Annotated in this window: 47 protein-coding genes and 1 riboswitch (2 of these 48 cut by a window edge); of the genes, 30 read left to right on the top strand and 17 right to left on the bottom strand. The window is 62.9% G+C overall.

Annotated elements, in window-relative coordinates:
* Positions 1-2,071, bottom strand: the 5' portion of a protein-coding gene (locus ABE493_RS07405) for a TonB-dependent receptor domain-containing protein (RefSeq protein WP_346498294.1). Its footprint begins 944 nt before the window's first position; the window shows 2,071 of its 3,015 coding nt (coding positions 1-2,071); the start codon lies at positions 2,069-2,071; the stop codon falls past the left edge of the window.
* Positions 2,072-2,738: 667 nt separating this feature from the next.
* A complete protein-coding gene (locus tag ABE493_RS07400) occupies positions 2,739-3,884 on the bottom strand; it encodes a hypothetical protein (RefSeq protein WP_346498293.1) in 1,146 nt (381 codons plus the stop codon).
* A gap of 142 nt (positions 3,885-4,026) precedes the next feature.
* On the opposite strand from ABE493_RS07400, the gene ABE493_RS07395 reads away from it, so the two are divergent.
* Positions 4,027-4,632 carry a hypothetical protein gene (locus ABE493_RS07395; RefSeq protein WP_346498292.1) on the top strand — a complete coding sequence of 202 codons (606 nt, stop codon included), beginning with the start codon at positions 4,027-4,029 and terminating at the stop codon, positions 4,630-4,632.
* 27 nt (positions 4,633-4,659) lie between these two features.
* Here the strand turns inward: ABE493_RS07395 and ABE493_RS07390 are convergent, their stop codons facing one another.
* Positions 4,660-4,947, bottom strand: coding sequence for a hypothetical protein (locus ABE493_RS07390; protein WP_057630609.1), 288 nt, complete (start codon positions 4,945-4,947; stop codon positions 4,660-4,662).
* A gap of 118 nt (positions 4,948-5,065) precedes the next feature.
* On the opposite strand from ABE493_RS07390, the gene ABE493_RS07385 reads away from it, so the two are divergent.
* From ABE493_RS07385 to ABE493_RS07375, 3 genes are all read left to right on the top strand, one after another.
* A complete protein-coding gene (locus ABE493_RS07385) occupies positions 5,066-5,392 on the top strand; it encodes a hypothetical protein (RefSeq protein WP_346498291.1) in 327 nt (108 codons plus the stop codon).
* 68 nt (positions 5,393-5,460) lie between these two features.
* Entirely contained in the window at positions 5,461-6,393 is a 933-nt protein-coding gene (locus ABE493_RS07380; protein WP_346498290.1) for a CorA family divalent cation transporter, read from the top strand.
* 92 nt (positions 6,394-6,485) lie between these two features.
* Positions 6,486-6,794 carry a DUF3817 domain-containing protein gene (locus tag ABE493_RS07375; RefSeq protein WP_346498301.1) on the top strand — a complete coding sequence of 103 codons (309 nt, stop codon included), beginning with the start codon at positions 6,486-6,488 and terminating at the stop codon, positions 6,792-6,794.
* A 130-nt stretch (positions 6,795-6,924) separates the two neighbouring features.
* On the opposite strand, the gene ABE493_RS07370 is transcribed toward ABE493_RS07375, so the two are convergent.
* Complete coding sequence (locus ABE493_RS07370; protein ID WP_282272641.1) at positions 6,925-7,104, bottom strand: CsbD family protein; 180 nt, start codon at positions 7,102-7,104, stop codon at positions 6,925-6,927.
* Between the two features lie 779 nt (positions 7,105-7,883).
* On the opposite strand from ABE493_RS07370, the gene mdoH reads away from it, so the two are divergent.
* The 4 genes from mdoH (at position 7,884) to hemC (ending at position 12,655) form a co-directional block, all read left to right on the top strand.
* Positions 7,884-9,797, top strand: a complete 1,914-nt coding sequence (gene mdoH, locus ABE493_RS07365) for a glucans biosynthesis glucosyltransferase MdoH (RefSeq protein WP_346498289.1) — start codon at positions 7,884-7,886, stop codon at positions 9,795-9,797.
* A 418-nt stretch (positions 9,798-10,215) separates the two neighbouring features.
* A complete protein-coding gene (locus ABE493_RS07360; protein ID WP_346498288.1) occupies positions 10,216-10,881 on the top strand; it encodes an alpha/beta hydrolase in 666 nt (221 codons plus the stop codon).
* Positions 10,882-10,986: 105 nt separating this feature from the next.
* Positions 10,987-11,715 (top strand): LytR/AlgR family response regulator transcription factor, encoded by a 729-nt coding sequence (locus ABE493_RS07355; protein ID WP_346498287.1) that lies wholly within the window; start codon positions 10,987-10,989, stop codon positions 11,713-11,715.
* A 31-nt stretch (positions 11,716-11,746) separates the two neighbouring features.
* Positions 11,747-12,655, top strand: a complete 909-nt coding sequence (gene hemC / locus ABE493_RS07350) for a hydroxymethylbilane synthase (RefSeq protein ID WP_346498286.1) — start codon at positions 11,747-11,749, stop codon at positions 12,653-12,655.
* A gap of 398 nt (positions 12,656-13,053) precedes the next feature.
* Here the strand turns inward: hemC and ABE493_RS07345 are convergent, their stop codons facing one another.
* On the bottom strand, positions 13,054-13,830 hold the full coding sequence (locus tag ABE493_RS07345) for a DUF481 domain-containing protein (protein ID WP_346498285.1): 777 nt from the start codon (positions 13,828-13,830) through the stop codon (positions 13,054-13,056).
* Between the two features lie 155 nt (positions 13,831-13,985).
* Between ABE493_RS07345 and ABE493_RS07340 the strand changes: the two genes are divergently transcribed.
* A complete protein-coding gene (locus tag ABE493_RS07340) occupies positions 13,986-14,951 on the top strand; it encodes a helix-turn-helix transcriptional regulator (protein ID WP_062169540.1) in 966 nt (321 codons plus the stop codon).
* A 98-nt stretch (positions 14,952-15,049) separates the two neighbouring features.
* Here the strand turns inward: ABE493_RS07340 and ABE493_RS07335 are convergent, their stop codons facing one another.
* From ABE493_RS07335 to fabA, 3 genes are all read right to left on the bottom strand, one after another.
* Positions 15,050-15,877 carry a class I SAM-dependent methyltransferase gene (locus ABE493_RS07335; protein WP_346498284.1) on the bottom strand — a complete coding sequence of 276 codons (828 nt, stop codon included), beginning with the start codon at positions 15,875-15,877 and terminating at the stop codon, positions 15,050-15,052.
* Positions 15,878-16,418: 541 nt separating this feature from the next.
* On the bottom strand, positions 16,419-17,627 hold the full coding sequence (gene fabB, locus ABE493_RS07330) for a beta-ketoacyl-ACP synthase I (protein WP_346498283.1): 1,209 nt from the start codon (positions 17,625-17,627) through the stop codon (positions 16,419-16,421).
* Complete coding sequence (gene fabA, locus ABE493_RS07325) at positions 17,627-18,142, bottom strand: 3-hydroxyacyl-[acyl-carrier-protein] dehydratase FabA (protein WP_346498282.1); 516 nt, start codon at positions 18,140-18,142, stop codon at positions 17,627-17,629. Before fabA ends, fabB begins: the two co-directional genes overlap by 1 nt.
* Before the next feature lie 209 nt (positions 18,143-18,351).
* Here fabA and dinB point away from each other — a divergent pair, with 209 nt between their 5' ends.
* From dinB to ABE493_RS07305, 4 genes are all read left to right on the top strand, one after another.
* Positions 18,352-19,437 carry a DNA polymerase IV gene (dinB, locus tag ABE493_RS07320; RefSeq protein WP_346498281.1) on the top strand — a complete coding sequence of 362 codons (1,086 nt, stop codon included), beginning with the start codon at positions 18,352-18,354 and terminating at the stop codon, positions 19,435-19,437.
* A 64-nt stretch (positions 19,438-19,501) separates the two neighbouring features.
* Positions 19,502-20,152 carry a phosphoglycolate phosphatase gene (gene gph / locus ABE493_RS07315; RefSeq protein WP_346498280.1) on the top strand — a complete coding sequence of 217 codons (651 nt, stop codon included), beginning with the start codon at positions 19,502-19,504 and terminating at the stop codon, positions 20,150-20,152.
* A gap of 282 nt (positions 20,153-20,434) precedes the next feature.
* Positions 20,435-22,675, top strand: a complete 2,241-nt coding sequence (locus ABE493_RS07310) for a FepA family TonB-dependent siderophore receptor (RefSeq protein WP_346498279.1) — start codon at positions 20,435-20,437, stop codon at positions 22,673-22,675.
* Positions 22,675-23,601, top strand: a complete 927-nt coding sequence (locus ABE493_RS07305; protein ID WP_346498278.1) for an alpha/beta hydrolase — start codon at positions 22,675-22,677, stop codon at positions 23,599-23,601. Before ABE493_RS07310 ends, ABE493_RS07305 begins: the two co-directional genes overlap by 1 nt.
* 58 nt (positions 23,602-23,659) lie before the next feature.
* Here the strand turns inward: ABE493_RS07305 and ABE493_RS07300 are convergent, their stop codons facing one another.
* Entirely contained in the window at positions 23,660-24,370 is a 711-nt protein-coding gene (locus ABE493_RS07300; protein ID WP_346498277.1) for an AraC family transcriptional regulator, read from the bottom strand.
* 674 nt (positions 24,371-25,044) lie between these two features.
* On the opposite strand from ABE493_RS07300, the gene ABE493_RS07295 reads away from it, so the two are divergent.
* A complete protein-coding gene (locus ABE493_RS07295; protein ID WP_346498276.1) occupies positions 25,045-28,038 on the top strand; it encodes a TonB-dependent receptor domain-containing protein in 2,994 nt (997 codons plus the stop codon).
* Between the two features lie 102 nt (positions 28,039-28,140).
* Here ABE493_RS07295 and btuB read toward each other — a convergent pair whose 3' ends face one another.
* On the bottom strand, positions 28,141-30,012 hold the full coding sequence (btuB, locus tag ABE493_RS07290) for a TonB-dependent vitamin B12 receptor (protein ID WP_346498275.1): 1,872 nt from the start codon (positions 30,010-30,012) through the stop codon (positions 28,141-28,143).
* A 115-nt stretch (positions 30,013-30,127) separates the two neighbouring features.
* Positions 30,128-30,363, bottom strand: a riboswitch (cobalamin riboswitch).
* 271 nt (positions 30,364-30,634) lie between these two features.
* Between btuB and cobT the strand changes: the two genes are divergently transcribed.
* From cobT to cobS, 3 genes are read left to right on the top strand one after another with little or no spacing between them, the layout of a single operon-like run.
* Positions 30,635-31,705 (top strand): nicotinate-nucleotide--dimethylbenzimidazole phosphoribosyltransferase, encoded by a 1,071-nt coding sequence (gene cobT, locus ABE493_RS07285; RefSeq protein WP_346498274.1) that lies wholly within the window; start codon positions 30,635-30,637, stop codon positions 31,703-31,705.
* Positions 31,702-32,289 (top strand): histidine phosphatase family protein, encoded by a 588-nt coding sequence (locus ABE493_RS07280; protein WP_346498273.1) that lies wholly within the window; start codon positions 31,702-31,704, stop codon positions 32,287-32,289. Before cobT ends, ABE493_RS07280 begins: the two co-directional genes overlap by 4 nt.
* A complete protein-coding gene (cobS, locus tag ABE493_RS07275; protein ID WP_346498272.1) occupies positions 32,286-33,026 on the top strand; it encodes an adenosylcobinamide-GDP ribazoletransferase in 741 nt (246 codons plus the stop codon). The genes ABE493_RS07280 and cobS overlap by 4 nt, the downstream gene beginning before the upstream one ends.
* A gap of 399 nt (positions 33,027-33,425) precedes the next feature.
* On the opposite strand, the gene ABE493_RS07270 is transcribed toward cobS, so the two are convergent.
* From ABE493_RS07270 to queD, 4 genes are all read right to left on the bottom strand, one after another.
* Positions 33,426-33,785, bottom strand: a complete 360-nt coding sequence (locus ABE493_RS07270) for a TfoX/Sxy family protein (protein WP_346498271.1) — start codon at positions 33,783-33,785, stop codon at positions 33,426-33,428.
* Entirely contained in the window at positions 33,782-34,264 is a 483-nt protein-coding gene (locus tag ABE493_RS07265) for a GAF domain-containing protein (protein ID WP_346498270.1), read from the bottom strand. The genes ABE493_RS07270 and ABE493_RS07265 overlap by 4 nt, the downstream gene beginning before the upstream one ends.
* Positions 34,265-34,436: 172 nt before the next feature.
* Positions 34,437-34,799: a phasin family protein gene (locus ABE493_RS07260; RefSeq protein ID WP_346498269.1), complete on the bottom strand. Its 363-nt coding sequence runs from the start codon at positions 34,797-34,799 to the stop codon at positions 34,437-34,439.
* Between the two features lie 421 nt (positions 34,800-35,220).
* Positions 35,221-35,586: a 6-carboxytetrahydropterin synthase QueD gene (queD, locus tag ABE493_RS07255; protein ID WP_057627955.1), complete on the bottom strand. Its 366-nt coding sequence runs from the start codon at positions 35,584-35,586 to the stop codon at positions 35,221-35,223.
* A 183-nt stretch (positions 35,587-35,769) separates the two neighbouring features.
* Between queD and ABE493_RS07250 the strand changes: the two genes are divergently transcribed.
* Together ABE493_RS07250 and ABE493_RS07245 are read left to right on the top strand one after the other, a co-directional pair.
* Positions 35,770-38,400, top strand: a complete 2,631-nt coding sequence (locus ABE493_RS07250) for a TonB-dependent receptor plug domain-containing protein (RefSeq protein WP_346498268.1) — start codon at positions 35,770-35,772, stop codon at positions 38,398-38,400.
* A 167-nt stretch (positions 38,401-38,567) separates the two neighbouring features.
* Entirely contained in the window at positions 38,568-41,144 is a 2,577-nt protein-coding gene (locus ABE493_RS07245; RefSeq protein ID WP_346498267.1) for a M14 family zinc carboxypeptidase, read from the top strand.
* A gap of 274 nt (positions 41,145-41,418) precedes the next feature.
* On the opposite strand, the gene ABE493_RS07240 is transcribed toward ABE493_RS07245, so the two are convergent.
* Together ABE493_RS07240 and ABE493_RS07235 are read right to left on the bottom strand one after the other, a co-directional pair.
* Complete coding sequence (locus ABE493_RS07240) at positions 41,419-41,811, bottom strand: hypothetical protein (RefSeq protein WP_346498266.1); 393 nt, start codon at positions 41,809-41,811, stop codon at positions 41,419-41,421.
* Between the two features lie 91 nt (positions 41,812-41,902).
* Positions 41,903-43,297, bottom strand: coding sequence for a DEAD/DEAH box helicase (locus ABE493_RS07235; protein WP_346498265.1), 1,395 nt, complete (start codon positions 43,295-43,297; stop codon positions 41,903-41,905).
* Positions 43,298-43,312: 15 nt separating this feature from the next.
* Between ABE493_RS07235 and ABE493_RS07230 the strand changes: the two genes are divergently transcribed.
* From ABE493_RS07230 to maiA, 3 genes are all read left to right on the top strand, one after another.
* Positions 43,313-43,441: a hypothetical protein gene (locus tag ABE493_RS07230; RefSeq protein ID WP_346498264.1), complete on the top strand. Its 129-nt coding sequence runs from the start codon at positions 43,313-43,315 to the stop codon at positions 43,439-43,441.
* A 228-nt stretch (positions 43,442-43,669) separates the two neighbouring features.
* A complete protein-coding gene (locus ABE493_RS07225; protein WP_346498263.1) occupies positions 43,670-44,659 on the top strand; it encodes a fumarylacetoacetate hydrolase family protein in 990 nt (329 codons plus the stop codon).
* Between the two features lie 94 nt (positions 44,660-44,753).
* Complete coding sequence (gene maiA, locus ABE493_RS07220; protein WP_346498262.1) at positions 44,754-45,410, top strand: maleylacetoacetate isomerase; 657 nt, start codon at positions 44,754-44,756, stop codon at positions 45,408-45,410.
* Between the two features lie 802 nt (positions 45,411-46,212).
* On the opposite strand, the gene ABE493_RS07215 is transcribed toward maiA, so the two are convergent.
* Positions 46,213-47,343: a PilT/PilU family type 4a pilus ATPase gene (locus tag ABE493_RS07215; RefSeq protein ID WP_346498261.1), complete on the bottom strand. Its 1,131-nt coding sequence runs from the start codon at positions 47,341-47,343 to the stop codon at positions 46,213-46,215.
* Between the two features lie 98 nt (positions 47,344-47,441).
* On the opposite strand from ABE493_RS07215, the gene ABE493_RS07210 reads away from it, so the two are divergent.
* The 8 genes from ABE493_RS07210 to ABE493_RS07175 form a co-directional block, all read left to right on the top strand.
* A complete protein-coding gene (locus ABE493_RS07210) occupies positions 47,442-47,828 on the top strand; it encodes a DUF4398 domain-containing protein (RefSeq protein ID WP_346498260.1) in 387 nt (128 codons plus the stop codon).
* The gene (locus tag ABE493_RS07205) at positions 47,828-48,709 is read left to right on the top strand and encodes an OmpA family protein (protein WP_346498259.1); all 882 of its coding nucleotides are present in this window, start codon (positions 47,828-47,830) and stop codon (positions 48,707-48,709) included. The genes ABE493_RS07210 and ABE493_RS07205 overlap by 1 nt, the downstream gene beginning before the upstream one ends.
* 329 nt (positions 48,710-49,038) lie before the next feature.
* Positions 49,039-49,257 (top strand): YdcH family protein, encoded by a 219-nt coding sequence (locus tag ABE493_RS07200; protein ID WP_057627287.1) that lies wholly within the window; start codon positions 49,039-49,041, stop codon positions 49,255-49,257.
* A gap of 179 nt (positions 49,258-49,436) precedes the next feature.
* Entirely contained in the window at positions 49,437-50,807 is a 1,371-nt protein-coding gene (locus tag ABE493_RS07195; RefSeq protein WP_346498258.1) for a pyridoxal-phosphate dependent enzyme, read from the top strand.
* Positions 50,808-50,892: 85 nt separating this feature from the next.
* A complete protein-coding gene (locus ABE493_RS07190) occupies positions 50,893-52,086 on the top strand; it encodes a cystathionine gamma-synthase (protein WP_346498257.1) in 1,194 nt (397 codons plus the stop codon).
* 2 nt (positions 52,087-52,088) lie between these two features.
* On the top strand, positions 52,089-52,883 hold the full coding sequence (locus ABE493_RS07185; RefSeq protein ID WP_346498256.1) for an ABC transporter permease: 795 nt from the start codon (positions 52,089-52,091) through the stop codon (positions 52,881-52,883).
* On the top strand, positions 52,873-54,228 hold the full coding sequence (locus tag ABE493_RS07180) for an ABC transporter ATP-binding protein (RefSeq protein ID WP_346498255.1): 1,356 nt from the start codon (positions 52,873-52,875) through the stop codon (positions 54,226-54,228). Before ABE493_RS07185 ends, ABE493_RS07180 begins: the two co-directional genes overlap by 11 nt.
* Positions 54,228-57,671 carry the 5' portion of a glycosyltransferase gene (locus ABE493_RS07175; protein ID WP_346498254.1) on the top strand. The gene runs 39 nt beyond the window's last position, so the window shows 3,444 of its 3,483 coding nt (coding positions 1-3,444); its start codon is at positions 54,228-54,230; the stop codon falls past the right edge of the window. The genes ABE493_RS07180 and ABE493_RS07175 overlap by 1 nt, the downstream gene beginning before the upstream one ends.

Below are 57,671 nucleotides of genomic sequence, written 5' to 3'. Positions count from 1 at the left end.
TGCGTGTCCTCTCATAACGCAGGCCGAGATCGAAGCGGGCATCACCCAGGCGGGTTTCGGCTTCGATATAGGCCGCATCCACTTCTTCCTGGATGCGCTTGTTGTTGTCCAGCCGGCGTTTGAGGTTGCCCACCGCGTCTGGCACGAAGTATTCCGGGTGCTGCTGGAAGAGGTCGTACATCGCGTAGTTGCTGTCGGCGCGCCAGCCCTGCTGGTTCATGTTGCCGGCACCGGTACCGATGATCTCGAAGTCGTAATTATTGGTCCACGGCACGCTGGCACCCGGATCGGTCTGGCTGCCGATGGGACCTACGTATTTGTATTGCTGGTACGAGCCCTCATTGGTGCGCCAATCATTGCGACGCGTTCCCAAGCCGCCCATCAGCGTCACCGGCGTGTCGTTGAAGCTGAGGTGGCGCTTCAGGTCGAGGTTGACGCCGTACTGGTCGTTGAGTGCATCGGACTCCGCGCTGCGCACGTTGTAGCCGATGTCGGCATCACGGTTGAAGTTGCTGGGGTCGCCCCATGGGCGCCCGCCGGTCTGGGCGAGGTTCCATTCGTGCGAGCTCTCCGACGGGCGATCCATGGTGAAGCCTATACCGGTCAACCAGCTGTCGGTGCGCTGGAAGAAGCCCTTGCTGGTGTCACGGAAGTTGAACTCGGCGCCGGAATAGCTGCCGCGCAGCACGGCTTCCCAGTCCTCGCCCTTGTACTCCAGCTTGGGCGCGATCAGGTAGGCCGGCGTGCCGGCATAGCGGTGCGAGTACTGCGTGTGCAGGCGGGTATTGGTGCCGTTGGGATTGACCACGATGTGGTTGGGCGTGGAGCCCGGCGCGGCTTCGGACTTGCTGGTGGTGCCGAAGATCAGGTACGTGTACTGATTGAAGTACTCCACGTCGTACATCGAGTATGTGCTGCGCAGGGACGCCACCAGCTCATCGGTGATCTGGTAATCCAGGCTGAGGTTGGCGGCGGTGCGGCTGGTCATCTTCGGGCCTGGGCGCCACATCGCCCGGTAGGGCATGGCGCTGCCATCGGGCTTGTAGGCGTAGTCGGTCTGGATGCGGTCCTGCTGCACATAGTTGGCGTTGTAGCTGGCGTTGAACTCCACGCCGAAGCGCCCGTCCATGAATACATCGCCGAAGCCGAACTGGCCGGACGGGTAGATGGTGTCGTGCTTCCTGTCATCCGGGAAGTACTTGCCCGACCAGTTGGAGTCGGAGGTACCCACCGCACCAAGCTGGAACACGATGTCGCGCTTGGTGCGCTGGAACGCGTACTTGCTGCGCAGGTTGATGTTGCCGCCGGGCGAATCGGCATCCATCGCTGCGGTCAAGGTATTGTTGAGCTCGATGGATTCGATGCCGGTGATCGACATCTGCTCGAACGAGTTCTGCCGGCCCGAATTATTGTTCGAGGTTGCCGTGGCCATACGCGCGCCATCGGTGGTGAAGGTGGAGTACTTCGGATCCAGGCCGCCAATGCGCACTGCGGTGGCATCAACCTCGGTGTAGTCCAGCGACAGGCCCGGCATCGACTTCATGAACTCACCGACATCACCCATGGTCAGTGCGCCGTAATTGTCGGCCGCCACCACGTTCTTGGCATTCATCGCCGCGCGCCGCTCCATGATCGCGCTGGCCTGGCCGTCGCGCGAAGCGGTGACCCTGATTGCGTCCAGGTCGGTTGCATCGCCGCCACCGGCAGCATAGGACGGTGCGTTCAAGGCGACCTCGACGCTGGTGGTCTTGCCGGCATCAATCGAGGCGTTGAGTCGTGCTTCCTGCAGGCCGGTGTACTTCACCAGCACGGTGACATCGCCAGCGGGAATGCCGGTCAGCTGGAAGTGGCCGCCTTCCTGCGAGTAGCTGATATTGCGGCTGCCTTCGATGCGTACCTCGGCGTTGCGCACGTACTCGCCGGTAGCAGTGTTGAGCACGCGGCCACGCAGGCTGCCGCTGCCGATGGTCTGGCTGCTGCCGTCTGTGACTTGCTGCGCCAACAGGTCGGGCGAAACGCAAAGCGCTGCCAGGATGGCGCTGACCAGCGCCGACTTCTTTACTTCGAGCATGGATCTGTTCCGGAGAGTGTGGGAGTACCGCACACAGCTGGGGCTACGCCGTGCAAGCGGCGCCACCTTACGTCCGGACAATTACAGAACCTTTACGTTTGAGTCATGGTTACTGTCGCGAGTGAAACTGTTTTTGCTTTGTTGTGGCTGCGCAGTGGTGTGGAGCGCGATGGGGCAGGCGTTTCCATGCGCGAAGGCTCGGTGCGCAGGCATTTCCGGTTGAGTGTGCGAATGCAGATGTGTGAGCGCGCTCACATGTAGGTTTCGGCACAAACGCCACCAACCCGCCGCCGCGCTGGCCCTTCTTTTTGTAGGAGCGGCGTAAGCCGCGAAGCTAAAGCTGCCAGAAAGTAGCAGCTTCCAGCATTGAGTTGATTGGCTGAAATTGCGTTCGCGCGGAGTTCTGCAGATGTGCCAGCTTCGCGGCTTACGCCGCTCCTACAACAGCCGGTGTCGTCGCGATTCACACGCTTCTTGTAGGAGCGGCGTAAGCCGCGAAGCCACCGCTGCCCGAAACACGCATCGCCGTTGGAACTGCAACAGCAGAATTTCCACTGATTGCGCAGCTTCGAGATTCCCCGCCGATATCAGCTTCGCGGTTTACACCGCTCCCACATGCCGATGATTCCGCGCCCCTCATCACGGCGCATGATTTCCGCGCTACTCATCACGGTGCAATGAACGGCCGCTCTGGATCGCCCGTCCAGCGCAGCAGCTGCAGGTCCGCGCCTTGTTTGCCATCACGCTTGAAGTCGGTGGCCAGGTAGAACAAGCCATCGCCTACGGCCTGCAGGCCAACGTCGGCCTTCTGGTTCCAGCCGCGGATGCCAGTGGCTGGGTCCTTCAAGCCCGCATCGGCCAGCGGCAGCAGCAGGCCTTGTTCCCAGCCGCTTGGCGTATCGCTGGGCACGCCAATCAAATCGCTGCGGTGAGGCGGTGCACCCGCATCAACGGCAAACAGCAGGTAGTTCGGGAATGTCGGCTTCCTCCCTTGGTAGACACCCATCAACCAGCGCTGTTGCCAGGCGTCATAGCTCAGGTTCTGCACGCCATAGTGGGTATTGCCGGTGCGCACGAAGTACTTGCCTTCCAGTTCGCGTGGCCCGCTGTGGTGCGGTGCGGCTTCGACCAAGGGCTGCGCTAGTGCTTGCCAGTTGCCGGTATCGTATTGCAGCAGTACCTGGTGGTCATTGTCGCTGCGCTCGCTATTGCCATAGATGCCATAAGCCACCGTCAGCAGCTGTGGGCCATCGGTGTCGCCAAAGCGCGGGCCAAAGGCGACGCCGTCAATTCCGGAGCAACCATAGCGGTGATCGGGCGAGGCGGTTTCATTGCCGCGGTATTTGCCATCGTCGCCATCGAAGCGACCGTCGCCATTGATGTCGGCGGTGTAGTCGCTGACCACTTCCGGCAGATAGACCGTGCGCAGGATGTCGCCGCCGGCGGCCTGGATGCCAACCCGGTCAATGCGCTGCACATCGATCATCGCGATGTAGAACGCCTGGTCCTGCTTGTACTCCAGCGAGCCGTAAACCTTGCCATCGTCGGGATTGAAATCCAGATCACCAAGATGCCCGGTCCAACCTTCCAGCGTGCCGATCAGACGGCCTTGCAGATCGTAGCGGGCCAGCAGGTTGGTGAACGAGTAATAGATATAGCCGCCCTGCAGATCCACCGCGATGCCCTGCACATGGCCGGAGGTCCAACTGCCGCCATGTTGCTGCAAGGGCAGCTGCGCGGGCGCGGCGGCCTGGGCAGTGGCGCTGGCAGCGATGCAAGCTGCCAGGAGGATCTGAAGCAGGGAACGTTTCATGTTGTTGGTTGATTGCCGGACCAACCACCTAACCTGGCTGCCAACGGTGACGTCGCGATGACAATGGCGCGCCGGCTTCCGCAATTTCGGCGGTGTGTGTTTCAATGCCGCAACGGATGTCGCACTTCAAGGAGAGATGGAAATGCAATTCAAGCAGACAGTTGCCAGTGTCTTGTTGTTGCTGGCGGCAGGCCAGGCCAGCGCACAGTCGCCGAGCGATGAGGCCTCGACATCACGGCTGCGCTTGTTCGGCCAGAACGGCGTCGGCATGGTGCTCTATACCAACACCACGTGCACGGCCGAATATGCGCAGAAGATCCGTGCGTCCGGTTCGCTGGGCAGCGCCTTCGGCTCCATGCTTGGCAAGGTGAAGAATGAAAGCCTGGGCATTGCGGAAACCGATACCAGCCGTGGCTTGAAGCAGCGCGGCATGATCCTGTCCAAGGCCTATTTCAAGGAATACCCGCTTGTGCCAGGGCAGCCTGTGGTGGTGGAGGCCGGTATGGGCTCGCCGACAGGCTGGCGATGTGATCGCCTGATCACTTCGGTATTCACCCCGGAGGCGGGCAAGGACTACGAAGTGGCGCTGGATGTCGATTTTTCCGGCGGGGTATGCACGCTGAAGGTCAATCAGGTTGCCGCTGACGGTGCCCTGCTGCGCCTGCCCGTGCAGCCTGCCAGCAAGCAGTGCGGCGTGCCGGCGGGCCAGTCCGGGCAGGGCCCGGAAGCGGGCCAGCAGCCGACATGATGCCGGCTGCCGGGTAGGGGGAAGGGCTCAGGCCTCTTCTTCCTCCTCCTCTTCTTCGTCTTCTTCTTCCTCGTCTTCGTCTTCTTCCTCATCCTCTTCTTCAAAGGCATCGGCTTCTTCGACACGGACGAAGTTGGGCAGGGTGTCGGCGAAACCGATCTGCTTGCCGTTGGCCAGCATCGGCCGCACAGCGCGCTTGCCGGCTTCTTCCACTACCGCGAAGCACACCAGGCTCTGGGCGCTTTCGTCACCGGCTTCTTCGAACACGGCTACCCAGCCGTCGGCGGGGATGATCTGAATGATGTTGTCTTGCATGGCTGGAGGGGTAGTTGAAGGAAGCCCGAGCTTGCGCGATGGCGGGCGCGCTTTGCAACCGCGCATTGCAACGGGGCCCGGGTGGGATACTGGCCCGGTCTGTCAGCGGGAGCGGCCAATGCCGGAAATGCCACCAAGAACACCCGATGGCCGTTACCTGGTCGTGCGCGGGCGGTTGTGGCGGGCCAGCAATCCGGGTTTGCCGGAGCACGTGCGCAGCGCGCTGGTCCAGGCGTTGATGGCGGCCCGCCGTGAGGTGGGCAGCGCACGCCGCGCCGGTGACCGCGAACGGTTGGCCCAGGCCGGTGCGGCCGTGGATGCCGCCAAGCAGGCCTTGGGCGAGCGCGGGCCGGTGTGGTGGACGGATGGCACGCCGGATTTCAATCGACATCTGGCCAGGAACACGCCTTATGCGGACTGGTATGCGGCGCTGCAGCTGGGCTGAGTGACAGACGCTTTACTCGGCGTGGCATGGCGACGAGGATGGCTGCACTGCCGAAACGGAAGCGCGCCATGTTCCAGTGCCGTACCCTCGCCACCGCTGCCGGCGGCACGGCGCCAGCTTCGCTATGGGTGGACCTGTGCCAACCAACGCCGGAGGAACTGGCGCAAGCCTCGCAACGGGTGGGCTTTGCTATTCCCGACCGCGCCGGTATCAGCGAGATCGAGTTCAGCAGCCGGGTACGGGTGGAAGGTGAGGCTCTGGTGCTGAACCTGCCGCGTTTCCAGTACGAGACCGAGCATGTGGTCGGGCCGCTCGGTTTCGTGGTGGCGCCGCACGCGCTGGTTGTGCAGCGCGAGCATCGCATCGATGCGCTGGAAGGAATGGAGGCCGAATTGGCCAAGCAGCCCTGCCAGGGCTCGGCCGATCTGTTCCTGCGCATGATCGAACACATCGTCGACCGCCTGGCCGATCTGCTGGAGTCGCTGGAAAGCACGATGAGCGAGTTCTCCCGGCAGGCTTTCAACCACCCCAAGGGCAAGCGGGCATCACGCCGGCTGGAACAGATGCTGCACGAAGTGGGCACGATGGGCCGGCGTATCGGCGCGTTTCACAACACCTTGCACGGCATGCTGCGGATGATGAGCTACCTGGATGAAACCACGCCGGAGTGGTTTGGTGCCGACGCGCCGAAGCGGATCAAACTGGTGGTCAAGGACCTGACCTCGTTGAGCGAATTCGAGCAGCAGCTGGGCGAGCGCAACGAGTTCCTGCTGGACAGCGTGCTGGGCCTGATCAACATGGACCAGAACGAAGTGATGAAGGTGATGGCGGTGGCCTCGGTGGTCGGCATCCCACCGACGGTGCTGGTGGGCGTGTGGGGCATGAACTTCGCATCGATGCCGGAGTTGCACTGGCATTATGGCTATGCCATCGCGCTGGCCGCTGTGGGCTTGAGCATCGTGGTGCCGTTGCTGTGGTTCAGACGGCGCGGCTGGATCTGAGTGGCGGGGTGCGGGTGGCGGGATGCGACGCGTTCTCGCCTACAATCCCAGCTCTTTTTGAACGCCCGATGGAATCGATGTCTGCCAAACCAATGAACGCCGCCGGCAAGCTGTTTGCCGCCGCTGCACTGATTGAAGGTGTTACCTGGGCCGGGCTGTTGATCGGCATGCTGCTCAAGTACGGCACCGGCACCACCGAGCTGGGTGTGTGGCTGTTTGGCCGCCTGCATGGGCTGGCTTTTCTGTTCTACGTCGTGGTCAGCCTGTATGCCTGGGTGAAGCTGCGCTGGCCGCTGTGGGCCGTGCTGCTGGCCTTGCTGGCGGCAATGCCGCCGCTGGTGACCGTACCGTTGGAGATGTGGTTCCGCCGCATCGGCTTGTTGTCCGAGCGCAGCGCCTGATTCCGCTCTGACAAGCAATGGCGCGGCCGGCTTCCACACGGTCGCGCCATTGAACCTGCAGTGTGACGCTAGCTAGTACTGGCTCCGACTGATGTATTGGGGAAGCAGTTCTTGCGCGGTGATGCCGTCGTCATGAGTGCCGATGTTTTACCTCGTCAGCTGCCTTGCCCATTGCTTTCTGCGCCTTTCCAGCATTTTTCTCCATGTTGCCGGCCATCTGCTGGGCTTTGTTGCCGGTCATCTTTCCAGCAGCTTCCTTGATGGCACCTTTGATTTCGTGTTTGGTGCCTTCAACACGGTTGCGGTCCACGATTGGTCTCCGGAAACGTCTGCCTCACTGCAGACGCCCTGAGCCTGCGCACCGGCGGGTTTGCTGCAGGTGAGTGCAATGTTGTGATCGTGTTGCCTGCACGCCGATGTTTAGCCTGGGTTGGGGATATGCGTGTTTAGCCAAGGGATGCGGCCGCCGCAACTGCCCGGGTTCAGCACGGTGCGCGTTGTTGCAGCGTGCGGAACTGCGGTTGCCATGCGGGTGGGCGGCGCTGATCCGGGCCCTGTTGGTTGGGGTATCCCTTCCAGTTCAACGGCGAGCTTGCGGGCGCGGCGAGCGATCCATGGTGGCCGGAATCAGCATTGCGGGGGCGCGCGGTGGTCCGGCAGCAGTCAGCCCCGGTGGGACCGCAGGGCAGACAGCAACGTTGCCGTACGCGCCAGCGGTAGGCCACGGCAGGGTCCAGGGCGAACACATAGCGGTCAAACAGCCCGACATCATCGCCAATCTGGCTGGCAAAGGTGTGCCTGCGGTTTTGATGGTGGATAATTCATCGGCCGCCGATGTCCTCTTGGGATTGCTGCGGATGGCCCTGACACGGCCGGGGTGGCGGGATTGCCACCCCCAGCGAGGTGGTTCGAGGGGGCTCCCGCTTCGCGACCGGCAGGGTTCGTTTGCCGCAGGTTTAGGTTGGTTCTACTAGTTTTCCCGGCTGCTCGGCTTCTCCTTCAAGGAATTCAGGTGCAACACGCAAGCAAACAGCGGTACCGCAGGGTGGGCCGCCAGGACTGGCTGCAGATGCCGCAGTGGGGCGATCAATGAGCAACAGTGTCACCACCAACAACGGCCTGGATGCCGGCATTGCGGTGCTGCCAGCCGAGCATCCGTTGCCGATGCCCGAGCAGTCGCTGCGTTCGGGTTCGCTGCACGTGCCGCGGCAGAAGACCGCACCGGCCAATATCGGCCTGCGCCGTCTGTATGTGTTCGGCACGACCGCGCTGGCCACGCTGGCGGCGACCTGGCTGATGGCGCGGGTGCTGTCCAGTGGCGGCATCAACGTGCTGGAAGGCTGCCTGCTGGGCCTGTTCGTGCTGCTGTTTGCGTGGATTGCGATGTCCTTCGTCAGCAGCCTGGCCGGCCTGCAGGCACTGCTGCGTGGCCGCCGCAAGCTCGGCATCTACCCGGATACGCCGCTGCCGCAGCTGCGCAGCCGTACCGCTTTGCTGATGCCGACCTACAACGAAGACCCACGCCGGATGATGGCCGGCCTGCAGGCGATCTACGAGTCGGTCGCGGCCACCGGCCAGCTGGAGCACTTTGATTTCTACGTGCTGAGCGACACCACTCGTGACGCCATCGGCCGCGCCGAGGAGCAGGTGTTCGCGCGTCTGGTGGAAGCCACCGGCGGCGCCGAGCGGCTGTATTACCGCCGCCGTGCCAGCAATGTGGGCCGCAAGGCCGGCAATATCGCCGACTGGGTGCGTCGCTTTGGCGGCGCCTATCCGCACATGCTGATCCTCGACGCCGACAGCCTGATGACCGGCGACGTGATCGTGCGCCTGGTATCGGCGATGGAAAACCATCCCACTGTGGGCCTGATCCAGTCGCTGCCGGCGGTGGTCGGTGGGCGTACCGCGTTTGCCCGCATGCAGCAGTTTGGTGGCCGCGTGTACGGGCCAGTGATGGCCTATGGCGTGGCCTGGTGGCACGGCGCGGAGAGCAATTACTGGGGGCATAACGCGGTGATCCGCACCCAGGCATTCGCCGAGGAAGCGGGTCTGCCGGAACTGCCGGGGCGCAAGCCGTTTGGTGGTCACGTGCTGAGCCACGATTTCGTCGAAGCCGCACTGATACGGCGTGGTGGCTGGGCCGCACACATGGTGCCCTACCTGCACGGCAGCTACGAAGAAGGCCCGCCGACCCTGACCGATCTGCTGATTCGCGATCGTCGCTGGTGCCAGGGCAACCTGCAGCACTCCAAGGTGGTTGCCACGCCGGGCCTGCATTGGGTCAACCGCGTGCATATGTTGATTGGCATCGGCCATTACTTCACCGCGCCGATGTGGGCGATGTTGATGCTGATCGGTATCGCCATTCCTCTGATCCATGGCGGCATCGACCTGGCCCAGGAGCTGCACCTGAAGATCTCGCCGGTGCATTACTGGCGCGAGCTCGACCAGAATGGCGTGTTCTGGGTGTTCCTGGTGACCATGGTGGCGCTGCTGTCGCCCAAGCTGATGGGCTATGTGGCGATGCTCACTTCGCGCAAGGAGCGCATTGGCTGCGGTGGTGCCTTCCGTGCCTTTGTTTCGATGCTGCTGGAGACCTTGCTGGCTGCGTTGATGGCGCCGGTGGTGATGTACGTGCAGTCGCGCGGTGTGGCGGAAGTGCTGGCCGGCAAGGATTCAGGCTGGGACGCACAGCAGCGCGATGACGGCAGCATTTCCGTGCGCGATCTGCTGCGCAGTTACGGTGGCCTGAGTGTGTTCGGCGTGGTGATGGGCGTGGCCGCGTACATGGTGTCACCGTCACTGGCGGCATGGATGGCGCCGGTGGTGATCGGCATGGCGCTGGCGGTGCCGGTGGTGGCCTGGACCTCGTCGCGCAAGGCCGGTGATTGGCTGCGCCGGCACGGCCTGTTGTGCATCCCGGAAGAGAGCGCTCCCCCGGCCGTATTGCTGCGCGCCGCCGAGCTGCGTGCAGCCGCGTTGAAAGAGCCGCTGCAGGACTGAAGCAACGCCGTTCCTACAGGACCCCGGATCTGCGGTGGTTGTGTAGGAGCGGCGTAAGCCGCGAAGCCGGTGACACCGCGGCCGCCATTCAATCAGCAACCTGACCAATGCAGCCGGGCTTGCTTCAACCGGCCACATAGCCAGCTTCGCGGCTTACGCCGCTCCTACAAGAATCCGGATTCAAAATGGTTTTGTGGGAGCGGCGTAAGCAGCGAAGCTGGTAAACACTCCGCCGTCATTCAATCTGCGATCTGACTGATACGGCTCGCCTTGCTTCAATCGGCCGCGCCACCAGCTTCGCGGCTTACACCGCTCCTACAACCAACTTTCCTATTCCACATGGCCCGGCAGCTCCGCATCGCAAGCGATCCAAGCAGCGGGCAGGCATAATCCCGGCTTGTCCTTGGGAGTTGTAGACATGCTGGAAACAGTGGAGCAGCAAACCGGCGCGGTGCCGGAATGGTCGGTGATCTGGTTGCATGGGCTCGGTGCCGACGGCCACGACTTCGCGCCGATCGTGCCGGAGCTGGTGCGCCCGCAGTGGCCTGCCATCCGCTTCGTGTTTCCGCATGCGCCCAAGCGCCCGGTCAGCATCAACAACGGCATGCCGATGCGGGCCTGGTACGACATTGTCAGCATGGATTTCCGCAGCCGCGCCGACGCCACGGGTGTGGCCGAATCGGTGCAGCAGCTTGAAGCGCTGATCGCCCGCGAGCAGGCCCGCGGTATTCCCGCCAACCGCATCGTGCTGGCCGGCTTCTCGCAGGGTGGGGCGATCATCCTGTCGGCCGGGCTCAAGCGCAGCGAACCGGTCGCTGGGCTGGTGGCCTTGTCCACCTATCTGCCGGAAGTGGACGCCGCGCCGGCACAGCTGGTGGAAGGCGCGACCGCGCAGCCGGTATTCATGGCCCACGGCAGCGCCGATCCGGTGATCCCGCTGGCCATCGCCGAGCACAGCGCGCAGGTGCTGACCACGCTGGGCTTTGCCGTCCAGTGGCAGCGTTACCCGATGGCCCACCAGGTCTGTGGCGAGGAAATCCACGCGCTCGGCGACTGGCTGCAGGCCCGCTTCGCACAGGCCTGAGCAGTTTGTGAGCTGCAGCGCAGTTGTCGGTTTGTTGACGGCGGCGTGCAGCGAACCCGGCTACCATGTCGCCACGACTGGGGAGCCGTGAGCGAGGTAGAGGGCGTGAGGGTAGTAATTGCCGATGATGAGCCGTTGGCGCGCGAGCGCCTGCGCGCGCTGTTGGCCGAGCTTGCGCAGGTAAGCGTGGTGGGCGAGGCCGCCAACGGCAATGATGCCTTGCATGTCTGCGCACAGACCCAGCCAGATCTGGTGCTGTTGGATATCGCCATGCCGGGCATAGATGGCCTTGAAGTTGCCCGCCACCTGGCCGGCTTCGAACCGCGCCCGGCCGTGGTGTTCTGCACCGCTTACGACGCCCACGCCCTGTCCGCCTTTGAAGCGGCGGCGATTGACTACCTGATGAAGCCAGTGCGGGCCGAACGCCTGGTCGCAGCAGTGGAACGCGCCCGTACCTTCATCGCCGGCCGCCTTAGCGCCGCGCCGGCTGCGGCCACCTCGGCAAGACGCGTACTGTGCGCGCGCTTGCGTGGCAGCCTGCGGCTGGTGCCGGTGGAGGACATCCTCTACCTGCAGGCCGAGGAGAAGTACGTGGTGGTGCACCATCTGCGTGGCGAGGATCTGATCGAGGAATCGCTGCGTTCGCTGGAAGACGAGTTTTCCGGGCGGTTCATCCGCATCCATCGCAACTGCCTGATTGCCCGCGATCGGCTGCAGGAAGTGCGGCGTACGCCAGCCGGGCAGGTGCAGGCGGTGTTGCGGGATGTCCCGCAGCCGCTGGAAATCAGCCGCCGCTGCGTGGCCGGGCTGAAGACTGAACTGGAACGGCGGTGACCCGGCCGCTGGCAGCGGCGATAATGGCGGCATGAGCATCCTGCGTATCGCCACCCGAAAGAGCCCGCTTGCCCTGTGGCAGAGCGAACACGTTGCCGACCGTCTGCGCCAGGCCCATCCGGGGCTGCAGGTGGAGCTTGTGCCGATGAGCACGCGCGGCGATGAAATCCTTGATCGTTCGCTGGCTGCCATTGGCGGCAAGGGCCTGTTCCTGAAGGAGCTGGAAGTGGCGATGCTGCGCGGCGATGCCGACTGCGCGGTGCATTCGCTCAAGGACGTGCCGATGGAGCTGGAGCCGCCCTTTGCACTGCCGGCGATCCTGACCCGTGCCGACTCCGCCGACGCCTTCGTATCCAATCACTATCCTTCGCTGGAAAGCCTGCCGCAGGGCGCCTGCGTGGGCACCTCGTCGCTGCGTCGTCAGGCCCAGCTGCGCGCGCTGCGCCCGGACCTGCAATCGCGTGACCTGCGCGGCAACGTCAATACGCGGCTGGCCAAACTGGATGCAGGCGAATACGACGCCATCATCCTGGCCTGCGCTGGCCTGGAGCGATTGGAACTGGGCGCGCGTATCCGTGACCGTCTGCGTGCCCCGCAGTGGCTGCCGGCACCGGCACAGGCTGCAGTGGCGATCGAATGCAGGGCGGAAGATACAGCGACCATCAACCTGCTCAAGGCGCTGGATGACGCATCAACGCGCAGCTGCGTGGAAGCCGAGCGGGCCATGAACCGGGCGCTGGATGGCAGCTGCCATGTGCCGGTCGCGGGCCTGGCGCAGTGGCGCGGCGAGGACCTGTGGCTGCAGGGCCTGGTCGGCGGCGTGGCCGATGGCCGCGTGGTACGTGCGCAAGCGCAGGGTCCGGCAAGCAACCCGGAGGCCGTGGGCCGTGAAGTGGCGCGGCAATTGTTGGAAGGCGGCGCTGGCGAGTTGCTGCGCTGAGGGTGGTGGCTGTATTGGCTGTTGTGGCTGTTGTGGGAGCGGCGTAAGCCGCGAAGCCACAAATGCCAGGTAACGCAGAGAGCGCCGGTTGTATAGGCGCGCAAGGCACGTATGGTCAGCTTCGCGGCTTACGCCGCTCCCACAAAACCGATGCCGGGATGCCGGTTGTTCCGGGTTTACCGGTAATGCCCCTGCCGAGCATGGCTCGGCACTACCGATGTCGGTTGTTCCGGGTTTGCCGGTAAGGCCCCTGCCGAGCATGGCTCGGCACTACGGTGCTGGACCTTGCCGGGAGCCGAGCCCTCCCTTTGCCGCAGGCAAGGGGAGGGTTGGGAGGGGTGCTGTGGGTTTTTGGCTGTGCCAGGCGGCTTGCGCAACCCCCACAAACAACGCCGGAATCACTTGAAGCTGTAAACCACGTTCATGGTGGTCAGGGTGTCGGTCTTGCGCTTGTCTTCAGCGACGTCGCTGTTGTGACGGGCCTGCCAGCCTGCCTTCAGGGCGAAGTGCTTGTTCATGCTTACCGATACGCCGAAGTCATTCTGCGCGAAGGTGTTGTATGAGCCCGATTCCACCAGCAGCGAGTTGACCAGTTCGGTGTTCTCGGTGAGGGAGTACTTGAGGTCGAACAGGCCGCGGCCGATCAGGCCGGTGCGGTCTTCGTCGGTGTCGGCGTTGTGCGAGCGACGCACACCGGGGCCGATCTGCGTATCCAGGATCAGGCGTTCCCCATCGATCAGCCGGGTACCGTAGCCCAGACCGAAGCTGGCCTGGCGGTCATAGGTGGCGAAGTCATCGCTTTCGTAGCGCACCGTGGCGGTGAGCTGGCGGTGCTCGCCCAGCTGCAGGGCGCTGCCGGCGCTGCCGGTGTAACGGTTGGCGGTGGTCTGGCGCTTGCGGGTGGTGCTGCCGTCATCGGCGGTTTCGGTGTACTCGGCGCTGGAGCGCAGGCCGAACAGGTCCATGGTGTGGATCCAGTCATCATCGGTGTAGCGAAGCTTTAGACGGCCGTTGAAGCTTTCGGTGGTGCTGTTGCCGTGGGCCGAGGCAAAGCCCAGCTCACCGCCGCTGCCGCTCCAGGGGGAGGTCATGGCGGCAAGCTCGGAAGCGTCGTCGGCCCAGGCCAGCGGGGCGGCCAGCAGCAACGGCAGCAGTAGGGAAACACGCAGGGACATCAGGGGGATCTCCATGGGAGAGACGGGAATGATTGGCGATTGGATGATACCGGATGGTCCCTGACCCTCAGGCTGACGGGGGCTGGGGCTTCATTCGCTGTTATGCGGGGCGCCGGTCTGCTCCATTGCAGCCCCGAGTCGGACATAATCCGGGCATGGACCGCTATGAACGCATCAACGCGCTGCATCGTCTGCTCAAGTCCGCCCGCTACCCGGTCACGGTGATGCGGTTGCAGGAGGAGTTGAGCTGTTCCCGTGCCACGGTCTACCGCGACCTGGCCTTCCTGCGTGACGCGCTGATGGCGCCGGTGGAGGGCGATGGCGAGGCCGGGTTCCGCTACCAGAGCGGTGAAAGCGACCGTTTCGAGCTGCCTGGTTTGTGGCTGAGCTCGGAGGAGCTGCATGCCTTGCTGGCATCGCAGCACCTGTTGTCGCGTACCGGCGGCGGAGTCTTGTCGTCGATGCTGGCACCGCTGCAGCAGCGCATCGAGGGTTTGCTGGCTGCCCAGGCTGGTGCCTCGCATTGGCCGGTGGAGCGGGTACGGGTGATTCCGCACCGTGGCCGCAAGCTGGACGAAGCCAGTTTCCGCACGGTGGCCTCGGGGGTGCTGGAGCGCAAGCAGCTGTCGTTCGAGTACCGCGCGCGCTCCACGGATGAGGCGACCCGGCGCACGGTGTCGCCGCAACGCATTACCCATTACCGCGACAACTGGTATCTGGACGCCTGGGATCACAATCGCGAGGCGGTGCGCAGCTTTGCGGTCGACCGCATCCATCAGGCGCGCTTGCTGGACCAGCCGGCGCGTGATGTTGCCGACAGCGAGCTGGATGAGCAGCTGGCGGCCAGCTACGGCATTTTTTCGGGTGCCCCCAAGGGCTGGGCAACTATTGTGTTCAGTGCCAAAGCCGCGCGTTGGGTGGCTGATGAACATTGGCATTCCAAGCAGCAGGGGCGTTTCCTTGCGGACGGACGCTATGAGTTGAAGCTGCCTTACAGCGTTTCGCGTGAGCTGCTGATGGACGTACTGCATTACGGCTCTGATGCGGAGATTGTGGAACCGCAGTCTTTGCGCGAGCAGGCCAAGGCGCTGTTGTCGTTGGCGTTGAGCAATTACGACTGAGCAGTGCCGCTCTGGCGCCTTAGCTATCGCTTTTCCCCCACTTCCTCTTCCGCCAAGGTGAAGGAAGTGGGGCATTCACGTGTGGCGTCTTTTCGGTGTCAGCGTGCGCTCGCCACCACCAAACAGCTCGCACCGAAGGACATGGTTCTGCCGTGGCTGATGTTCCGGATTTCTCTCTCTAACAAACCGTCCATCAGTGCAGCGCCGATGCCGGCCTTGTGGTCGTTAGCAGCTTCTTGGTTTGGAGTCCGCTTAACGCCAAGGCGGTGTGGCAACGAGCGAAGCAAGAAGATAGGGGCGGGAAGCGGGCGAAAAAAATACGTTGCGTAGTCTATCTTCAGGCCAGCTCCTTCGATCACAGAGCAAATGGAATCGCGTGTATACCTGCGGAAATGACCTGCAAGTTCGTCTTCTTCGGACCACAGCATGGAGTAAGTCGGCACGGTGGCATAGAGGCGTCCGTTGGGCTTGAGGAGATTCCTTATCGAAGTTAGAAAGTTATGATCCTCTTCTATGTGTTCGATGACATCGAAAAGGCCCACTCCATCCAGAGTCGAGTTCTTGAATCCCGCGTCAGTCGTTGTGGCGCAGATCACGGTAGGGATGCCTCGCGATTTTCCGTTTGCTGCACCGGATGGACCTGGTTCAACCAGTACTGTTTCAAATCCAGCTTTGATTAGCCCACAGCTAACGAAGCCATTCCCTCCCCCGATATCAAATATTGGTCCATTGTTGGCCGGTGGAAACACCGTCGCCGCCATCGTGATGCACGCATTGCGGTGCTTGAACCAGAACGATGATTCCTCCAGTTCAAAGCATGCTTGGTTGCCTTCTTCCGGGTATGAGATAGCTTCGGTCGATGCCGCGGACCAGATTCCGGTCTTGTCGAGTCTTAGGTTTGGCGCAATCTCGGAAATGCTTGGCATTGAAATCCCTTGATGCTAGGTGTAGTAAGTCGGATGATCCATACACGGCTTCAGTTGCGGAATTTACAGGCTTGTGGCTTACAAGTAATTGATAGTTGTTGAGAAATTCCATTAATGCATTCGTGGCCAGTTTCGTAAGCCGTCGGTCTGCTTATTTATTATTCTTTGCTTGACTACAGTTTTGCTAATCATGACTTGTGGAATGGGAGGCAATGCTGGCCTAACTGGCCTAAGATGTAGCAGTACGGGAGCTAATGCAACTCGGTACCCAAGGTGTTTTTGAATTGGGTATATAGGGTTGTTGCATAAATGCAGGCGAATTTCAGTGAAGGGCACTATCGAGGCTGCCTTGACCGAAATTATTACGGTTTAAAATGGATGCCTGAATCTGGTAGATATGGTTTGGCCATGCTTTGCCTTTGCGCTTGTTTCGCTCCCCTTCTTTGTGAGCGGAGAGGGGTGTTGGCTGCAAAAATCCACAAAAAAACAGCCGCTTTCGCGGCTGTTTTTTTAAATCACTGCGCTATCAAACTTTCCGCCATCAAACCCGGCCGAAGATCAACGTCGCATTGGTGCCGCCAAAGCCGAAGCTGTTCGACATCACCGTATCCAGCTTCGCTTCCTGCGTCTTGCGCAGGATCGGGAAGCCTTCGACGCGCTCGTCCAGCGTTTCAATATTGGCCGAGCCGGCCATGAAGCCATCGCGCATCATCAGCAGGCAGTAGATCGCCTCGTGCACGCTGGCTGCGCCCAACGAATGGCCCGACAGCGCCTTGGTCGAAGACAGCGGCGGCACCGCATCACCAAACACCTGGCGAACTGCGCCCAGCTCGGTCACGTCGCCCAGCGGGGTCGAGGTGCCGTGAGTGTTCAGATAGTCGATCGGTCGGTCCAGGCCTTCCATCGCCATCTTCATGCAGCGCACGGCGCCTTCGCCGGACGGGGCAACCATGTCGGCACCGTCGGAGGTCACACCATAGCCAACCAGCTCGGCATAGATGCGCGCGCCACGAGCCACGGCGTGGTCGTAGTCTTCCAGCACCAGCATGCCGGCGCCGCCAGCGATGACGAAGCCGTCGCGGTTGGCGTCGTAAGGACGCGATGCGGTGCTCGGGGTTTCGTTGAAGCTGGTGGACAGTGCGCCCATGGCGTCGAACATCACGCTCATCGACCAGTGCAGGTCTTCACCGCCGCCGGCAAACATCACGTCCTGTGCGCCGTGACGGATCAGGTCGGCAGCTGCGCCGATGCAATGTGCCGAGGTGGCGCAGGCCGCCGACAGCGAGTAGCTCAGGCCCTTGATGCTGAAAGCGGTGGCCAGGTTGGCCGACACGGTCGAGCACATCGTGCGCGGCACCATGTACGGGCCTACCTTGCGCACGCCACGGTTGCGCAGCAGATCGGCCGCTTCCACCTGCCATTCGCTGGAACCGCCGCCGGAGCCGGCGATCAGGCCGCTACGCACGTTGCTGACCTGGCTTTCGTTCAGGCCGGCATCGGCGATGGCGTCACGCATGGCGACGTAGCTGAAGGCGGCCGCATCGCTCATGAAACGCTTGAGCTTGCGGTCCACCTGGGCGTCCAGGTCGATATCGACCTTGCCGCCAACCTGGCTGCGCAGGCCGGCTTCGGCATGGTCGGGCAGGGCGACGATGCCAGGGCGGCTGTCACGCAGGGCGCTGGAGACGGTGTCCAGATCGTTGCCAAGGCAGGACGTGATGCCCATGCCGGTAATGACGACACGACGCATCAGAAGCTCTCGGTTGAGGTGAACAGACCTACGCGCAGGTCCTTGGCGGAATAGATCTCGCGGCCGTCGACCAGCATGCGGGCGTCGGTCTGTGCCATCACCAGCTTGCGGTTGATCACACGCGAGACATCGATTTCGTATTGCACCAGCTTGGCGCTGGGCAGCACCTGGCCGGTGAACTTGACCTCGCCACAGCCCAGCGCACGGCCGCGGCCTTCGGCGCCCAGCCAGGTGAGATAGAAGCCGGTCAGCTGCCACATGGCATCCAGGCCCAGGCAGCCCGGCATCACCGGGTCGCCAATGAAGTGGCAGCCGAAGAACCACAGGTCAGGACGGATATCCAGTTCTGCCCGGATCAGGCCCTTGCCGTGGGCGCCACCGTCCTCGCGGATCTCGGTGATGCGGTCGAACATCAGCATCGGGTCGTTGGGCAGGCGGCCCTTGTTGGGGCCGAAAAGTTCGCCACGCGCGCTGGCCAGCAGCTGGTCGCGCGTGAAAGCATGCAGACGGGTCATCCGGGGTAATCCAAAGCCTTTGCGAGCCGCCGAGCATGCTGCAGCATTGCCGTTCAATCAAATGTTTTAACTGGACGGTTGCGTATGTTAGCTGCAGATAAGCGCCGTTCGCGGGCTGTTACGGGAGGTATGAATAAGTACATTTGTGAGGACAAGTGTGCATTTAGCGACAACAGCTATCATGTTGACGACCTTTTCGGACTGTTGCCTTGAGCCCACAACGCAAGATCATCCATGTCGACATGGACGCCTTCTACGCGTCCGTGGAGCAGCGTGATGACCCCGGTTTGCGCGGACGGCCGGTGGTGGTGGCCTGGCGCGGGGCGCGTTCGGTGGTGTGCGCGGCGTCCTATGAGGCGCGCAAGTTCGGAATACGCTCGGCGATGCCGGCGTTGCGCGCCGAGCGGCTGTGCCCGGATGCGGTGTTCGTGCCGCCGGACTTTGCCCGCTACAAGGCGGTATCACGGCAGATCCGCGAGATCTTCCTGGGTCACACCCCGCTGGTGGAGCCGCTGTCGCTGGATGAGGCCTATCTGGATGTAAGTGATTCGCCCAGTTGCGGTGGCATCGCCACCGAGATTGCCCGCACCATCCGCGCACAGATCCGCGAGACCACCGGCCTGACCGCCTCGGCCGGTATTGCGCCCAACAAATTCCTGGCCAAGGTGGCCTCGGACTGGCGCAAGCCGGATGGCCAGTTCGTGGTGCCACCGTCGCGGGTCGAGCAGTTCCTGACGCCCTTGCCGGTCAAGCGGGTGCCGGGTGTGGGCAAGGTGATGGAGGGCAAGCTGTCGGCGCTGGGCATCGTGACCGTGGGTGATCTGCGTGCGCTGCCACTTGAGCAGTTGCAGGCCTTGTTCGGCAGTTTCGGCGGCGGCCTGTACCGGCGCGCACGCGGCATCGATGATCGGCCGGTGGAGCCGGACCAGCCAGTGCAGTCGATTTCCTCGGAAGACACGTTTGCCGAAGATCTGCACATGGGCGAGTTCGACGAGGCGATCACCCAGTTGGCCGAGCGCACCTGGCGTGCCACCGGGCGCACCGAGCGCATCGGCCATACCGTCGTGCTGAAATTGAAGACGGCGCAGTTCCGCCTTCTTACCCGCAGCTATACACCGGATACGCCGCCGGGCTCGGTCGAGGAACTGCGTGACATCGCATTGGCGCTGTGCCAGCGCGTGCAGCTGCCGGCGGATACGCGTTATCGGCTGGTGGGCGTGGGTTTGTCGGGCTTCCGTGACCGTGACGAAGTCGTAGTGCAGGGTGATCTGTTCCGCAACATAGCGTTGGAATGAGCACATTCTTTGCGCGGGCCTGCGCCGTTACAATCGATGACTCATTGTCTGGGAGTGTGGATGCGTGGCGATCAAAGCCTTGGTGTTCGATTTGGATGGCACGCTGGTAGACAGCGCGGGTGATATCGCCGAGGCAGTGAACCTCACCTTGGAAGAGCTGGCGTTGCCGCGCGTATCGGAGGCAACGGTACGCAGCTGGATAGGCGAGGGCGTACGCAAGTTGATGACTACCGCGTTGGCGCATGCCGGCAGTGCATTGGAGCTGGATGCGGCGATGCCGGTTTTCATGCGGCATTACACAGCGTGCCTGCTGCGCAGCCCGCGCCTGTATGACGGTGTCGGCGAAGCCCTGAGCGCACTGCAGGCACGCGGCCTGCCGATGGCCATCTGCACCAACAAGCCGGCAGCGCTGGTACCGCCGTTGTTGCAGCATCTGGGCATTGCCGGATTCTTTGCCCACATCATCGGTGGCGATTCACTGCCGCAGCGCAAGCCGCACGCGGAGCCGTTGTTGCATGTGGCCGAGTTGTTGCAGCAGCCGGTAGCGAACTGTCTGATGGTGGGGGATTCGGGCACCGATCTGGGCGCGGCAAACAACGCCCGCATGCCGATCGTGCTGGTGCGCTATGGCTATTCGCGTGACCTGGACCTGGACGCAGCCGATGCAGTGGCGGTGATCGACGATATGCGCGAGTTGCTGACGATCGTCGCGTAGCTGGGCTTTTGTAGGAGCGGCGTAAGTCGCGAAGCTGATGGACTATCCGAATGCGGATAATCCTGCGACTTCATTGGTGTCAGCTTCGCGGCTTATGCCGCTCCTACAAATCAGGGGCCACAGCCTCATTTCCGACAGTTATCAATAATCATTCTCATTTGATGTAGAATGCAGCCATCAGCAGCGTGCCTGGCGTTTGATTCCGGCAGCTGCATTCGATATCCGTCGTTCCTCAAGCTGTTCGCCAGGGGGGCGCATCCCCACTGTCGAGAGGCTTCCCCCATGTCCCGTCGTTCTTCGTCGCGGTTGTCCGCGCGTGCTCCTTTGTCCCGTCGTCCGCTGGCCGCTGCGCTTGCCCTGTCGGCATTGATTGCCGGGCCGGCAATGGCTGACGCTGCAGCCGATGCCACCGACATCGACACCGTGCACGTCACCGCCGAGCAGATCGCCAAGCAGGCCTTGGGCAGCTCGGTGATCACCGCGGTGGACCTGGAGCGCCTGCCGCCGGCCAATGACTTGTCTGAAGTCATCCGCCGCATGCCCGGCATCAATCTGACCGGCAATACCGCGTCCGGTTCCTACGGCAACTTCCGCCAGATCGACATCCGCGGCATGGGTCCGGAGAACACCTTGATCCTGATCGACGGCCGCCCGGTCAGCTCGCGTGACTCGGTGCGCATGGGCCGCAGCGGTGAACGCAACAGCCGCGGCGACAGCAACTGGGTGCCGGCCGAAGCGGTGGAACGCATCGAAGTGCTGCGCGGCCCGGCAGCAGCACGTTACGGCTCCGGCGCTTCCGGCGGTGTGGTCAACATCATCACCAAGAAGCCGACCGGTGATCTCACCGGCTCGCTGACCTTGTATGGCAGCCAGGCCGAGCACAGCGAGGAAGGCGACAGCGAACGCGTGGGCTTCCAGTTGTCCGGCCCGTTGAGCGAGCAGCTCTCGTTCCGTCTGTTCGGCAACGTCAACAAGACCGAGCCGGATTCGCTGTATCTCAACAAGGATTTCGCTACCGGTGTAACTCCACCGGCGGGCCGCGAAGGCGTGCGCAACCGTGATGTCAGCGGCCTGCTGCGTTACGACATCAATGACAACCATGTGCTGGAACTGGATGCCAGCGTCAGCCGCCAGGGCAATATCTATTCGGGCGAACGCGGCGTCAGCGGGGATGGTTTCGAGCGTTTGAATGCACTGTACGGTGCCGAGACCAACGTCATGCTGCGCCGCTCGTTCGGCCTCACCCATCGTGGCAGCTATGACTGGGGCAGCTCGCGTATCACCGCGGCCTACGACGACACCGACAATACCCGCCTCAACGAAGGTCTGGCCGGCGGCCCGGAAGGATCAATCACTGAAGGTGCGAGCTTCTCCACCTCCGAGCTCACTTCCGCGCGCGTGGATGGCGAGATCAACGTGCCCTTGAACTGGGGAGGTATCGAGCAGGTCGCTACGCTGGGCTTCGAATACCGCGACATGAAGTTGGATGACCCTTACTCGGTCACCCAGAGTTCGAGCAGCGGTGGCGGTATCCCCGGCTATGAAGGTGTGCGCACCGGCAAGAGTGACCAGCAGTTCGCGGCGGTTTTCGTCGAGGACAATCTGTACATCGGTGAACGCTGGACGCTGACGCCGGGCCTGCGTTTCGACCACCATTCGCAGTTCGGCAACAACCTCAGCCCTAGCCTCAACGTGCAGTTCAAGCTGGCGCAGGACTGGGCTATCAAGGGCGGCATCGCGCGTGCGTTCAAGGCGCCAAATCTCTATCAGGCCAACCCGGATTACCTCTACTACACACGCGGCAATGGCTGCCCGGTGTTGAACCCGAACCTGGGCTCGGGCTGCTACGTGATGGGCAACGCGGACCTGGATCCGGAAACCAGCATCAACAAGGAAATCGGCATTGAATGGGCGCCGGACAACGGCTGGCATGCCTCGGTGACGTATTTCCACAACGACTACAAGGACAAGATCGTTGCCGGCCAGAACCGTATCGGCATCACCAATGACACCAAGGGCCAGGTGTTCCAGTGGACCAATGCACCGGAAGCCATCATCCGTGGTGTCGAAGGCAACGTGAAGGTGCCGCTGCTCGGTGGCGGTGATGTGCTGTCGTGGAATACCAATGTGACCTGGATGATCGAGAACGTCGACAAGACCACCGACCAGCCGCTGTCCATCATTCCCGAGTACACCGTCAACACCTTCCTGGATTGGCAGGTCAATGCGCAGTTGTCGTTCATGCTGACCGGCACCTTCTACGGCAAGCAGGAATCGGCTACGCAATCCAACACCACCGGTGCGCTGCTGCCGCGCGATACCCGTGCGGCCTATGACCTGTGGAGCCTGGGCGGCCAGTACCGCATCACGCCCAAGGTGCGGCTGGGTGGCGGCATCAACAACCTGTTCGACAAGCGCCTGTTCCGCGAAGGCACCACCAGCACCAGTGCCACCGGCGCAGGTGCCGATACCTACAACGAACCCGGCCGCAGCTACTGGGTGAACCTGAGCGTCGGCTTCTGATGCGTACCTTCAGGCTTGCAGCGGCGGCCGTCGTGTTGACGGTCGCCGCCATGGGGATGCCGTTGGCATCGGCGCAACCTGACCCGACCGCGCGGGTCGGCGTCACGGTGGCCGATGCCACGCTGCAGGGCTATCGCTTCGAGCAGCTGCGGATCAGTTCCGCCGATGGCCAGCGTCATTACCGGGTGCATTTGGCGCTACCGCGTGCGTCAGCTCCCGCGCAGGGATTCCCGGTTGCCTATCTGCTGGACGGCAATGCGGCACTGATGGAGCTGGATGCGGCGTTGTTGCAGCGGCTGGCGGCGCAGCCGCGGCCACCGGTGCTGGCGCTGATTGCCCACGACAATGATCTGCGCATCGATGGAACGGCGCGCAGCTTCGACTACACCCCGCGGCGAACGCCGGGTAAGGCCGAGGAGTTCGACGTAATGAACGTGCAGCGGCGCAGTGGCGGTGCCGACGCCTTCCTCGATCTGATCGAAAGCCGGATCAAGCCTGCCGTGGCCGCAAAGGCGAACCTCGACCCTGCGCGGCAGATGTTGTGGGGCCACTCCTATGGCGGGCTCTTCGTGTTGCACGCGTTGGCGCGGCGGCCCGCTGCGTTCAGTGACTATGTCGCAGTGGATCCTTCGCTGTGGTGGGCAGACGGTTTCATCGTCGATGAGCTCGAACATCACGCCGTTCCGTTGGCGGCGCCGGCCAAGCTGTTGCTGATCCAGGGCAGGCCTGCCGCTGGCAAGCCGGCGCAGCGCAGTACCGACCATGCGGCACGTGCTGCAGGCAACGCGCAGGCAGCTGCACGCTTGGATGCCGCGTTGCGTGAGATGCATGGCTTGGATGTTGAAAAGCAGGGTTTGCCGGGACTCAGTCACGGCCAGACACTGGGGGCGGCAATCGCGCCGGCACTGCTGTCGCTGTCGCGTTGAGTGCGGTGCAATACGCTGTTGATGACGCTGGCTGCTGCATGCAGCCAGCGTGTCCCGGCTAGCGCGGCGTCTGCGCCAGTGCGCGGTAGTCGCGAGGGGTCATACCCACGGTGTTCTTGAACTGACGCGAGAAGGCGCTCTGATCGGAAAACCCACAGGCCTGGCCGACGCCGGCAATGCTGGATCCGGTGAACAACATGCGCGTGGCTGCGTCGATCCGGAACTTGGTGAGCAGCTGCTGCGGGGTGAGCTGGAATACTTTCTTGAACAACCGTTCCAGCTGCGCCACCGACACTCCGCTCTTGCCGGCCAGCGTGCGCACCCGCAGCGGTTCGTGGAAGTGCGCCTGCATGTATTCAACTGCTTCGAGCAGCCGCTGGAACGAGGAATGCTCGCGGTCAGGCTGGCCCAGATCGCGGGAAATGCCGATCAGGCCGACGATGCGGTTGTCTTCCACCAAGGGTTGCTTCAGCGTCAGGCACCAGCCGGGGCTGCGGTTGGCATACAGCTGCAGCTCGAGCAGATCCTCGATGACCTCACCACCGAGCACACGCTGATCCTGCTGGATATAGCGTGCGGCCAGATGCGCCGGGTACAACTGCAACACGCTCTTGCCGACGATTTCCTCGCGGCTCTTCTTGGCAAGCCGCTGCATCAAGGTCTGGTTGACGTGGGTATACCGGCACTCGGTGTCCTTGATGAAAAAAACCACGTCGGGTAATGGATCAAACATGCGCACCAGCACCTGGGGCGACAGGGTGACAGCCATGGTGGTGCTCTCCGTTGCAGAGCGCACACCCTGCCATTTCGAAGGCGGCCTCTCAAGCAAAACGATTGTGCTCAAATCCGCATCGCCAAGGCGAACATACACCTAGCGTGGTACAGCCGGACCGGTAGATGATTGCTCCCGAAATGTACGGTCAATCATTTCTTTCGATTTGGTTTGACTATGCAAATCAATTGGTTGCATGTGAGATTTGTCCGGCCTGAGTCATGACTGGCACAGGGGGAACTGCGCGGGGGTGTAGTGCGGGTGCCGCGGCTGCATGCGGCATTCGGCGGATTTCAATGTAGCGGTTGAAGCAGGGCGCGGTCAGCCGGTGCAGCGGAATGCAGTCGCTCCGGCACTGCTGCCAGTCTTCAATGAGGCGTGCGTTGGACTGTGGTCCAGCAGCCGCCGGCGCCGGGCGCCGATGCGCCCCGCTGCAGGGATAGAGAAAGGTTCATCGCGCTGGCATTGGCCGGCGGCGCAAGTGTGCGCTGCGTGCTGCCCTGGGGAGGGCGCAACAGTGGCAGCCCCGCGTTCGGTGGCCTGCACGGCGTTGCATCCGGCTGTTGCGCGGTGACGTTGCGTTGCCGCTGACTGCAGCGGGCTCAGTGGTGTTCAACCGAAGTTTCCTTGGCGTCGTTTGTCATTGTTTTCGCACTTGTGAGGGGAAGGAAATGCCTATCAACAATCGTGTCAGCGGCCTGCCGCTGCGTCGCCGGGGGGCTTTGGCGGTTGCCGTTGCCCTTGCCCTGTTTTCCAGTGGTACGGGCATCGCCCTTGCCCAGGATGCCGAACCGCAACAGGACAAGGCCAAGGCTGCCTCCAGTCATGGCGAGAGCCCGACGGCCAAGGACCTGGACACCGTCATCGTGACCGGCTCGCGCATCCGTCGCGAGCCGGGTTTCGAGGGCCCTGCGCCGGTGACCGCCATCAGTGCGGAAAAGATCCAGGCCTCCGGTTACACCCAGATCGCCGATCTGGTGAACCAGCTGCCAAGTTTTGCCGCAACCCAGACCACGCAGACCGCCAACCAGACCGGCGATGTCGGTGTCAGTGCGTTGGATCTGCGCGGCATGGGCGTGCAACGCACGCTGACCCTGGTGGACGGCCGTCGCCAGGTTGCCTCCATTCCCGGCACCGCCGGTGTGGATGTCAGCGCGCTGCCTGCCAGCATGATCGAACGCGTGGACGTGGTGACCGGCGGTGCCTCCGCGTTATATGGCGCCGATGCCGTCAACGGCGTGGTCAACTTCATCCTCAAACGGGATTACGAGGGCCTGGAATCGAGCCTGCGCTATGGCGATTCCTCGCGCGGCGACATGCCCACCTATACCGGTGACGTGTTGTTCGGCAAAAACTTCGCCGACAACCGCGGCAACTTCACGCTGTATGGTTTCTGGGAGAAGAACTCCGGTACCGTGCGCGGCCAGGACCGTCCGTGGACCGCCAACGGCTACCCTTACTATTCGCGTGCCAGCAGCGCCGATCCGTATCAGATCCTGGACAACAGCCGTAACGTCTACAACTCGCCCAACGCGACGGTATCGCTGGGCGACTGCACCGCGGCCAATGCCGCCAGCTGTCTGTATACCTTCAATCCGGATGGCTCGCTGCGGCACTCGCAGCTCGGTCCGGGTGGGCTGACCAACCTCAATTCGAGTTTCAACGTGCTGCAGCAGGGCACCACCGATGGTGGTGAATTCGGCGGCCGCTATGACTCCTGGTACCTGGTGACGCCGTCGGACCGGCAGACGGTGCGTTCGACGCTTGATTTCGATGTAACCGATTCGCTGCGTCTGGTCGGTACGGTCAATTATTCGCAGAGCCAGTCCGAGGCTTCATGGCGTTCGCTCAGCACCTATGGCTCCGGTGGCAGCGAGGTGGTGCCGTACTACAGCCCCTTCATCACCCAGGAGATGATCGACGCCAACGGTGGTGACTTCACCGATGGCATTGCGTTCGGCCGTCACTTTGACGAAGAGCTGGGCCATATGCGCCAGCAGACCGACCGCAAGCTGCTGCAGGCCACGGTAGGTATCGAGGGCTATTTCGATTTCATCGGCCGCAGCTGGAATTACGAGGCCTACTATTCCTACGGCCGTAGCCGCCAGCGCACACGCGAACTCAATGCCGGTTCCTATGACCGCCTGTTGGCCGGCCTGGACTCCTATGTGGATGACGCCGGCAACCCGATCTGCTGGGATGGCCCGGCCGGTTGCGTGGCGATCAACCCGTTCAAGCGGTTGACCCCGGACATGGTCGATTGGCTGACCTACAACACCGATTGGTCCTCGACCACGTTGACGCAGAAGGTGGCCTCGGCCTATGTCTCTGGCGGCCTGTTCGACCTGCCCGGAGGTGAAGCCAAGATCGTGCTGGGTGCGGAGTACCGCAAAGAGCGCAACGAGATTGGCAGCATCGCCCAGTACGACCCGACCAATCCGGCCTACGACCCCAGCCTGGGCACCACCCAGGATCGCTTGAACGGCGAGTTCAGTGTCAAGGAGATCTTCAGCGAGCTTAGCCTGCCGCTGTTGTCCGATGTTGCCGGCGCCAAGCGTTTGTCGCTGGAGCTGGCAGGGCGTCTGTCCAACTACAGCACCGCCGGCCGCACCACCACCACCAAGCTCGGGCTGGAGTGGGCGCCGATCGATGACATCACCTTGCGCGGCACCTACGGCAAGGCCATCCGTGCACCGAACATCGGTGAGCTCTACACGGCGGGCAGTGTCTCGGCTGCGTGGATCTACGACCCCTGCAATGACTATGCGTTGGCCAACCGCACCAGTACCACCAGCTACACGGCGGGCAACTGCGCGACCATCAGCCCCAGCGATACCAGCGTCGGCAACTACTGGCAGTGGAAGGACATCGTCTATTCGGGCAACAAGAGCCTGAAGCCTGAAACGGCCAAGACCACGACGTTTGGCGTGGTGCTGCGGCCGCGTTTCATTTCCAACCTGACGGTGTCGGCCGACTATTACAAGATCGACCTGCGCGGGGTGATCTCTTCGCTGAACTACCAGACCATCCTCAACCGCTGTGTCGACCAGGCCAGTCTGGACAACGTCTTCTGCGATCTGGTCACGCGCGACGGAGCCGGCGATATCGTCCAGGTGGGCGTGCAGCAGTTGAACCTGTCGCAAAGCATCGCCCGCGGCGTGGATATCAACGCCAACTGGTACTACGACCTCGGCGAAACGGCTGAGTCCGACGCCGGCCGCGTCATCCTGGACCTGACCTATGGCCGGACACTGGAGCGCAAGTTCGTCGCCGACCCGGCCAACCCGGATGATGCCTGGGATTACCTCACCTTGTGGGGTACGCCGAAGTGGAAGGGTACCGTGCGTACCGGCTGGTCCAACCCGACGATGAGCTTCTACTGGACGCTGCGTCATGTCTCCAAGATGCGTGGCAGCAATACTTCGACTGCAACCTATGAGCGGCAGTGGGCGGGCAATACGTTCTACAGCGATTTCTACGCCAGCTACCAGCTCACGCCGAAGGTCAGCGTATTCGGTGGCATGAACAACGCATTTGATCGTGCGCCGCCGCGCGTGCCGGGTGCTGAAGCCGGTGGTGCGGGCTTCAACCAGAGCGGTTACCAGGCAGCGGTATATGACGTGCTGGGCCGTACCTTCAATCTGGGTGTACGCGTGAAGCTGTAACGCGCAATAGTCCTCGCAAACGCACAGGGCCGACGGGATGACCGTCGGCCCTGCTTGTTTTCACGCTGTCCAAAGCCCCAGTTGGGCTGCGGCTTGCTTGGCTCAGTTGGCCTTGCTGTTGTAACGCAGGGTCAGCTGGTACTCGCGGCCCGGCTGGTTGTACCAGGCAACGGTTTCGTACTCGCGGTCGAACACATTGGCGGCCTTGGCCTGCAGGCTCCATGCATCGTTGATGGCGTATTCAACGCGCACGTCCATGGTGCCGTAGCCGGCCAGGCGAACGGTGTTGGCGGCGTTGTCGAAGCGGTGGCCGCTGCCTGCAGCGGTGACGCCAAGACGCAGCGGGCCGAAGCTCTTGTCCACGTCGATGCGGCCGCTGGTGCGCGCGCGGCGTGCCAGCAGGTTGTCGTAGCTGGCGGCACCGGAGGTGTGGTCGCGCGGGTCGGTGAAGCTGGCCTGGGCGTTGATGTCGAAACCAGCCAGCGAAACAAAGCCGGTCAGCTCGGCGCCACGGATGCGCGCTTCGGCAACGTTGACCAGGTCGAAGTTGCTGTCGTAGCCGATCAGCTGGTCAACGCGGGTTTCGTAGGCGTTGAAGGTCCAGTTCCAGTTGTCGGCGTACTGCGCGATGCCCAGGTTCAGGCTCTTGGATTCTTCCGGCTTCAGGTTCGGGTTGCTGAAGCCCGGGTAGTACAGATCATTGAAGGTCGGCGCCTTGAAGCCGGTGCCGGCGCTGGCGGTCAGACGCAGGCCATTGCCGAAGGCAAAGCCATAACCCAGGCTACCGGTGGTGTGGTTGCCGAACTGCTCGTTGTCGTCATTGCGCACGCTGGCCTGCAGCGTATGCGCGCCGAACTGGCCCTGGTACTCGGCAAACACGCCCAGGTTGTCGCGCTGGTCGATATCAAATGCGGTTGAGCTGGTGACTTCGTCATTCTGCCAATCGGCACCGGCAGTGATCTGCTGGCCTTCGGCAAAGCTGAAGTCGCCCTGCACGCTGGCGGTGTCGCGGCGGGTGTCGAAGGCGCTGGCGAAGCTGCGGGTGCCGGCATCGGCATCGGCGAAGTAGTTGTCCGCTTCGTCGCGGTTGCGGCCAACCTGGGCAGTCAGGCGGAAGGCATCCGAGGCGGTCCAGGCGAGCTTGGCGCCGATTACCTGTTGGCGGTTGTCGGCTTCGTTGCCGCCGAAGATGCTGCCGTCGTATTCGTTGAAGCTGTCGGCGTTGAGCACATGGCCTTCCAGGCTCAGCGTGTCGGTCAGGGCGTAGCCGCCGCGCACGTTGATCGAGGTATTGCGGTAGCCATCGCGGTCCGGCTCATCGGCGAAGCAGCCAGCGCCCCAGCCAGCGGCAGTGCCACGGCAGGCGTTGATGCCGTCGGTCTCCTGGTAGCCACCCTGTGCCGAGATCCAGCCACGCTCGCCACGGTTGCTGAAGCCGGCGCTGACCTGGCGCAGGTTGTTGCTGCCGGCGGTGATGGCCAGGTTCTGCTGCAGGCCCTTGCCGGCGTTGCGGGTGAAGATCTGGATCACGCCACCAATGGCCTCGGAGCCGTACAGGCTCGAACGCGGGCCGCGCACGATTTCCACCCGCTCAATCTGGTCAACCGGCAGATCCTGCAGTGCGGCCATGCCATTGGTGGCAGAGGCCACGCGCACGCCGTCCACCAGCACCAGCACCTGGTTGGAGTTGCTGCCACGCAGGAACAGCGAGGTGATCTTGCCGGTACCGCCCTGGTTGGCGAAATCCAGGCCAGCGCGGCCGCGCAGCAGGTCCTGCAGCGAGTTGGCCTGGCTGTGGTCGATCTGTGCACGGTCGATGACCTGCACCGGCACCACGCTGTTCTCGATGGAGATGGGGGTACGGGTGGCGGTAACGGTGACGTCGTCCAGCTCGGTCGGTGCGTTCTGCGCAGCGGCGACGCCCGGCAATGCCAGGGCAAGGGCGAGGGACAGGGTGTGGTAAGACAGTTTCATGGAAGCTCCTGGGCCTGCACGCTCCCGCGCAGGCGGATGGGGAAGGCTGCCAGAGGAGGGAGAAGACGGAGGCGGCGCACACGGCGCTACAGCCGCCGCCATGCCCTCCGCATCGCAACCAGTCGGCTTTCGGGCCGGTCTCCGGACTCGCAGGCGAAGCAGCCTTGCTGCTTCCGTCCAGACGCCTTCCCGTGCCGTGCACAGTGGCGCCATGTCTGGACTTGTCCTGCTTACCGTTGCGGGGGCAGCGCCGGAATGGCGACGTGCTGGAGATCCAGCAGTGCGCGGCACCGGCTTCCCGTTTCAACCGGCCGGCAATGCCGGACGGTCACCCGAAAGTGCGCGCATTCTATGCCATTGCCGCCAGCGCTGCCGGAATGGGGCGTTCATGCCGTTGTGGCACCAAGCCTCCATGAGCCAACGTAGCCCGGGTACGCGCAGCGCACCCGGGAGTGCAGGTTGCGGCGGTTTGCAACAACGTTGCACACCGATCCCCCGGGTGCGCCGCGCTTACCGGGGCTGCGTTCCATGCGTGCCTGTAGCGCCAGCCGCCAACACCAATCGGCGGTAATGCACGGCGAATGGCTAGAATGCGTGCTGCAAACGCAGTATCGGAAGTGTCGTGACAGAAACATGGTACGGGCAGGCCTGCGGGCAGCCTTCGCAGGAATACCGGCAGCGCGCCCTGGCCCGCCAGCGCCAGCTGACCAAACCCGAAGGTGCGCTGGGCCGGCTGGAAGCCTTGGCGGTTGAACTGGCCGCGCTGCAGGGCGTGGATCAGCCGGTGGCGCAGCAGGTACCGGTGGTGGTGTTCGCTGGCGATCACGGCGTCACCGCGCAGGGCGTATCGGCCTATCCGGCGGAAGTGACGGTGCAGATGCTGCACAACTTTGCCGGCGGTGGTGCTGCCATCGCCGTGCTGGCGCGTGAGCTGGGCCTGCCATTGCACGTATGGGATGTGGGCAGCCGCGCCACCTCGGCCATTGCCGGTGTGGTCAGTGCCAAGACGCGTCATGGCACGGATGATTTCAGTACCGGCCCGGCGATGTCCGCCGCCGATCTGGACGCTGCATTGGACGCTGGCCGCCGGGCAGTGGAAACCGCCTGTGCCGATGGTGCCGACCTGCTGGTGTTCGGCGAGATGGGCATCGGCAATACCACCGCTGCCAGCGCCTTGGCTGCCGCACTTGGGCCGTTGCCGCTGGACGAGCTGGTAGGCGCCGGTACCGGCCTGGATGCGGTGCGCATGGTGCAGAAGAAGAACCTGATCGCCCGCGCGCTGAGCTTGCATGGGGAGGCGATCACTGCCGCGCAATCGCCGGGGCTGGAGGCATTGCAGCGTGTGGGTGGACTGGAGATCGCTGCGATCAGCGCGGCGATGATTGCCGCCGCGCAACGCCGGATTCCGGTGCTGGTGGATGGTTTCATCGTGTCTGCCGCTGCATTGGCGGCGGTGCGCATCAACCCGGGCCTGCGGCCGTGGCTGCTGTTCTCGCATCAATCGGCCGAGCGCGGTCATATCCGCCTGCTTGAGGCGCTGCAGGCACAGCCGCTGCTGTCGTTGGACCTGCGGCTTGGTGAAGGCTCGGGCGCTGCCCTGGCATTGCCGCTGGTGCGCATGGCCTGCGCCCTGCAAAACAGCATGGCGACGTTTGCCGAAGCGGCCGTGGCCGATCGCGGTGGCAGCGCATGATTCTTGATCTGCTGCGGCATGCCTCCACCGGGCGCGCCGGACATCTGGACGGGCGTACCGATCCACCTCTGATCGACGGCGCGATGGATGCGTTGTACCGCTGCCATGCCGGTATCGGCTGGAGCCGGGTGATCAGCTCACCGCGCCGGCGCGCGCTGGATACCGCGCATGCGCTGGTGGCCGGCAGCAATCAGTTCTGCGAGATCCACCCGGATTGGGCCGAGCTCGATTTCGGCGATTGGGACGGCCTGCATTTCGATGAACTTCCTACCGAGCAGTTGGCCGGTTTCTACAGCGAACCGCATGATGTGGTGCCGCCCAATGGCGAATCCTGGCAGCAGTTCCAGGCGCGTGTGGAAGAACAACTGCACCGCCTGGTGGACGAAGATGACGGCGATGGCCAGCCGGTATTGGTGGTCAGCCACGCCGGCGTGTTGCGGCTGGTGGTGTCGCGCGTTTGTGGCATGGCGTTGTCGTCGTTGTGGGCGATGCGCATTGATTACGGTACCCGCGTGCGCCTGCGCGTGGAGCGTGGCGAAGACGGCCTGCTGTGGGGCGAACTGCTGGAGTTGCGACAGCCATGAGCGTGCGCCGCCTGATCCTTGCAATCCAGTTCCTGACCCGGCTGCCGACACCGCAGGTGCGCGATTTCCGCCAGGAAGATCTGAGCAGGTCGGCGGTGTATTACCCCTTGGTGGGCGCCATCATCGGCGTGTTGCTGGCGCTGCCGCTGTATGGGTTGGCTGACCGGCCGTGGTTGGCCGGTGCCTTGACCCTGTTGATGTGGGTTTGGGTGACCGGCGCCTTGCATCTGGATGGGCTGGGCGATGTGGCCGATGCCTTCGGTGCGGCGCATCGCAACCCGCAGCGCTTCCTTGAGGTGCTCAAGGACCCGCATATGGGCGTGTTCGGCGTGGTCACGCTGATCATGCAGCTGCTGCTCAAGTTCGTACTGCTGACCGAGCTGGCGGTAAGCCCTTTGTGGTTCGGGATCGTGCTGGTGCCGGCCTGGGCGCGCTGGGGCACCTTGTGGTGGAGCCAACGGATACCGTCGCTGCATGGCGATGGTCTGGGCGAGCGCTTTTCCTGGCAGCTGCAGCCTGCGGCGATGTGGTTGTGGGCGCTGTTGTTGGCGGCCATCAGCGTGTTTTTCGCCTGGTCTTTGCTGCTGGCGCTGTTGCTGGTGCCGCTGGTGGCGCTGTGGTGGAAGCGCAAGCTCGGAGGCATCTCCGGCGATGGCCTGGGCGCCAGCGTCGAGGTCGCTGAAACGCTGTTGTTGCTGGCCCTGGTGATAGCAGCCGATGTTGTAGGAGCGGCATAAGCCGCGAAGCCACAGTTGCTGCCGGCATCACTTATGGCGAACTACCCGCAGCAACTACCGTGCGCTCTGAGGGATGGCCAGCTTCGCGGCTGACGCCGCTCCTACAAAAGAACAGCCGGTAGTTGTGGGAGCGGCATAAGCCGCGAAACCAAAGTTTCTGCCGGCGTCACCTATGGCGAACAACCCGCAGCAACTACTGTGCGCTCTGAGGGATGATCAGCTTCGCTGCTGACGCCGCTCCCACAAAAGAACACCCGATAGTTGTGGGAGCGGTGTAAGCCGCGAAGCCACAGTTGCTGCCGGCGTCACCTATGGCCAACTACCCGCAGCAACTACTGTGCGCTCTGATGGATGGCCAGCTTCGCGGCTGACGCCGCTCCCACAAACGCTTGTGGGGCTTCACTCTTCGAAGCGGATCTCGCCGGTTTCTTCTTCGTCGGCTTCGGGCTGCATATGTGTTTCTAGCACCGGCCCGGCCAGTTGCCCCGCGCGTGCGGTCGGCAATCCGGCAACGGCGATCTCGTATTCGGCGACCAACTGCTGGCGGCGTGCTTCAGGTATTTCCTGCCAATGGCAGCCAAGCAGTGCGCCTTCCAGCGAATACAGCAGGTTGAGGCTGGGCTTGAAGCCGGCGCGGCGAACCTTCATGAACGCCGCAACCGGGCCGATCGCACTCAGATCCTGCTCGCTGCGCAGACCGACCTGACGCAGCCAGGCTGCACTCTTGGGGCCGATATTGCGCAGCTTGGGCGCGCTCATTGCAGCGCCTCGACAAACACCTGGGCGATGGCTTCCAGGCCGAGCTGATCATCGGCGTCGAAGCGCGCGATCACCGGGCTGTCGATATCCAGCACGCCGATCAGTTGGCCGTTGTGCACCAGTGGTACCACCAGTTCAGAACGCGAGGCCGAGTCGCAGGCGATGTGCCCCGGGAAGGCATCCACATCCTCGATGCGCAGGGTCTGGCGGCTGCTGGCGGCAGCACCGCACACGCCCTTGGACAGGGGAATGCGCACGCAGGCCGGCAAGCCCTGGAATGGGCCGACCACCAGTTCCTTGCCGTCGTAGAAATAGAACCCAGCCCAGTTGAGCTGCGGCAGTGCGTGGTAGATCAATGCCGACAGATTGGCGGCATTGGCGATGCGGTCGGCTTCGCCGTAAACCAGTGCGCGGGCCTGGGCCAGCAGCTGGGCGTACTGTTCCGGCTTGCTGCCGGTAAGCGTGTCGGTACTGAACATCGTGAGAGTCTAGCCGCTGCGTGACCCGCGATTTTGCCAGCCGCTGCCGGCAAACGCAGCCATCGCCGATGGAATGCTGGATCGCAGGCAAAAAAAGACCCGGCAGCGGGAGGGAGCTACCGGGTCCGGGATTGCGCGGGGGAGGGGCCGCGCAAATGCTGTTGTAGGGGTATCAGCGGGTTTTGCCGGCCGCCTTGGCAGGCTTCGCGGCGAACGGCTGGCGCACCAGTGCGCCCAGTGCTTCGCTGGTTTTCAGGCTGAGCCCGAGCACTTCCTGGTTGGCGCTGGCCAGCCGTTCCATGCTGTCGCGCGCCAACTGCAGGCCCTTGGGCAGCAGCGCCTGCAGATCCGCCTGCGCGCCGGCTTGGGAAAGTTCGCCGAAAAAGCCGGCTGCCGCGCTGCTGTTGCGCTCGAACGCACGCAGCTGCACGCCAAACACGCTTTCAGCGTTTTCCAGCGCGAGCCGGTTGGCGCGGTTGGCGGCAGCGGCAAACTGCTGGGTGTAGCTGCTGAAATCGTTGGGCTGTGCGGACATCGGTGCAATCCAGCTGGGCGTGTTGCGTTGCAGCATAGCGCGGATTTTGCGCGGCGCAACATTAACCCGTGAATGATTCAGTATCGACCTCCTGTAGAGCCGAGCCATGCTCGGCTAGGGCCTTACCGGTAAAGCAGATTCTGTAGAGCCGAGCCATGCTCGGCTGGAGCTTTACCGGGAAAGCAGATTCTGTAGAGCCGAGCCATGCTCGGCTGGGGCCTTACCGGTAAAGCCTCTGCCGAGCATGGCTCGGCACTACCGTTTTTGCTCCCTCCCTTTGCCGCAGGCAAGGGGAGGGCTGGGGAGGGGTTGGCTTTTGGGCCTTTCAAGCATTACCAGCTTCGCGGCTTACGCCGCTCCTACAAAACCGCAGTGCGTCGGTAAGGCCTTTGCCGAGCATGGCTCGGCACTACTGCCTGCGTCAGGCAGCTTTGTCGCCCTTGTAGCTGCAGCCGGAAGTGCAGGTCTCGTGCACCACCACTTCGCTGAGCAGCGGCAGCGCGGGCTTCAGCTTTTCCCAGATCCACATTGCCAGGCGTTCGCTGGTGGGGTTTTCCAGGCCGGGGATGTCGTTGAGGTAGTTGTGGTCAAGCTGGTCGTACAAGGGCTGGAAGGCCGCCTTGAGTTCGCTGAAATCCATGATCCAGCCGGTCTCTGGGCCGGGCTCGCCGCTGACCCGCAGCTCGACGCGGAACGAGTGACCGTGCAGGCGCGAGCATTTGTGGCCTACCGGGACGTTGGGCAGCCGGTGTGCGGCCTCCAGGGTGAAAACCTTGAAAATATCCATGGGCACAATTGTAGGGCGGCGCCGCCGTTGCGCGTATCCACCCGTGATGCCAGTCATATTTTCATATCCATCAAGATGGAGCGATGTAACGGTTGGTTATGTGCGAATGCAACAAAGTGATTGGCCGGACATTTGCGTGTCATGAGGTACTGACCGGGTTGTCATTCACCTCCTCCGGATTCCATGCCTACTCGTTCCCTGCTCGCCTTCGCGGTGGCCGCCGCTGTCGCTGCTCCCTCCCTCGCCCTGGCTGAAACGGCTGCCGATGGCAGCAAGACCCTCGATGCGGTGCGTGTCACCGGTTCCAACATCAAGCGTACCGATACCGAAACCGCCAACCCGGTGCAGGTGATTGAACGCCAGCAGCTGGAGCAGACCGGCAAGGCCAGTGTGGCTGACCTGCTGCGTTCGATCTCCGCCAATACCGGCAATGCCAGCAACGAAACCAGTAACAGTGGCTGGGCTTCCGGTTCGGCCGGCATCGGCCTGCGCGGCTTGTCGCAGAAGAACACGCTGGTGCTGCTCAACGGCCGCCGCCTGGCCAACTACGGTTTCCCGGCTGGCGGCCTGTTGGACACCTTCGTTGATCTCAACGCATTGCCGCTGGTCGCCGTTGAACGTATTGAAGTGCTCAAGGATGGCGCCTCGGCCGTATATGGCTCTGACGCGGTGGCGGGCGTGGTCAACATCATCACCCGGCAGAATTTCGAAGGTGCCGAAGTCGGCGTCAGCGGCGGTACCTCCGATGCCGGCGGGCTGGACCAGCAGAACCTCAAGTTCGTCGGCGGCATCGGTGATCTGCAGAACGATGGCTACAACATCCTGGTGTCGCTGGAAGGCTATAACCGCGACCGGCTGGACCAGGACCAGCGCGAGCTGACCCGTTCGGGCATCTACACCGACAAGGCGGGCGGGCGCTGGAACGGCTGGTCCGCCAAGGGCGCACGCTACCTGATCAGCGGCAAGTCGGTTCCGATGCTCGATGCCGCCGGCAATTGCCCGGAAGGCACGGTGCTCACCGCCAGCGCGCCGATCGATGGCCTGGCCGGCGACACGTGCGCTTTCAACCAGGCGCCGTACACCACGCTGATCCCTTCCACCAAGCGCTGGCAGGCCTACGTCAACGGCACGCTGCGCATCAATGACTCGGTGGAAGCCTTCGCCGATGTGATCTACAGCGATATCAAGGGTGTGTCCTGGTTCGGTTCCAGCCCGTTTTTCACCCTGGAAAGCGGGCGCTTCGCGCTCAACGCCGACACCGGCCTGGCCGAGCCGGTGCGCTCGACCCTGCCGGCCTCCAATCCGTACAACCCGTATGGCGTGGACGTACCGATCGAGTACACCTTCTTCAACCTGGGCGGCACCATCAAGACCAACCGTTCGCGCTCCTATCGCGGCGTGCTTGGCCTGCGCGGGCAGGGTGAGAAGTGGGACTGGGAACTGGGCGCGTTCCAGGCCGCCAGCAAGCAGAGGGAAACCGTCTCCGGTGGCTTTGCCAACCGCTGGTCGCTATATGACGCCTTGGCCACGGGCAGTTACAACCTGCTCAATCCGTCGGCCACCGATCCTTCGGTGCTGGCGGCCATCGGCCTGAGCACCTTGCGTCCGGCTGACTCGGTGCTCAAGGGCGTGGACGCCAAGGTCTCCGGCACGTTGGGCGAGACCTGGGCCGGCCAGATCGGGTTTGCCGCCGGTGCCGAGTGGCGGCAGGAGAAGCTCGACTCCGACAACCCATGGCAGATCGATGCCGGCCTGCAGGTGCGCCCGGCCATTGCCGAAGTGCACGGCCAGCGCCAGGTAAGCGCGGCCTATGCCGAAGTAAGCGTGCCGCTGCACAGCACGCTGGAGTTGCAGGCCGCCGCGCGCGCTGATCACTACAGTGATTTCGGCAATGCCTTCTCGCCCAAGCTGGGCCTGCGCTGGCAGCCGCTGGACTGGTTGCTGGTACGTGCTGCGGCCTCGCGCGGTTTCCGTGCGCCGTCGTTGTCGGAGAACTCGGCATCCACCAGCATCGCCTACGGTTCGGTGGTGGATCCGCATGACCCTGACGTGGCCGGTTCGCGACAGAATCCAACCTTCTTCACCGTCGGCAACACCGGGCTCGACCCGGAGCGCACCCGCAGTTTCAACGCAGGCTTCGTGCTGTCGCCGTGGCAGAACACCAACCTCAGCGTGGACTACTACCGCATCAAGCTGGACAACCTGATCGGCAGCGGCAATACCACCACGCTGGTGGAGGAGAACGATCCAGCCAATGTGTTGCGTGACTCGCGCGGCAAGCTGTTGGCGGTCTACAACCGCTACCAGAACCTGAGCGAGCTGGAGACGTCGGGCATCGATGTGGAGCTGCGCCAGCGTTGGCAGACGGCGGCTGCGGGTGATTTCGGTTTGTCCTCGGCGTTGACCTACGTGATCGACTACAAGCGCCCGCAGGTGATTGGGGGCCCGCTGGTGGATTACGCCGGCTCCAACCTCGGCCCCTCGCTGCCCGACACCAAGGCCACCACCACGCTGGACTGGGCGCTGGGTGATTGGCGCACCGCACTGACCTGGTATTACACCAGCAGCTACGACCAGCAAGGCAGCGCTGCCGCCAAGGCGGTGCAGAAGCAGGTGGCCAGCTACAGCCAGTTCGACCTCTACCTGGGTTACACCGGCATCGAGAAACTGACCGTCTACGCCAAGGTGCAGAACATCGGTGACCGCCAGCCGCCGTATGACGCCACCTTCCCGGGTGTGCGCGCGCCTTACGACTTCAGCCAATACGACCTGCGTGGCCGCTATTACACGCTGGGCTTTGATTACCGGTTTTGATTGAAAGCCCCTCTCCTGCGCGCGCGGGAGGGCAGCTTTGTAGAGCCGAGCCATGCTCGGCTGAGGCTTTACCGGGAATGCCTCTGCCGAGCATGGCTCGGCACTACATGCATCGATTTTTCCGAAATTTCGCAACAAGGTTCATGCAATAGGGGAGTGCAACATCCATGTCGTTCCGCTTTTCACGCCTGCTGCCAGTGCTGTTGCTGGCAACGCTCATCAGTCTGTCGCCGGCCTACGCCCAGAACAGCTACTACTTCCCCGCCGCGCAGCAGTTCGACGCAAAGGTGCCATCACCGCAGCAATTCCTTGGCTACGAGATCGGCAGCCACTACACACGTCACGACCAGTTGGTTGCCTACTTCAACGAACTGGCGCGGGTTTCGGACAAGGTCAAGGTCGAGGTGATCGGCCAGAGTTATGAGCAGCGGCCGCTGCTGTTGGTGACCATTGCCTCGTCGCGCAACCATGCGCGCAGTGCCGAGATCGCCGCGCAGCGGCAGGCATTGATCGATCCCGCACAGCCGCTACCGGACGCCGATGCACCGGCGGTTGCCTGGCTGGGTTACAGCGTGCACGGCAACGAAACTTCCAGCGGTGAGGCAGCAATGCTGACCGCCTATTACCTGGCCGCCAACCAGGATGCGGAAACCGCGCGCTGGCTGGATCATGCCGTGGTGGTGATTGATCCGGCGCAGAACCCGGATGGCCGCGACCGCGCTGCAAACTGGCACAACGCCTGGGGCTCGCAGCCGCCATCGGCCGACCCTGCAGACAAGGAGCACGTGGAGCCTTTCCCCAGCGGCCGCGTCAACCACTACTTCACCGATCTCAATCGCGATTGGTTGGCGTTGTCCCAGACCGACAGCTGGCCCAAGGTTGCCGCGTTCCATCGCTGGTATCCGAACATCCAGATCGACTTCCACGAGATGGGCAAGGACAGCACGTATTACTTCGAGCCCTCGCCGAAGAGCATGGAGAGCCCTTTGCTGCCCAAATCCTCCTACGAGGCCAACAAGTGGCTGGCACGCTTCCACGCACAGGCGCTGGATGCGCTGGGTTCGCTGTATTACACCGGCGAGAATTTCGATAATTTCTCGCCGATCTACGGCTCGACCTATCCAGATTTTCATGGTGCGGTAGGTGTGACCGTGGAGCAGGCCAGCTCGCGTGGTCTGGTGCAGGAGTCGGTCAATGGTCCGCTGCATTTCAACTTCACCATCCGCAACCAGGTGGCGACCGGCCTGGCCAGCGTGCGCGGAGTGGTTGAGGACAGGGATCGCCTGTTTGCCCTGCAGAAAGAGTTCTTCCGCAGCGCGCTGAAGCAGGCAGCCGCCTATCCGGTGCATGACTGGGTGTTCGGTGATACCGCCGATGCGACGCTGACCCGCAAACTGCTGGCGGTGCTGTTGCAGCATCGTATCGAAGTGCATGCCTTGGCCCGTGATGTCGAGGTCGATGGCAAGCGCTTCGTGGCCGGTTCGGCCTATGTGGTGCCGGCGCGGCAGCCGCAGTTTCGCCTGGCCCATGCCATTTTCGAGTTCACTCCGGCGGTGAAGGGTGATGTGTTCTACAGCGGCACCTCGTATGCGGTGGCACCAGCGTATGGCCTGCGTTACGCGGGCAGCCGCGGTGCATTGCCGGGTGGCGCGCGGGTGGAAGAGGTGCCCACGCAGCAAGGCGGTATCAATGGTGGCCGGGCGGGTTTTGCCTATGTCGCCGATGCACGTGATTTTGGCAGCTACCGTTTGTTGGGTGCATTGCTGGGCGACGAGGTGCGCGTGCGCACTGCGCACCAGCCGTTCACTGCCGCTACCGCGACGGGCGATGTTGCGTTCGGGCAGGGAGCGGTGGTGATTCCAGTGGCGGGGCAGCGCCTGGATGGCGAGGCGCTGCAGGCCAAGGTGTTGGCCGCTGCGCAGGCGGCAGGTATCACCGTACATGCGCTGGCCAGCGGCCGCACTGCCAGCGGCATCGATCTGGGCAGTGACAGTGTGCGCGTGCTGCGCAAGCCGAGCATCGCGCTGGTAATGGGCGAGGGCGTATCCGCCACCGAGATCGGCTCGACCTGGTTTGCGCTGGATACGGCGCTCGGCCTGCCTTCGAGCAAGATCGACCCGGTGCAGCTGGGTAGTGCGGATCTGTCGCGCTACACCTCGATCGTGCTGTCCGGTGGCACCTACACCACGGTCAGCGATGCCGGTGTGGCGGCGCTCAAGCGCTGGATTGCGGCGGGTGGTTCGCTGGTGGTCTATGGCAGCGGCGCGCGCTGGGCCATCGACAAGGGGCTGGCGGAGGCCAAGCTGCGCGATGGTGACAAGAAGGAAGATGCCGAGCGTCTGGATTTCGGTACGGTGCGGGATGTGTTCGCGCTGGGCCGGGTCAGCGGCAATATCCTGAGTGCCGATATCGATCCAACCCATCCGCTGGGCTTTGGTGTGCAGCAGCGCCGCATCTGGGTCAACAAGGAAGGCGGGCAGGTGTTTGAGCCGGCGAAGAATGCCTTCCTCAATGTGGTGAATATCGATCGCGAGCCGGTGGTGAATGGCTATCTGTCCGATGCCAACCGTGCGCGTGTTGCCGGGTCGAGTTATCTGCAGGTGGTGCCGACCGGTAGCGGCAACGTGGTGCTGTTTGCCGATGACCCTGCGCACCGCAAATACTGGTATGGCACGGAGCGTTTGCTGCTCAATGCCTTGTTGCAGGCGAATTATCTGAGCACGCCGCGCCAGCGCGGGGAGTAGGATTTAGTCCCTCTCCCGTTTACGGGAGAAGGGAATCGAGGCAGGGCCAAGCATCATCTGTAGTGCCGAGCCATGCTCGGCAGGGGCTTTACCGCAAAGCCAAAGCTCCCCCTCATCCGCCCCTGCGGGGCACCTTCTCCCGCAAGCGGGAGAAGGGACAAGCTCAAAGCCAAAGCTCAAAGCCAAAGCTCAAAGCCAAAGCTCAAAGCCAAAGCTCAAAGCCAAAGCTCAAAGCCAAAGCTCAAAGCTCAAAGCCAAAGCTCAAAGCCAAAGCTCAAAGCTCAAAGCCAAAGGCAAAGGCAAAGGCAAAGCCAAAGGCAAAGCCAAAGGCAAAGCCAAAGGCAAAGCCAAAGGCAAAGCCAAAGGCAAAGCCAAAGGCAAAGCCAAAGGCAAAGCCAAAGGCAAAGCCAAAGGCAAGGCAAAGGCAAGGCAAAGGCAAGGCAAAGGCAAGGCAAAGGCAAGGCAAAGGCAAGGCAAAGGCAAGGCAAAGGCAAAGGCAAGGCAAAGGCAAGGCAAAGGCAAAGGCAAGGCAAAGGCAAAGGCAAAGGCCAGAGGGGCAAGCGCGGTGCCCGGTTCTCGACGTGGCAATGACTAGCGTTCCCTTCTCCCGCTTGCGGGAGAAGGTGCCCCGCAGGGGCGGATGAGGGGAGCCTTTGATCTTGCACAACTGGATCCCACAGCGCCCACAAACCAGAAAGGCCGACGCAATGCGTCGGCCTTTCCTTTGCAACTCATCTCATCCCAACAACAAGCTGGAATCAGGCGCTGGTACGGCTCTGGCCACGGCCGCCACGACGCTGACCACCACCCGGGTGCGCATCACGACGCTGCTGGCCATTGCCGGCATTGCGCTGGCCGCCCGGCTTCTGCGGCTGGCCGCCACGGCCACCGCGCGGTGCATCGCCGGTCGGGCGACGTGCGGCATGGCCGCCGTTGCCGCGACGCGGGGCCTTCTGGCCGCCCGGATGCTCAGCCTTGCCCGGCGCGCTGTTGCCCCAACGGATCGGGGTATGCGGCTCGAAGCCCGGCACATCGCGGATGTCCATGTCGCGGTCGAGCAGGCGCACGATCTGACGCAGCAGCTTGGCTTCGTCCTGTGCAACCAGCGAGACAGCCTCACCGGTCGAGCCGTTGCGGCCGGTACGACCGATACGATGCACGTAGTCTTCCGGCACCATCGGCAGGTCGTAGTTGATGACCTTCGGCAGCTCGTTGATATCGATGCCGCGAGCGGCGATATCGGTGGCCACCAGCACGGTCACGCGGCCGGCCTTGAAGTCTGCCAGTGCGCGCAGGCGCTGGCCCTGGCTCTTGTTGCCGTGGATGGCCGCAGTCTTGATGCCGGACTTTTCCAGGAACAGCGCCAGCTTGTCGCAGCCATGCTTGGTGCGGCCGAACACCAGCGTCTGCACGCGGGAATCTTCAGCCAGCAGGTGCAGCAGCAGCTCACGCTTGCGCGCGCCATCAACCGGGTGCACGCGGTGGGTGATGGTCTCGGCAACGGTGTTCTTCGGCGTAACCTGGATCTGCTCCGGGTTGTGCATGAACTCCAGCGCCAACTGCTTGATGCTCTCTTCGAAGGTCGCAGAGAACAGCAGGGTCTGGCGGTTCTGGCGCGGCAGCTTGGCCAGGATGCGCTTGATCGAGGGCAGGAAGCCCATGTCGAGCATGCGGTCGGCTTCGTCCAGCACCAGGATCTCGACGCCGGACAGGTCGACGCTGCGACGCTCCAGGTGGTCGATCAGGCGGCCCGGGCAGGCGACCAGCAGGTCCACGCCACGGCGCAGGATGTCCAGCTGGTTGCCCATGCCGACGCCGCCGTAGATGCAGGCGCTGGGAATGCGCAGGTACTTGCTGTAACCACGCAGGCTGTCATGCACCTGGGTGGCGAGCTCGCGGGTAGGGGCCAGCACCAGGGCGCGCGGGCGGCGCGGGCCGTTGCCCACGCTCTGCGGCGAGGTGGCCAGGTGCTGCAGCAGCGGCAGGCCAAACGCGGCGGTCTTGCCGGTACCGGTCTGGGCGCCGGCCAGCAGATCGCGGCCGTCCAGCGCAAGCGGAATGGCCTGCTCCTGGATCGGGGTCGGGTTTTCGTAACCCTGCTCGGCGAGCGCGCGCAGCAGGAAGGGCGCAAGGCCCAGGTTTTCAAACGACATGGAGTGCTCCGAAACATGAATAACGCGCGCCCGAAGGGGCTGGCGTTGCTGATCATTGAAGATCAGCTGATCTCGGAGCGTTCCCGTAAACCGCGCTGCAAGATCTGGATGCAACCAACGCGGTGCGCTGGCTGGAATGCGTGACGATAGGCGTCGGAGTGGGGGCGGGCGGGCGGATGGGCCAGATGGCCGCTGATCCTGCACCGCCGGCGGTCCCTGAGGGAAACGGACGGCCGCTGGCAGACCGCGCTAGTCTAAGGGATTGTTGGCGCCGGTACAAAAACCCCTGTTCAGCATTCCTCCGGGAAGGCTGGTCGTGGCTGGCATATTCATTACAATTGAAACTTATTTCTACGCAGACTGGACACTCCCATGAAGCTTGGTTCCCTGAAGGAAGGCGGCCGCGACGGCACCCTGATCGTGGTTTCGCGCGACCTGACCCGCGCCGTGCGGGCCACTGGCATTGCCGCCACCCTGCAGCAGGCGCTGGAGGACTGGTCCAACCTGGCGCCGCGGCTGAACGCCCTGTCCGAGCAGCTCAACGCCGGTAGCGTGGAAGGCGAGTTCGCCGTGGACATGCAGGCGCTGGCCGCGCCGTTGCCGCGCGCCTATGAGTTTGTCGATGGCAGCGCCTACCTGCCGCACGTGGCACGGGTGCGCAAGGCGCGCGGTGCCGAGGTGCCGGAGAGCTTCTACACCGACCCGTTGATGTACCAGGCCACCAGCGCCGGCTTCTACGGCCCGCGCGATGCGGTCAAGGTGATCAGCGAGGACTACGGCATCGACCTGGAAGCCGAGATCGTGGTGATCACCGACGACGTGCCGATGGCGGTGACCCCGGCGCAGGCTGCCGGTCATATCCAGCTGGTGGGCCTGGTCAACGATGTCAGCCTGCGCAACCTGATCCCGGGCGAGCTGGCCAAGGGCTTCGGCTTCCTGCAATCCAAGCCGCGCTCGGCGCTGAGCCCGGTGTTCGTGACCCCGGACGAACTGGGCGCCGCTTGGCAGGACAGCAAGGTGCACCTGCCGCTGCTTACCCATATCAACGGCAAGTGGTTCGGCGCACCGGAAGCCGGCGTCGACATGCAGTTCAATTTCGCCCAGCTGGTGGCGCATGCCGCCAAGACCCGTCCGCTGTCGGCCGGCGCCATTGTCGGCTCGGGCACCATCGCCAATGAGGACACCAGCCTGGGGGCTTCCTGCTTCGCCGAGCAGCGCACCGTCGAGGCGCTGCGTGATGGCAAGCCGTCCACCCCGTTCATGAGTTTTGGTGACGTGGTGCGCATCGAGATGCTGGACCGTGACGGCGTCAGCATTTTTGGTGCGATCGAACAGCAGATCGAGCAGGCATCGCGCCCCTGAGGCGGTATACAAGGTGTTGGCATTGCGTTGGTGGTGAAGGAATCCTCACCACCAACGGGTATTGTTGTGGCGCATGGAAAGGGGGAAATCCGACATGGAAGCAGGGCTGACGCTCTACAGTTACTGGCGCTCAAGCGCCGCGTACCGCGTGCGTATCGGTTTGAATCTGAAAGGTCTGGCGTATGCCGTCACCCCGGTCCATCTGGTACGTGATGGTGGCCAGCAACACGCGGCGGACTACGCCGCGTTGAACCCGCAGGAACTGGTGCCGACGTTGCGCCATGGTGAGCGCGTACTGACCCAGTCGCTGGCCATTCTTGAATACCTGGATGAAGTCTTCCCGGAGCCGACGCTGTTGCCGGCCGATGCCGGCGGGCGTGCCCGCGTGCGCGCGCTGGCGCAGCAGGTGGCCTGCGACATCCATCCGCTGAACAACCTGCGGGTGATGCAGTTCTTCGATCGCGAATGGAACGTGCCGCAGCCCGAGCGCGACGAATGGACGCTGCACTGGATGCGCAAGGGTTTCACCGCGTTGGAGGCGATGGTGGCGGGCTCGTTCGACACCGGTCGTTATTGCCATGGCGCCGAACCGGGGCTGGCCGATTGCTGCCTGGTCCCGCAGTTGTACAACGCCCGTCGTTTCCACCTGGACCTGGCCCCGTACCCAACCCTGCAGCGGATCGAAGAAGCCTGTCTGGCCCTGCCCGCATTCGACGCCGCCCGCCCGGAAAACCAGATCGACGCGATCTAAGCAGCTGCAGAAATCACCGCCCAAACTGTTGTGCGGGAGCGGCAAGCCGCGAAGCCAGCATTGCATTTGTGGGAGCGGCGTAAGCCGCGAAGCCGGCATTGCTTCTGTAGGAGCGGCGTAAGCCGCGAAGCTGACATCCCCTCCGAAGCAGCAGCTGAACCTTATGCGCGCCGAAGCAGGCCCTCAGCTCGGAGCCAGCAGTGGCTTCGCGGCTGACTCCCCTCCCACAAAAAACCATAGCCGTTTCCCCGCTGCTCGGAATGTCGGACCGATACAACTGGGCTGGCCAAGCTGTTGTAGGAGCGGCGTAAGCCGCGAAGCCGGTATTGCATTTGTGGGAGCGGCGTCAGCCGCGAAACCGGCATCCCAACCGAAGCAGCAGATCAACCTGACGCTCGCCGAAGCAGACCTGCAGCTGGGAGCCAGCAGTAGCTTCGCGGCTGACGCCGCTCCCACAAAAATCGTTGCCGTTTCCCCGCTGCTCGGAATGTCAGGCCGATACAACTGGGCTGGCCAAGCTGTTTTAGGAGCGGCGTACCCCGCGAAGCCGGTATTGCATTTGTAGGAGCGGCGTGAGCCGCGAAACCGGCATCCCAACCGAAGCAGCAGCTCAACCTTATGCGCGCCGAAGCAGACCTGCAGCACGGAGCCAGCAGTGGCTTCGCGGCTTACGCCGCTCCTACAAGAGCTCCTGCCACAGCTCCTACAAGAGCTCCTACAAGAAGGGCTTGCCGCAGGCTTGAATCACCCCAAACAACAAAGCCCCGCATCGCGGGGCTTTGTTGTGGGCTATGCCGCAGGCTCAGAAGCCGTGCGTGATTGCCGCTGGTGCTGCCACCGCGAAATCCGCATACGGATCATGCTCGCCGCTGCCGCCTTCGGACAGGCGGAACTTCAAGGCCAGGCCATCGCGCGAGTCGGCGGCGCGCAGCGCCTCCTCCTGCTCGATGATGCCGTCCTTGGCCATGCGGAACAGGCATTGGTCGAAGCTCTGCATGCCTTCTTCCAGCGACTCTTCCATGGCCTGCTTGATCGTGTGAACTTCGCCCCGGCGCAGCAGGTCGCGGATCATCGGCGTATTGAGCAGCACCTCGGTGGCGGGGCGGCGACGGCCGTCCTTGCCCTTGACCAGACGCTGCGAAACCACCGCGCGCAGGTTCAACGAGAGGTTCATCAGTACGTTCTTGTGCGCGCTCTCGGGGAAGAAGTTGAGGATGCGCTCGATGGTCTGGTCGGCGTTGTTGGAGTGCAGCGTGGCCAGGCACAGGTGGCCGGTTTCGGCGAAGGCGATGGCCGCTTCCATGGTTTCGGCGTCCAGGATCTCGCCGATCAGGATCACGTCCGGCGCCTCACGCATCGCGTTCTTCAGCGCGTTGTGGAAGGCATGGGTGTCCAGGCCCACCTCGCGCTGGTTGACGATGGACTGCTTGTGCTTGTGCAGGAACTCGATCGGGTCCTCGATGGTGAGGATGTGCCCGGTCGAGGTGCTGTTGCGGTGGTCGATCATCGACGCCAGCGAGGTCGACTTGCCGGAGCCGGTCGAGCCAACCACCAGCACCAGCCCGCGCGGGGTCATGATCACGTCCTTCAGCACCTGCGGGAGGTTGAGCTCCTCGATGCTGGGGATGCGGCTCTTGATCGCACGGATGACCATGCCCACTTCGCCGCGCTGCTTGAACACGTTGACGCGGAAACGCCCGGCGTCGGCCAGGGCGATGGCCATGTTCAGCTCCAGGTCGCGCTCGAACTGCGGCACCTGGCCCTCGTCCATCAGCGAATAGGCGATTTTCTTGACCATTCCCGGCGGCAGGCCGGTATTGCCCAACGGGTACAACTTGCCTTCAATCTTGATGTAAACCGGCGCTCCGGTCGTCAAAAACATGTCCGAAGCGTTTTTTTCGGTCATCAGCTTCAGGAAATAGCCGATATCCATGCGAAATTTTTCCCCAACAAACGGCGGCCTGCCGTTGCAAGCACGCCTCTGGCTTGACCACAATGGCCGCGCTCAGTCTCCCAAGCCACGGCTCCCCAATGAAACCTAGCTTCGCACAATTAAGAAGATTCCTGTGTGTCACCGCCTGCATATTCGTGCTAAGCGGCAGCGCTCTGGCACAGGATCCGGGCGCAATGGAACTGCTCACCGCACAACAGGCCGTGGAAAAGGCCGACCGCGCCGACGCCGACCAATACGCGCCGGACACGATGGCCATGGCGCGCCAGCAACTGGGCCAGGCCCAGCAGGCCGCAGGCGACCGCCGGCTGCGCAAGCAGGCGCCGGTGCTGGCGCTGCGTGCGGCGGCCGATGCCGATCTGGCGCGGGCGCAGAGTGAAGAGGCCGTCGCGCAGGCCCAGCTGGCCCAGCGCAAGGCCGAGGTTGCACAGCTGCAACGCCAGTTGGCGACAGGGGAGGGACGTTGATGCGGATCAGGAATCTGGTGGTCGTGGGCCTGCTGGCCATGCCGATGCTGGCGCTGGCAGCCGAAGACCCAGCCGTGGGCGCCTTGAACCAGCGGCTGCTGATGCTGCAGGCGGACATGGCCACGGCCGACGTGGCGCCGTTTGAAAAGCTGCAGGCGCAACAGGCCATCGCCGCGCTGGCCAAGGCCAAACGCAAGGACCTGGACGACGCGCGTTATCTGGCCGAGCGCCGGGTTGCCATTGCCGAGGCGGCCAGCCGCACCGCGCTGGCACGGCGCGAAATCGATCAGCTCGAGCGCACCCGCAGCGAGCTGCTGATCGAGGCCAGCCGGCGCGATGCGGCTCGCGCCCGCCAGGAAGCGGAGCAACTGCGCGTGCAGACCCAGATCCAGGCCGAGGAAGCTGAACGCCTGCGTCTGGCCGCCGAAGCCGAGACCCTGGCGCGCCAGGACGCCGAAACCGCGCTTACCAGCGTTGCCGGCCGTCAGCAGCAGCGCCTGAGTGCAGCCCAGCAGAACGCGGCCAAGCTGGCTCGCGAAGAGGCTGAGCTGGTCTCCGGGCAGAAGTTGCCTGCGTCGAAGTTTGACGGACGTGGTGAGGTCTATACCTTCGCTGGCGATGCCTTCGCGGCCGGTCAGGCAGCGCTGTCCGGCGGTGCCCGCAACCAGACCAAGGCCTTGGCCGAGTACCTGAACATCGGCAAGAAGGGCCGGGTCACGATCGAGGCCTACGACAGTGCCAACGGGGTGGGCCAACGCCGCGCGCAGGCGCTCAAGGACGCGCTTGTCGAGGCCGGGGTGGCCGCCAGCCGCATCCAGGTGAGCGGCAAGAAAGCGGCTTCGACACGGGCCCGTTCAGCTGAAGTGATTATTGCCCCGTAACAAACTTAAATGGCTGAACTTGTTAGGTTTTTGTCATTCGGCGATGGCTGAATGTGGTCGAGTTCGGATATTCAGGAAACGTTCCCGCAGAACGCTTGCCGGAACCTTTTTGCAGGCGTAGGGTCAATTGTCCGGGCGGCAACTCCGTCGCCCGGACAACGGAGGGCCGAGCCGGTGCAAGCATGGCGCGAACCAGTAACCGATAGCTTCTGGCAGGTTGGCCAGGGCGCGGTGGGTGGTGCCGGCTTGGGCGGTCCCGGCTTTCCAATCCAGCAACGCCCCGTGCCACCCGGCCGGGGCGTTCTTGTTTCTGCATGAAGGAGGTAGTCATGTTCGAAGGGCAGCCGCAGAGTGAAATCGACGCATTGGCCAAGGCCAACCCGGAGTTCAAGCAGCTCTACCAACAGCATAAGAAGCTGAACAAGAAATGCATGGACGCGGAGCTGGGTGTGCTCCCGATTGATGGGGTCACCCTGGGACAGATGAAACGGGAAAAACTGCTGGCCAAGCAGAAGCTCCTGCGGATTTACGAAAACAGCCTCAACTAAACCTTCCCCACGCTTCACCGCTTATGTCGCGGACGGTGGCGGCCTCCTCGTCGGCCGTCATTGTCCGCGCCACTTGCCAGGGTGGATCCGGTGCCGGAAAGCGTCATTAACTGACTTTCCTTCACAACCATCGGATAATCATCGGTCCGGCCGCTTGCGGCGCGATCTGAACCAAACCGATGCCCATCCATTCCTCCATCCTCGAACTCATCGGCAATACGCCCATCATCAAGGCCCAGCGCCTGGATGTCGGCGTGTGCGAGCTGTACCTCAAGATGGAGAGCGCCAACCCGGGCGGGTCGATCAAGGACCGCATCGGGCTGTCGATGATCGAGGCGGCCGAAAAGCGCGGGGATCTCAAGCCGGGCGCGACGCTGGTCGAGGGCACTGCCGGCAATACCGGCCTGGGCCTGGCGCTGGTGGCGCAGCAGAAAGGCTACAAGCTGATCCTCGTGGTTCCCGACAAGATGAGCCGGGAAAAGATCTTCAACCTGAAGGCCATGGGCGCCGAAGTGGTGCTGACCCGTTCGGACGTGGCCAAGGGCCACCCGGAGTACTACCAGGACCTGGCCAAGACCGTCGCCGACCGTACCCCCGGCGCCTATTTCATCAACCAGTTCGGCAACCCCGACAACCCGGCTGCGCACGAGTTCGGTACCGGCCCGGAAATCATCGAGCAGATGGGCGGCGACCTGGACGCGATCGTGTTCGGCTGCGGCAGCTCCGGCACCATGACCGGCCTGTCGCGCGCCTTCGCCAAGCTCTCGCCCAAGACCGAGCTGGTGCTGGCCGACCCGGTCGGCTCGATCCTGGCCGAGTACATCAACGAGGGCACGCTGAACGAAAAGTCCGGCAGCTGGCTGGTGGAAGGCATCGGCGAGGATTTCCTGCCGGATATCGCCGATTTCAGCCGGGTCAAGAAGGCTTATGCCATCACTGATGCCGAGAGCTTCCACACCGCGCGCGAGCTGCTGGGCAAGGAAGGCATCCTTGGTGGTTCCTCGACCGGCACCCTGTTGGCTGCCGCGTTGAAGTACTGCCGTGAGCAGACCATGCCGAAGAAGGTGCTGGTGCTGGTGCCGGATACCGGCAACAAGTACCTGTCCAAGATGTACAACGATTACTGGATGCTGGACAACGGTTTCCTGGAGCGCCCGCAGTTCGGCGACCTGCGCGACCTGATCCTGCGCCCGTACAGCCAGCGCGATACCGTGGTGGTGGGCCCGAAGGACCTGCTGACCACCGCCTACCAGCGCATGAAGCTGTACGACGTGTCGCAGCTGCCGGTGATGGAAGGCAATCAGCTGGTCGGCATCATCGATGAAAGCGATGTGCTGCTGCACGTTTATGGCGACGAAGCCCGTTTCCGCGACCCGGTGTCGGTGGCCATGGTCAGCAAGCTGGACAGCTTGGACGTCAAATCGCCGATCGAGGCCCTGCTGCCGGTGTTCGACCGCGGCCAGGTGGCGATCATCACCGATGGTGACGCATTCCTCGGTTTGATCACCCGCATCGACCTGCTGAACTACCTGCGTCGCCGCGTTCAGTAAACCTGGCTGGTCCCCTCCGTAAGAGGGGGCCACGGTAGATTCAGACAGCACTGATAGAATTTCGCCCCTTTAGCTGGAAGCCCTTATGACGGATCAGCATTCACGCAGCCAGGACGGCGAGCGCGCCTTGTCGCTTGCCACGTTGGCCATCCACGGCGGGCAGTCGCCTGACCCCAGCACCGGCGCAGTCATGCCGCCGATCTACGCGACCTCGACCTATGCGCAGTCCAGCCCGGGCGAGCATCAGGGTTTTGAGTACTCGCGTACGCACAACCCGACCCGCTTCGCCTACGAGCGTTGTGTGGCCTCGCTGGAAGGCGGCACGCGCGGCTTTGCCTTTGCGTCGGGCATGGCGGCCAGCTCCACCGTGATCGAACTGCTGGATGCCGGCAGCCACGTGGTGGCGATGGATGACATCTACGGCGGCAGTTTCCGCCTGTTCGAGCGGGTGCGTCGCCGCACCGCCGCGCTGGATTTCAGCTTCGTCGACCTGACCGACCTGGCCGCGTTCGAGGCTGCGATCACGCCCAAGACGAAGATGCTGTGGATCGAAACGCCGACCAACCCGATGCTGAAGATCGTGGACATCGCTGCGGTGGCCGCAATCGCCAAGCGTCACGGTCTGATCGTGGTGGTGGACAACACCTTCGCCTCGCCGATGCTGCAGCGTCCGCTGGAACTTGGCGCTGACCTGGTGCTGCATTCGGCCACCAAGTACCTCAATGGCCATTCCGACATGGTCGGCGGCATGGTGGTGGTGGGTGACAACGCCGAGCTGGCCGAGCAGATGGCTTTCCTGCAGAACTCCATCGGTGGCGTGCAGGGCCCGTTCGACAGCTTCCTGGCCCTACGCGGCCTGAAGACCCTGCCGCTGCGCATGAAGGCGCATTGCGCCAATGCGATGGACCTGGCCACCTGGCTGGAAACCCATCCGGCAGTGGAAAAGGTGATCTACCCGGGCCTGGCCTCGCACCCGCAGCATGAACTGGCGGGCAAGCAGATGGCCGGCTACGGTGGCATCGTCTCGATCGTGCTCAAGGGCGGATTCGAAGCGGCCAAGCGCTTCTGCGAACGCACCGAACTGTTCACCCTGGCCGAGTCCCTCGGCGGCGTGGAAAGCCTGGTCAACCACCCGGCAGTGATGACCCATGCCTCGATTCCTGTGGCTCGCCGCGAACAGCTGGGCATCAGTGATGCGCTGGTGAGGCTGAGCGTGGGGGTTGAGGATGTTGAGGATTTGCGGGTGGATCTGGAAAGGGCGTTGGGTGGGAACCGCTGAGCATGGGAATCCTCTCGGTTTTCGGTAAGCATCGTTCGCTTACCTTTGAGCTTACCCAGCGCGAGGTGCTTGGTCGTTACCGTGGCGCAAGCTTTGGTTTGTTGTGGTCGCTGATCAGTCCGTTCCTGATGCTGGTGGTCTACACCATGGCCTTCGGCTTCATCATGAAGGGGCGTTGGCCGGGATCGACCGGGTCCACCACCGATTTTGCGCTGATCCTGTTCGCGGGCCTTACCGTGCACGGGTTCTTCGCCGAGTGTTTCACCCGTGCACCGCAGCTTATCGTCAGCAACACCGGCTACGTCAAACGCGTGGTGTTTCCTCTGGATATCCTAGTGTGGAGCATGACTCTTTCGGCCTTGTTCCATCTGCTGATGAACATGGTGGTGCTGCTTTTGATGTACTTGTGTGTGAAAGGCAGCATCCATGCTACCGCCCTGCTACTGCCGGTGGTGGTTCTGCCACTGGTCATCCTGACGGTCGGCATCGGTTGGATCACTTCTGCGCTTGGTGTGTACCTGCGCGATATCGGCCAGATAGCTGGCGTCATTGCCGCAGCCATGCTGTTCTTGTCCTCGGCAATCATTCCGGTCGAGTCGGTGCCAGCCAGCTACCGCGTCGTGTTCGAGCTCAACCCGCTGACATTCATCATCAACCAGGTTCGCGAAGTGGTGATCTGGGGTCGCCTGCCGGATTGGGCGGGCCTAGGCCTCTACACCCTGATCGCCTGCGTGGTTGCCTTCATTGGCCACCGTCTGTTCAACAAGTTGCGCGTGGGGTTTGCCGATGTCCTCTGAAGTCGGCGTGGCCGAGACCGTTATCGAGGTCAAAGGAGTCGGTAAGTCCTACCATATGTACGAGCGTCCTTCGCATCGCCTGTGGCAGGCACTGGCCGGCAAGCGGAAGTCGTTCTACAAGGATTTCTGGGCGCTGCGGGATGTGAGCATCTCGATTCGCCGAGGCCAGACGGTGGGCATAGTCGGTCGCAATGGGTCGGGCAAGTCGACTCTGCTGCAGATGATTGCTGGCACCTTGAACCCAACCGAGGGCAGCATCAAGGTAAAGGGCCGCGTGGCCGCACTGCTGGAGCTGGGTAGCGGTTTCAATCCGGAGTTCACCGGTCGCGAGAACGTCTACCTAAACGCCGCAATCCTGGGCCTGTCGCGTGCGCAGATCGACCAACGCCTGGACAGCATTCTGGCGTTCGCCGACATCGGTGAGTTCATCGACCAGCCAGTGCGCAGTTATTCCAGCGGCATGTCGGTACGCTTGGCGTTTGCAGTGATTGCTCATGTCGATGCCGATATCTTGATCATTGATGAGGCACTGGCGGTCGGTGATGCGTTCTTCTCACAGAAGTGCATGCGATTCCTGCGGGAGTTCCAGAAGCACGGTACGCTGCTGTTCGTCAGCCATGATGCAGCTGCCGTAACCAACCTGTGCGAGAACGCCGTGTGGTTGCAGGACGGCCGCATGCGTCTGTCCGGCACCTCGCAGGAGGTGGTCGAGGCCTACATGACCGAGCAGCACCTAGTGGGTCGGCGCGAGGTGGGCGTGGACGACATAGTGGTCGAGGGGAAGCAGCGGCGGCGTGTTGCTGACGCCCCGGACTTCCGACAGCAGGCATTGCTGGAGGCCGGCGTCACAAACCGCATCGCGCTGTTCCAGTTCGACCCTGACAATGTTGGGCAGGAATTCGGTGCTCAGGGCGCGCGTATCATGGATGTCACGCTCACGGACGAGCACGGCGCGCCGCTGGGGCTGGCCGAAGGCGGTGAGCTGGTACGCCTGCGTATCCGGGTCGAGCTGGTGCAGGCGCTGGACAACGTTATCGTCGGCTTCTACGTCAAGGATCGCCTGGGCCAGCGCCTGTTCGGCGACAACAGTTACTTCGCTTGCAAAGATGCGCCGGTAGGCGGCATGCCAGGGGAGTCCATTGCGGCGTCTTTTCTGTTCCGCATGCCGGTGATGCCTTCCGGCTCTTACATGATCGATGCAGCGGTGGCTTCCGGCGACCAGCACGACCATACCCAACAGCACTGGATCCATGACGCGTTGGAGTTTCGCGCGATCGACGAGACCATGCGGTTTGGCCTAGTGGGCTTGCCCATGCTAGCCATCGATGTCAACAAGGAACCCTGATGATCGAGTTCACCGGCGAACGTTTCGTCCCAACCGAGTACGGCGTGATACGCCAAGAGCATCTGCATCGATACGCCTGGTGCCTGCCGCTGGTCGCGGGCAAGGACGTGCTCGACGTGGCTAGCGGCGAAGGCTATGGCAGTGCGATGCTGGCTGGTCGTGCACAGTCGGTGTGCGGCGTGGATATTTCGCCCGAGGCTGTGGCCCATGCGGCGCAGCGTTACACCAATCTGCACAATCTGCGTTACCTGCAAGGCTCGGCTGCGGCCATCCCATTGCCCGACGACAGCGTGGACGTTGTGGTGTCTTTCGAGACGATCGAACATCTATACGAGCAGGAAGAGATGATGTCCGAGATCCGCCGAGTGCTGCGGCCGGGTGGCGTGATGGTCATGTCTTCGCCGAACAAAGAGGTGTACTCCGACCGTGCTGGTTACCACAACGAGTACCACGTGAAGGAGCTTTACCTAGAGGAATTCCAGGCACTGGTGGCACGACACTTTCCTGCTTCGCGCCTGTGTGGCCACCGGATGTCGGTTTGTTCGACGATCACGTCGCTGGATGGCGGTCCGGACCAACAGGTCTACCAGGCTCTGACCGATACCGGTGAAGGGGTGGTGGAACGCGCAGCGCTGATTCCCGATGCGGTTTATTTCGTGATAGTCGCTGCGGCCGAGCCATCGCTGCTGCCGCAACTGCCGGCGTCCGTGCTGTATGCCGAAACAGAGGATCTCTACGCACACCACCATGAGGTTGCCCGCTGGGCGCAGGCTCAGGATGCGGAGATCGGTGAATTGCGCGGCCATGTCGTGCGTGAGCAGTCGGTTGTGGCTGGATTGCACAGGCAACTTGAGGCAATGCGAGTACAAGAGGGTAGCCAACGCGCGCTTGCCGACTCGCTTCACGGTGAACTTTCGACCGAGAGGGCCAAGGCTGATTCGCTTCATAACGAACTGTCCACCGAGAAGGCCAAGGCTGATTCGCTTCATAACGAACTGTCCACCGAGAAGGCTAAGGTCAAACAGCTCGAAACAGCCATGGCCGAGATCTGGGAAGCACGCGGTGGGCTTCAGCAGAGGCTCAATGCAGTGATCGGCTTGACCGATACCGCACGTCATGCGCTACAGCTGCACCACCAGCAGATCCAGCACTTGATGGAGCGCTCCGGAGTGAGTCGTGAGGACGCCGCGGTAGGGCTGGAGGGTGTAGCAGATGCAGACGAAGTATCTGCAGTGCTGACATCCTACCGGGCCGAACTCCAGGCGCTGCAGAAACTCGCTACATCGTTGATTAACTCGCGTTCCTGGCGCGTCACCAAGCCGTTGCGCTTCGCCGGTCGCGTGTTGCGCGGCGAATGGCGCACAGTGCTTCAGTCGCTGCGCGCCTCCGGAGTAGCTCAGCATCCGTTGCTCAAGCCGATGGTGCCGATGGCCAAGCGTATGCTGTTGCGGCAGGATGCCTCCGTGTTGGCGGCGCTAGATGGATTATTGCTGGACGACGTCAAGCGCGATCCGCAGGCGGTCCAGAAGGGGATTCGCTTTGCGGAGGTCCAGGATCCGATCGTCAGCATCGTGGTTCCCACGTACGGTAACTACGAGCAGAGCCTCGCGTGCGTGGCATCCATTGCTCGTGTCGGGGCGAAGGTTTCCTTCGAAGTACTGATACTGGAGGATGCCTCCGGAGATCCCCAGATCGATGCTTTGTCAACCATTCCTGGTCTTCGCTACCACGTCAACCCAAAGAATCTGGGCTTTTTGCGCTCCTGTAATCAGTCGCTGAGGCTGGCCAAGGGGCGGTATGTTTGCCTGCTCAACAATGACACCGAAGTCCGTCCGGGATGGCTGGATGCCATGGTCGATGTGTTCGACAGCCATCCCGATGCCGGCTTGGTTGGTTCCAAATTGGTGTATCCAGACGGACGGCTGCAGGAAGCTGGCGGCATAGTCTGGTCTGATGGCAGCGCATGGAATTATGGCCGCCTGCAGGATCCGTCGCATCCGGAGTACAACTACCTGAAGGAAGTCGACTACGCGTCCGGGGCATCAATCATGCTGCCGATGGCTCTTTTCCAAGAGCTCGGCGGTTTCGATGACCATTTTGCACCGGCTTACTACGAAGACACGGATATTGCTTTTCGGGTGCGTGCGCGTGGACTGAAGGTCTATATGCAGCCAGCATCGGTGGTGGTGCACTATGAAGGTGTATCCAGTGGCACTGATGAAGGTTGCGGCGTCAAAGCATGGCAGGCGATCAATCGCGATAAGTTTTTTGCGCGCTGGAAGGCCGCGCTTGAACAGGGGCAGTTCGCCAACGGCGAACACGTCTTCCTTGCGCGTGATCGCTCGCGCAGCAAGCGTCATGTATTGGTGGTCGATCACTACATTCCGCAGCCGGATCGCGATGCTGGTTCACGTGCGACCTGCCAAGTGATGCATACGCTGCTGCGCGAGGGGTGCCAGGTAACTTTCTGGCCAGCAAATGCCTACTTCGATGCGGCCTATGCCCCACCGCTACAGCGTGCTGGCATCGAGGTGATGCACGGTGCGGATTGTGTCGGCGTGGCTGGGTTTGAGGCATGGATGGCCAGCAACGGGCGCTACTTGGACGCGGTCATCCTCAACCGACCCCACGTGTCGGCCGAATTGGTTGCCAGCGTTCGCCAGCACAGCAAGGCGGCCTTGGTTTATTACGGTCACGACATACATCATCTGCGAATGCAGCAACAATTGCAGTTGCAGCCAGATGCTGCGCTGGCAAGCGAGGTCGAGCGTTTTCGTGATTTCGAGCATGCGCTATGGCAGGAGACCGATGTGGTCCTGTATCCGTCGAACGACGAGACTGCTCACGTCCGCAATTGGCTAGCGAGCAATGCGCCGAACGCGACCGGTCGTGCAGAAACCATTCCTCTCTACGCCTTTGAGCCGGTTGCCGATGCCGATGTGCCGGAAGCGAAGGAGCGGCGGGATATCCTGTTCGTTGCTGGTTTCGCACATGCGCCGAACGTGGATGCCGCGCAATGGTTCGTTGAAAAGGTCTTGCCATTGGTGCAGGCGCAGCTGCCGACAGTGCGTATGAGTCTGGTGGGATCCAATCCGCGCCCGGAAATCCTGGCCATGGCCTCGGATAGTATCGACGTTACCGGATATGTGAGTGACGAGGTACTGGAGGGTTGGTACCGCAGGGCTCGCATCTCAGTGGCACCGCTGCGCTTCGGAGGTGGCGTCAAGGGAAAGGTGTTGGAGAGCCTTCGGCACGGCCTACCTTGCGTGACTACATCGGTCGGCATGCAGGGGTTGGGCGAGGCGGCTGCGTTCATGCCTGTCGCCGATGATGCCGACGGCATGGCGGCGCATATAGTGATGCTGTTGCAGGACGATGCACGTTGGCAGCAGGTTTCGGCCGACAGCCGCGGATTCATCGCACGTCACTACTCGGATGATGCC

The sequence above is a fragment of the Stenotrophomonas terrae genome (genome assembly GCF_039674165.1).
GTDB classification, from domain to species: Bacteria; Pseudomonadota; Gammaproteobacteria; order Xanthomonadales; family Xanthomonadaceae; genus Stenotrophomonas; species Stenotrophomonas terrae_A.
The sequence above is the reverse complement of the archived record's forward strand: the minus strand, read 5'-3'. Positions and strand labels throughout refer to the sequence as shown.

Excerpts from the sequence above, each read along its gene's own strand:
- ABE493_RS07310 (WP_346498279.1), top strand. The coding sequence starts at position 20,435 with ATGTCCCGTCGTTCTTCGTCGCGGTTGTCCGCGCGTGCTCCTTTGTCC.
- btuB (WP_346498275.1), bottom strand. The coding sequence starts at position 30,012 with ATGAAACTGTCTTACCACACCCTGTCCCTCGCCCTTGCCCTGGCATTG.
- ABE493_RS07200 (WP_057627287.1), top strand. The coding sequence starts at position 49,039 with ATGTTCGAAGGGCAGCCGCAGAGTGAAATCGACGCATTGGCCAAGGCC.
- cobS (WP_346498272.1), top strand. The coding sequence starts at position 32,286 with ATGAGCGTGCGCCGCCTGATCCTTGCAATCCAGTTCCTGACCCGGCTG.
- ABE493_RS07215 (WP_346498261.1), bottom strand. The coding sequence starts at position 47,343 with ATGGATATCGGCTATTTCCTGAAGCTGATGACCGAAAAAAACGCTTCG.
- ABE493_RS07235 (WP_346498265.1), bottom strand. The coding sequence starts at position 43,297 with ATGTCGTTTGAAAACCTGGGCCTTGCGCCCTTCCTGCTGCGCGCGCTC.
- ABE493_RS07395 (WP_346498292.1), top strand. The coding sequence starts at position 4,027 with ATGCAATTCAAGCAGACAGTTGCCAGTGTCTTGTTGTTGCTGGCGGCA.
- ABE493_RS07270 (WP_346498271.1), bottom strand. The coding sequence starts at position 33,785 with ATGAGCGCGCCCAAGCTGCGCAATATCGGCCCCAAGAGTGCAGCCTGG.
- ABE493_RS07360 (WP_346498288.1), top strand. The coding sequence starts at position 10,216 with ATGCTGGAAACAGTGGAGCAGCAAACCGGCGCGGTGCCGGAATGGTCG.
- ABE493_RS07340 (WP_062169540.1), top strand. The coding sequence starts at position 13,986 with ATGGACCGCTATGAACGCATCAACGCGCTGCATCGTCTGCTCAAGTCC.
- ABE493_RS07375 (WP_346498301.1), top strand. The coding sequence starts at position 6,486 with ATGAACGCCGCCGGCAAGCTGTTTGCCGCCGCTGCACTGATTGAAGGT.
- ABE493_RS07180 (WP_346498255.1), top strand. The coding sequence starts at position 52,873 with ATGTCCTCTGAAGTCGGCGTGGCCGAGACCGTTATCGAGGTCAAAGGA.
- ABE493_RS07210 (WP_346498260.1), top strand. The coding sequence starts at position 47,442 with ATGAAACCTAGCTTCGCACAATTAAGAAGATTCCTGTGTGTCACCGCC.
- ABE493_RS07190 (WP_346498257.1), top strand. The coding sequence starts at position 50,893 with ATGACGGATCAGCATTCACGCAGCCAGGACGGCGAGCGCGCCTTGTCG.
- ABE493_RS07280 (WP_346498273.1), top strand. The coding sequence starts at position 31,702 with ATGATTCTTGATCTGCTGCGGCATGCCTCCACCGGGCGCGCCGGACAT.
- ABE493_RS07230 (WP_346498264.1), top strand. The coding sequence starts at position 43,313 with ATGAATAACGCGCGCCCGAAGGGGCTGGCGTTGCTGATCATTGAAGAT.
- fabA (WP_346498282.1), bottom strand. The coding sequence starts at position 18,142 with ATGACCCGTCTGCATGCTTTCACGCGCGACCAGCTGCTGGCCAGCGCG.
- ABE493_RS07265 (WP_346498270.1), bottom strand. The coding sequence starts at position 34,264 with ATGTTCAGTACCGACACGCTTACCGGCAGCAAGCCGGAACAGTACGCC.
- ABE493_RS07250 (WP_346498268.1), top strand. The coding sequence starts at position 35,770 with ATGCCTACTCGTTCCCTGCTCGCCTTCGCGGTGGCCGCCGCTGTCGCT.
- ABE493_RS07300 (WP_346498277.1), bottom strand. The coding sequence starts at position 24,370 with ATGGCTGTCACCCTGTCGCCCCAGGTGCTGGTGCGCATGTTTGATCCA.
- ABE493_RS07295 (WP_346498276.1), top strand. The coding sequence starts at position 25,045 with ATGCCTATCAACAATCGTGTCAGCGGCCTGCCGCTGCGTCGCCGGGGG.
- ABE493_RS07260 (WP_346498269.1), bottom strand. The coding sequence starts at position 34,799 with ATGTCCGCACAGCCCAACGATTTCAGCAGCTACACCCAGCAGTTTGCC.
- fabB (WP_346498283.1), bottom strand. The coding sequence starts at position 17,627 with ATGCGTCGTGTCGTCATTACCGGCATGGGCATCACGTCCTGCCTTGGC.
- ABE493_RS07380 (WP_346498290.1), top strand. The coding sequence starts at position 5,461 with ATGTTCCAGTGCCGTACCCTCGCCACCGCTGCCGGCGGCACGGCGCCA.
- queD (WP_057627955.1), bottom strand. The coding sequence starts at position 35,586 with ATGGATATTTTCAAGGTTTTCACCCTGGAGGCCGCACACCGGCTGCCC.
- ABE493_RS07400 (WP_346498293.1), bottom strand. The coding sequence starts at position 3,884 with ATGAAACGTTCCCTGCTTCAGATCCTCCTGGCAGCTTGCATCGCTGCC.
- maiA (WP_346498262.1), top strand. The coding sequence starts at position 44,754 with ATGGAAGCAGGGCTGACGCTCTACAGTTACTGGCGCTCAAGCGCCGCG.
- hemC (WP_346498286.1), top strand. The coding sequence starts at position 11,747 with ATGAGCATCCTGCGTATCGCCACCCGAAAGAGCCCGCTTGCCCTGTGG.
- ABE493_RS07335 (WP_346498284.1), bottom strand. The coding sequence starts at position 15,877 with ATGCCAAGCATTTCCGAGATTGCGCCAAACCTAAGACTCGACAAGACC.
- ABE493_RS07205 (WP_346498259.1), top strand. The coding sequence starts at position 47,828 with ATGCGGATCAGGAATCTGGTGGTCGTGGGCCTGCTGGCCATGCCGATG.
- ABE493_RS07390 (WP_057630609.1), bottom strand. The coding sequence starts at position 4,947 with ATGCAAGACAACATCATTCAGATCATCCCCGCCGACGGCTGGGTAGCC.
- ABE493_RS07185 (WP_346498256.1), top strand. The coding sequence starts at position 52,089 with ATGGGAATCCTCTCGGTTTTCGGTAAGCATCGTTCGCTTACCTTTGAG.
- ABE493_RS07195 (WP_346498258.1), top strand. The coding sequence starts at position 49,437 with ATGCCCATCCATTCCTCCATCCTCGAACTCATCGGCAATACGCCCATC.
- ABE493_RS07345 (WP_346498285.1), bottom strand. The coding sequence starts at position 13,830 with ATGTCCCTGCGTGTTTCCCTACTGCTGCCGTTGCTGCTGGCCGCCCCG.
- ABE493_RS07305 (WP_346498278.1), top strand. The coding sequence starts at position 22,675 with ATGCGTACCTTCAGGCTTGCAGCGGCGGCCGTCGTGTTGACGGTCGCC.
- ABE493_RS07385 (WP_346498291.1), top strand. The coding sequence starts at position 5,066 with ATGCCGGAAATGCCACCAAGAACACCCGATGGCCGTTACCTGGTCGTG.
- ABE493_RS07245 (WP_346498267.1), top strand. The coding sequence starts at position 38,568 with ATGTCGTTCCGCTTTTCACGCCTGCTGCCAGTGCTGTTGCTGGCAACG.
- mdoH (WP_346498289.1), top strand. The coding sequence starts at position 7,884 with ATGAGCAACAGTGTCACCACCAACAACGGCCTGGATGCCGGCATTGCG.
- ABE493_RS07225 (WP_346498263.1), top strand. The coding sequence starts at position 43,670 with ATGAAGCTTGGTTCCCTGAAGGAAGGCGGCCGCGACGGCACCCTGATC.